This window comes from Pseudoalteromonas sp. SWYJ118 (assembly GCF_015864505.1).
In the GTDB taxonomy this organism is placed as follows: Bacteria; Pseudomonadota; Gammaproteobacteria; order Enterobacterales; family Alteromonadaceae; genus Pseudoalteromonas; species Pseudoalteromonas arctica.
The window spans coordinates 173,015-230,685 of sequence record NZ_JADYXC010000005.1 but is presented as its reverse complement, the minus strand read 5'-3'; the positions used below and the strand labels follow the sequence as shown (position 1 = coordinate 230,685).

Sequence of the window (57,671 nt, the reverse complement as noted above, 5' to 3'; positions counted from 1 at the left end):
TTAAAACGTTTGTAAGCACTCAACGTCCAAGCTTAGATATAAACTTAGTTGCGACAGGTGAGCATTGGTTTGCAACTCAAGCAATTGATAAAGGCTTGGTAGATGTTATAAAAACAAGTGATGATGCATTGCTAGAGCAGCAACATGAGCGCCAAATTTATAAGATTAAATACAAAGTTAAAAAAGGGTTGAGCGATAAGCTAGCTCTTGGCTTGAGTAGTGGTGTAAATAAAGTGGGAATAAACTTACTTTCTAAGTTTAAGTTGTTAAATCCTTAGATTAGAATCTTTTTCAGGATTCAGTTAAATTATTTTTACTCGAAAAAAACCTTGATGGATTGCATCAAGGTTTTTTTATAGCTGTATAAATGTAGCTTATGAGTCAATAGATTTATGATAATCTTCTAAGTCTTTAGCTGCATTAGGGTCGTTAAAAATGCTCTCATCTAGCTCACCTTCAGACTTGGCAACAACACAGGTAACCATACAATCGCCGGTTACATTAACTGCTGTACGTGTCATATCAAGTAATCTATCTACACCGATAATAATTGCAATCCCTTCTACAGGTAAGCCAACTTGGTTAAGTACCATTGCCAGCATTATTAAACCAACACCAGGTACGCCTGCTGTACCTACAGAGGCAAGTGTTGCTGTTAATATAACCATTAAATAATCAGATATTGTCAAATCGACACTAAACACTTGTGCAATGAACACGGTAGCCACACCTTGCATGATGGCAGTGCCATCCATGTTAATGGTAGCACCCAGTGGGATAGTAAATGAGGCAACCGAGTTATTAGCACCTAACTTTTTAGTAGCAGTTTCAAGTGTAATAGGCATAGTTGCGCTTGAGCTCGAGGTACTAAATGCAAATAAGCATGTGTGCTTCATTTTTGCTAAGAAAATAAGCGGGTTTAAGCCCGTTAATATTTTTAAAAGCAATGTGTAGTTTACAAAAGCATGTAATAACAGTGCAAGCACTACAACGCCAAAGTACTTCGCTAAGCTCACAATTAAGTTAAGCTCAATTGTTGTAAACAGTTTTGCCATTAAAAAGAACACGCCATAAGGGGCAATATTCATTAAAAGCGTAACTAGTTTTAAAATCACAGTGTTTAAATCTTCAAATACGGTAGCAACACGTTTTCCTGCTTTACCACTTAATGCCATTGCTACACCAAATAAAAGTGCAAACACAATAACTTGAAGCATATTGCCTTTGGCCATTGCTTCAAAAGGATTTGTAGGAAACATATCTATAATTACACGTGCAAGGGTAGGTGCTTCTTTAGCATCGTAGGTTGCATTAGATGGCAAGCTTATACCTTCACCCGGGCTAAATAATAAGGCAAGTGTAATCGCCACTGTTATAGCAATAGCTGTAGTTAATAAATATAAACCAATAGATTTACCACCTAGGCGGCCTAGTTTTTTAGGGTCACTTAAGCTACAGGTACCACAAACAAGCGATACAAAAACAAGAGGCACAACTAACATTTTCAAGCTGGCAATGAATATTTGACCACCAACATGGAAAATACCATCAACAAAAAAGGCTTTAATTGGCAAAGAGAATAACCCAAGTGGTATTAGATAATCGTCTTCACCAGCTAATATAGCCTGAAATATAAAACCTACTGTAACCCCAAGCGCCATACCAATCATGATGCGAGTGGTTAAACTCATTGAACGGATTTTTGACATATTTCCTGATCTACATTTTATAAATTTGCCATAGACTACCAGCAAGGAAATATTTACTACAGAAAAAGTTAGTATTTATTTAAAAATATTTTGCACAAAAAAGTAATAAAAAACTGTGATTTTAGACTAAGTTATAGGTTAATATTAAGTGTAAATTAATTTTAATTATAATAACAACGCTAGGGAGAGGTTCATGCCTTTAATGCGACTGCTCGGCATTTCATTGCTAAGTTTTTTACTCACAGCCTGTGGTGGCGGTGGGTCACTTGAAAAAGACGGTTCTATAAGTGATGGTGATTCCACTACAGAGGCTGCTACATACTCGGTTTCATTAAAGGGGTATTCTCAAACAGACGCAATAGAGTCAAATTCTGTTACCGCTACCTCCTCTTTAGATTTACGCGCAATTCTTACTCAAGACGGTGTAATTGTTGCGGGTAAGCGCATTACGTTTACATTAGAAGATGAGATTGGTGAACTGTCTCCATCAAGTGCATTAACTCAAAACGATGGTATTGCAACGGTTGAACTTACAGCCGGTGCTCAAGCCGGTGCTGGAGAAGTAACCGCTACCTATTCAGTCGATGGTGAATCTTATACAAGTACTTTTGCTTTTCAATCAAGCGGTGGGCAGGGTGATGATACTGGTGTTAGTGGGTCAACAACTCTAACAGTAAATATTGTCGATGAAAATGGTGCTAAGTATTCGGATACAAACCCGGTTACAACTGACAACTTAGGCACGGTTACAGCGACTTTAAAAAATGATGGAGTTGCACTTAGCGAGCAGCTTGTTACTTTTACTACAAACTTCACAGGTAAAATAACGCCAGACTTAGGAACTGCAATTACAAACTCAGCGGGTGAAGCAAAAGTAACTCTCTCTAGTGGTAGTTTTAAAGGCGCAGGTCAAGTTGTTGCAACTTATAATCCTACTAACTCAACAGAAGTGAGTAATACAGCTGTATTTTATTCATCAGGTGATTCTGCACCAGTTGATCTGGCACAATTCTCTATATCAGTAAAGCTCTTAACAGGCTGTAACGCAGGCTGGGACGATAATCGTTCTAGCGTAAAACTTGACCCTACACAAGCAGCATCGGGTTGTACGGTAGCTAATACTATCTCTTCATCAGAACTAGGTGAATTATTTGTTGAAGTCATTGATGAGCAAAGTGGTGAAGGTAGTAAAAATTCGCTAGTTAATATTTCAACAAATTTAGGTTCTGTTCTCCCTTCATCTGGGACAGCCCTTACTGATAACTTTGGTATTGCTTTACTAAAATTGCAACCTGGTAATACTGGTGGCGCAGGTACTGTTACTGTAACGTCTGTAGGTGAAAGTAATTCAACTAATTTTGCTGTAGGTATTGCTGATTTAACCCTAGAGGTTGATAACGGGCTAAATAAAGATTCTTCAGGAAATGTTATTCCTTTAAAAGCAGGTGGTAGTACAGTTATTGAAGTAACACTTTTAGATGAAGATGGTAATTTATACTTAACTCCAACAGATGTTGAGTTCAGCTCAACGTGTGTAATTAGCGGCGACTCAGTAATTGATGCATCAGTAAAATCATCAAGTGGTATCGCAACATCAACATACCGAGCTACAGGTTGTAGTATTGACGATGATATTAATATCACGGTTGAGACAGGCGGTAAAAACTTTACTGCTACTACGATTATTCCTGTGGAAACATCAGCGGTACAATCAATACAGTTTGTTGATGTCAGTGAAACATTTATTGCATTACCTCCAGGTGAAGGCGGCGCCCCGACTCAATCGATCGTTAGATTTAAGCTAATAGATGCGGATGGTCTTGCATCTACGCAGCAACGTATTGATTTCAAGTTAACAGATTCAGTGGGGGCAGCTAAACTGTCACTTAGAACAAGTGATACAAATAATGAAGGCTTTGTTCAGACAACGGTTGAATCTGGCATAGTGCCTGGTCCATTAGTGGTAAAAGCGTGTTTTATTTCTAAAGAAGATGTTAATAATTTACCTGAAGGTGATGATTTAACGTGTTGGGTTGATGATGTAGAACTGTGTACATCAGAACCAAGCAATGAAATTTGTCCAGACGGAACACTTACTTTAGTACCATTGAGCGAGCAGATAAGTTCTGTATCGGCTCAATTAACGCTCGCTTCAGGCGTAACAGACCAAAACAGTTTTGATGCAAGCCCAAATACGTTCAATACTAACTCACTTAATTATAACGGTGTTTTAAATGATATTACGGTATATTTTGGTGACCAATTTAATAATTATAACGGTGACGGTGTAGAGGCAACTATTTTAGCTGAAGCTGGTGTCATTGGCTCATCTAGCAATGAAGTTACTTGTAAAACTGACGATGCTACTTGTATTGTAACCTGGCGCTCTCAAGGAGACCGTCCATTTTATGATTACAAATGGGGTAACCGAATTGGCGATATTGACGGGGACGCAACAACTACAGAAGGTATTAATCCAAAAACAGGTATTATAAATTGTGACCCATATTTTGGTATTGCAGCTCCTTGTATAAATGGTATTACACGCGCTAAAAATAATGCTGATGGCGTTGTTATGGGAGGACGTGTAAGTGTTCTCGCTGTCACTAAAGGACAAGAGAACTTTGTAGATGAGCAAACCACTGATGATGTTAAACGCACCAATGGCTTGTTTGATATTGGTGAGTATTATACTAGTTACGATTTACCTGAAGCATTTATAGATCACAATGAAAATGCAGCCTTCGATAAAGCAAACTGTAGTGATGCAGATGCTTCAAATTATGACCCGTCTACGGATGAATGTTCTGAGTTAATTTCACGAGGTGGTCATAATGAAACATGGCGAGACCTAGATAATGACGGTATTTATGACTTTGCTGATGGTAAATATAATGGCTTATTATGTAGCGAAGCCGCTGAAAATGCAGGTGAGTGTTCTCGAGAGCTAATTGAAGTGCGTAAACAAATTGAATTGGTTATGTCTGGAGATAATCCATATGTTCGTTTTTCTGTGTTGAAAACAACGGATATTCTTGATGCACCGTATCCTGTTTATGTACCAGCAGATTGCTCTGTTTCAGTTACAGCAGTACTTGAGCCATCCGATGTATCTGAGCGTTGTGATATATCAGCAGTTGATTTATCAAATGTTTTTGCAGATAACCCTGAATATGATGAAACGGATCCAGATGAAACTGATCCTCAACTATTGGAAGTTGGCTTATCTGGTATTACAGTTCGTATTCACTACACAGATGAGTTTGGTAATCCACTACCAGCGGGTACAACTGTATCTATAGCCTCTACAAATGGCGACTTATCTATTATCGAAAATAACGCTATTATTCCAAGTACGAATACGGATAAACCAATGTATTCAGATGTTCGTATTTCTCGTGAAGCGGATGGTAATGATAAATTTGACGGTGTACTTTCAATAACATTTGAGTTTACTACTCAGGCTGGTGGCACTAAAACAGTCTCCAAAGGAATCGAAATTTACGATAGTAAATAAGGCTTTATTTTAAAAATGCCAACCTTTAGGTTGGCATTTTTGTTTCTGTTCTATATATTCCACATCAATTAATCTAAAAACACTAGTTTGTTTAATTTAACGACAAAAATTGTTCGTTTATTCAGTAAATACTGAAAAGTTTGTATTAAAAGCTTGTAACAACTAGTGTTTGTAGATATACCTATAAATATTCGCGCCGCTTATGTCGGCAAAACACATTTTCAATATTTGGTTAGAAATAGGCAACTATGGGCAAATCGCTAGTAATTGTAGAGTCTCCTGCTAAGGCTAAAACAATTAATAAATATTTAGGTAATGACTTCATCGTAAAGTCCAGTATTGGGCATGTACGAGATTTACCTACTTCAGGTTCGAGCAAAGCTAAAGTGCCGGCAACTAAAACGCCAGCAGAAGTTCGTAAAATGGAACCTGAAGAGAAAGCAGCGTATAAAAAGCAACGAGATTATACAAACTTAGTCGCGCGTATGGGTATAGACCCAAACCAAGGCTGGGATCCGCATTACGAAATACTGCCTGGTAAAGAAAAAGTTGTTCAAGAATTACAAAAGCTGGCTGAAAATGCAGACCAAATATATCTCGCAACGGATTTGGATAGAGAAGGGGAAGCAATTGCTTGGCACCTTCAAGAAATCATTGGTGGTGATCCTGCTAAATATAAGCGCGTAGTTTTTAACGAAATTACTAAAAACGCAATACAGCAAGCGTTTGAAACACCTGGCGAGCTTAATACTGATATGGTTTACGCTCAGCAAACACGTCGCTTTTTAGACCGTGTTGTTGGCTTTATGGTATCACCTTTATTGTGGGCTAAAGTGGCCCGCGGACTTTCTGCAGGACGAGTTCAGTCTGTTGCTGTACGTTTATTAGTAGAGCGTGAACGTGAAATTAAAGCATTTATTCCAGAAGAATTTTGGGATATTCACGCTGACGTTAAAAATACTGAGTCTGAGTTACGCTTAGAAGTAGCCAAACAAGCAGGAAAGCCATTTAAGCCTGTAAATGAAGCTCAGGCTAGCGCAGCGGTTAAAAGCCTTGAGAATGCAGAATATAAAGTAATTAGCGTTGAAGAAAAACCAAGTAAAAGTCGCCCAAGTGCGCCATTAATTACTTCAACCATGCAGCAAGCGGCAAGTACACGTTTAGGTTATGGCGTTAAAAAGACCATGATGCTTGCTCAGCGTTTGTATGAAGGCGGTTATATTACGTATATGCGTACCGATTCAACTAATCTTTCAAAAGACGCGGTTGAAATGTGTCGTGAGTATGTAACAAACGAGTTTGGTGCTAAATATTTACCAAAAGATCCAATTAGCTACAGCTCTAAAGGTAATGCACAAGAAGCGCATGAAGCAATACGTCCTTCAAGCGTTACCGTGTTATCTGGGCATGTTGAAGGTGTAGATGCTGATGCTAAAAAACTGTACGAGCTAATTTGGCGTCAGTTTGTAGCGTGCCAAATGGTACCTGCTGAATACGATTTAACAACACTAACTGTTGCAGCTAACGACTTCCAGCTTAAAGCGAAAGGCCGTGTGCTCCGCTTTGATGGTTGGACAAAAGTACAACCTGCGATACGTAAGAAAAACGAAGAAGATCAATCACTACCGGCTGTTAAAGAAGGTGAAGTCCTTACTTTAATCGAACTTGATCCTAAGCAACATTTTACTAAACCGCCAGCGCGCTTTAGTGAAGCAAGTTTAGTAAAAGAGCTTGAAAAACGCGGTATTGGTCGTCCATCTACTTATGCGTCAATTATATCAACGATTCAAGATCGTGGTTATGTACGTGTAGAAAATCGCCGTTTCTTTGCTGAAAAAATGGGTGAAATAGTTACCGATCGTTTGGTTGAAAACTTCACTGATTTAATGAATTTTGATTTTACAGCAAAAATGGAAGGCCGTTTAGATGACATCGCTGAAGGCGAGCGAGTATGGACTGAAGTTCTTGATAAATTTTATGCTGATTTTTCAACGCAATTAACTGTCGCTAAAGATGAGCCAGAAAATGGCGGTATGCGTCTCAACGAGATGGTTGAAACGGATATTGAATGTCCTACGTGTAGCCGAAAAATGGGTATACGCACAGCATCAACTGGTGTTTTCTTAGGGTGTACTGGCTATAGCTTACCACCTAAAGAGCGTTGTACAACGACAATGAACTTAGTGTCGGGCGATGAAGCGGTTGCAGCCGATGTCGAAGACGAAGAAACTGAAAAGCTAATGCAGATGAAACGTTGCCCGATTTGTGAAACGGCAATGGATTCATACCTAATTGACGAAACCCGTAAATTACATGTGTGTGGTAATAATCCAGCATGTAAAGGGCATATAGTTGAAGAAGGTACCTTTAAAATTAAAGGCTATGACGGACCAATTATCGAATGTGATAAATGTGGCTCTGACATGGAGCTTAAATCTGGTCGCTTTGGTAAGTACTTTGGCTGTAATAATGACGAGTGTAAAAATACACGTAAACTACTTAAAAGTGGCGAAGCTGCTCCACCAAAAGAAGATCCTGTTCACATTACTGAGTTAGAGTGTGAAAAGTCAGATGCGTATTTTGTATTACGTGATGGCGCCGCGGGTATATTTTTAGCTGCAAATACTTTTCCTAAGTCTCGTGAAACACGTGCACCTAAAGTAGAAGAGTTAAAACGCTTTAGAGACCGTATTTCGCCTAAGTTTTATTACTTAGCAGATGCACCTGCTAAAGATCCTGATGGTAATCTTGCTGTTGTACGCTATAGCCGTAAAAATAAAGCTCAGTATGTTATGACTGAAGTTGACGGTAAAGCTACTGGCTGGACTGCTCATTATGAAGCAGGTAAATGGACAGAAGAAGCGAAGAAAAAGGCAGCACCTAAAAAGAAAGCTGCTGCAAAAAAGGCACCAGCTAAAGCAAAGCCTAAAGCGAAAGCTAAAAAAGAAGATGAATAAGCACGTTATCGCTTATTCATAACTTTTTATAGGTTTTAAAAAACCATAAAAAAACCGGAACGCACAGCTTGTGTCTATTCCGGTTTTTTTGTGCTTAGTTGAATGTTTTCGCAACGGCTTTATTAGCAGTACATTCAACTAAGCGTATTGGAGATACCAATTTTATTAAAAAATGGTCATTATATTGCACTAAATAACCCACTCACTGCGTTAAAAAACATTCATATAAAACAACTATATGTCATGCTATTTCACTTGCTATTGAGCTATTTTCTTAGCGGTATAATAGAACATTAATTTAATGCAATTGGTATGATTAAATCTTAACAGAAGATACTTTTTTATAGCCTTCAGATTCAAGCTCATCATTTACGCATTTTAATACGTAGGCATTTAGCTCTTCATTGCTTACGTCATCATCTTTAGCCCAGTTAACACACATTTCTGTGTATTCTTTTACCATTTCGGCTGAAGCTGTTGGCGCATCGTCTGCTACCGCGTAAGTCGCAGATACTGCAAATAGTGGAGCTACGATTAATGCTAGCAATGCTTTTTTCATTCGTTTATTCCTAAAAAAATGGTGTGATGACTGATTTACCCAGTTTAAGATTAGGTTTAAACCAGTAGTGCCCAATCCAGAACAACTCTGTTGGTATACTGATTTTTAAACGAAAACGAAATAAAAGATAACGAAATTTTTTTATCGTGAGGATGAGTAATTTACTTGTCAGGATTTCGCAGCATTGTGTTGCAGTGGTTTATAAGCTAAGGTCGCTTTTTTAATTAAAAGACAAATCAATGTCATCACACACCCCTAATAAAAAACCACGCCAAGCTAATAAAGTAGAGCATGCATTAGAATCTTTTATTTTTAAAGGGCGTTGGCTACTAGCCCCATTTTTTGTGGGTTTACTATTTGCAGTTGTACTGTTGTTAATAAAGTTTTTTAAGCAGCTTTATTTAATGGGTATTGCGACATTTACAGCAACCAATCAAGAGTTACTTGTCGGTATTCTAACTTTAGTTGATACAGCATTATTAGCGGGGTTATTGCTGATCATTACATTTAGTGGTTACGAGAACTTTGTTTCTAAGCTTAATATTGATAATCACGAAGACAGACCATCTTGGATGGGAAAGGTTGGTTTTTCAGGTCTAAAGATGAAATTAATAAGTGCGATAGTCGCTATTTCTGCTGTTGAGTTATTAAAAGTATTTATAAACTCAGGCGCATATCCAAGTGATGAGCTACTTTGGAAAGTGACTATTCATGTCACGTTTGTAATGTCAGGCGTTTTATTTGCTTTAACTGACTACTTAAACAGTAAAACCCAAAGTCATTAGAAAAATTAAATGCACAAAAAAGCCCAAGTAATTTACTTGGGCTTTTTATGTTTAGAACTTAGCTGTAATATTAAGTGTAATTCTTGATGTCATTAACACTTTGCATAAAAGCAAGCGAAAGGCTCAAGCGTAAGTGTGTCTTGGCTTAATTTTGCGCTGTGGTGGCTAAGCTCATTGTATTCTTTAACGATTGATGTTGGCATATCAATACTTGTTTGTTGAGAGTTTAGATTAAATATGCACAGCATTTTTTGCGGTCCAAGCGTTCTATAAAAAGCAAGCACAGGCTCAGGCGTTTCAATAAACTCAATATCACCCTCAAGTAAAACAGTTTGGCTCTTGCGCCACGCCATAAACTCACGGTAGGCGTTTAAAATTGAGTTGCTATCATTAGTTTGCACAGCGACTGATTGCTGTTTGTGTGCATCATCAACAGGTAGCCAAGGTTTTACGTCACTAAAACCCGCATGAGGTGAATCAGCTTGCTCCCAAGGCATTGGCGTTCTACAGCCATCACGCCCTTTAAAATTAGGCCAAAATGTTATGCCATATGGGTCTTGTAAGTCTTCAAAGGCAACACTTGCCTCACCTAAACCTAATTCTTCACCTTGGTACATACATACACTGCCACGAAGGGAAGCAAGTAGGGCGGTTAGCATTTTACATTGCTGAGGGTTTATTTCGCCATTTTCACTCCAGCGACTTGCTACGCGCTCTACATCATGGTTGCTAAATGCCCAACACGGCCAACCCTCAGTCATACGTTGTTCAAGAGTTTGAACCGTAGTTCTAATATATTCACTTGAATAATCATTTGTTAAGAGCTCAAAGCTATATCCCATGTGCAGCTTATCGCCACCTTGGGTGTACTGCGCCATTGTCGCCAATGAATCCTCTGATGAGATTTCGCCAAGCGATACAGTACCTGGGTATTTATTAAGTAATGTGCGAATGTCTTGCATAAACTCAATATTTTCTGGCTGAGTGTTGTTGTAGTAATGATACTGAAATGCGTATGGGTTATCTTCACTAAAACCACGACCCTGGCGCTTATCTTTTGGTTTAGCTGGGTTATCGCGAAGTTGTGCATCGTGATAACAAAAGTTAATAGCATCTAATCTAAAGCCATCAACGCCTTTTTTAAGCCAAAACTCTACGTTATCAAGTACAGCTTGTCTTACGTCAGGATTATGAAAGTTTAAATCGGGTTGTTCGGTTAAAAAGTTATGCAAATAATATTGCCCACGGCGAGGTTCCCACTGCCACGCGCCACCACCAAAAATAGACAGCCAATTATTAGGTGCTGTGCCGTCATCTTTAGCTTCAGCCCAAACATACCAATCCGCTTTATCGTTATTTTGATTTTCGCGGCTATCTGTAAACCATTGGTGTTGATCTGATGTATGGCTTAGTACTTGGTCAATTATAATTTTAATGTTGCGATCGTGGGCTTGGCTAATAAGTTCATCAAAATCGTTTAAATCACCAAAAAGCGGGTCAATGTCACGGTAGTCACTAATATCGTAGCCAAAGTCTTTCATCGGCGATTTGAAAAAAGGTGAAATCCAAATTGCATCAACGCCTAAGCTTTTAATGTAATCAATACGATTAATAATCCCTTTTAAGTCACCAATACCATCGTTGTTGCTATCTTGAAAGCTACGCGGATAAACTTGATAAATAACCGCACCTTTATACCACTGCTTTTGGGTCATGCTTTTCTCCGTCATTCCACACAGTATTTAGACTATTCTTTATTGTGATTACGATTAATCACGTTATTTTCAAAAAGCATACGTGAAGCCTGTAATTCTGTAAAAAGTCTGCATACGTATGCACTAAAAATAATGCAATAAAATTATTTAAAATAAGCGCTTAGCGCCTCTTTGGCGGTGTTCGTTTTGTGTGTTTAATGTTTACCAATTATGTTATTCATTCATTTTTTAGTTAAATTTAACCTAACAGTTTGTACTATAAAGGAAATATACCCTTGGTTTTACTAGAAATGGTCTGACCAATTTAACACTTAGTAAATGTGCAATTATTTAAACGTTATATAACAGTGCCAATTAATTTCATCTTGTTTACATTCAAGTAGAAAGGCTATTAGTTTTCTACAAAATAGATTTAATCTGTCATGCTCTTTCAGTGTTTTTTGTTTTGTTTATTTTTAATAAAATCATATGGTTAAAGTTATGTGTGTGTAATGTATGTTAATGTTAGGCTACATTGAAATTGTTGAATACGTATGCATAAAGTTGTTAATAAAATAAATCTGGCGTTAATATTCATCCTGACAACAAAATTAGCTCGCCTTGTTTAACTATCACTTAAACATTGAACGCGGGTATCACAATATGGGTAACGGGAAAACATTATGTCTATGTTCAAACCAAGTATATTAACTTTGGCATTAACAGCTGCAGGCTTATCAAGCTTTGCTACACAGGCTGCTCAAGAAGATACAATAAAAAAAGATGATGTAGAAGTTATCGAAGTTAAAGGCTTTCGTGGCAGTGTGGTTGAGTCTATTAACACAAAACGCTTCTCTACACAGGTTGTAGAATCTATATCGGCTGAAGACATTGGCAAATTACCAGACTCTTCAATTGCTGAATCGATTGCGCGTTTACCTGGCTTAACAGCGCAGCGCTTAGACGGCCGAGCAAGTCGTGTCTCTATTCGTGGTTTTGGTGAAAACGAAAGTGGTACTACATTTAATGGTCGTGAACAGGTATCTATTGGTGATAACCGCGGCGTAGAATTTGACCTTTACCCATCAGAAATTATGAGCGGTGTAACTGTTTATAAAACGCCAAATGCAAGTATAGATGCTGAAGGCATTGCCGGTGTTATTAATATGCAAACCGTGCGCCCTTTAAGTAAAGGCGAACGTGTTGTACAAGTAAATGGACAGTATGAGCAAACCAGCTTTGATAAATTAAACCCAGATGGTAACGACGACGGTTACCGAGGTACAATTTCATACATTGACCAGTTTGCAGACGATACCATTGGTGTTGCATTTGCTTTAAATACGATGAGTTCACCAAATCAAGAAAAACGTTGGAACTCGTGGGGTTACCCAGAGTTCAATGAAAATGGTAACGATTATTCAATTTTAGGTGGTGCTAAACCTTACGTGCGTTCATCAACGCTTGAGCGTGACTCGGCAATGCTTGTTTTAGAAGCAGCACCTACAGACAATCTAAGTATGACGTTTGATGCGTTATATGTAGATTTTACAGATGAAAAAATCTTACGCGGTATTGAAGTTCCATTCGCGTGGGGACAAGGTAGTATCGACTCAAACAGTGTAGTAGTTGATGAAGCATCAGGCTTTATAACAAGCGCTGTAACCCAAGGTCAGCGTGTTGTAGTTCGTAATGACTATGAAGAACGCGAAGCCGAACTTACAGCTTTTGGTTTTAATACTAAATACGATATTGACGATTCTTGGTCAGTAGAGTTTGATGCAAGTTATTCACAAGTAGAGCGTAAAATCTGGAGTGTTGAAAGCTATTCAGGCACTGGCCGTGGCGATGCTCGCGGTGTGGCAGATAACTTGGGTTACACATTTAATGGTGGTAACACTGGGGCTACTTTTTCACATGATTTAGATTATAGTGATTATGGTTTAATTCAGTTAGGTGGCCCGCTTTCGTGGGGTGCAAGCTCTGCACTTAACGATAAATACGGTTTAACTGGTACTGAATATGAAAACCAAGCGCAAGACGGTTTTATAAATGCACCTACTATTGAAGATGAATTATCAACATTAAAAATAGCCGCTTCAAAGGTATTAGAAAACGAGTACATAAGCTCTATTGAATTTGGTATGTCTTACAAAGAACGTGAGAAAACAAAAGATTCAGAAGGTTACTTCATGACGTTATCTAGTTTCTCATTAGATAACCCAGGCATGCTTAGCGTGCCAGAACAGTACCGCAACGGAAGTGTTGATTTAGGCTTTATTGGCATGGGCGACATGATTGCTTATGACGTAAATGGCTTAGTTAATGATGGTTATTACGACTTACTTGCAGAGAGCTTAACAAATACAAGTCATGCGACTAAATCGTGGACTGTAAAAGAAGAAATCACTTCTGCATTTGTTCAAGCTAATATTAATGCTGAAGTAAGCGGCCTTGCATTAACGGGTAACGTGGGCGTGCGTTATGTACAAACTGATCAATCATCACAAGGTAATGCATTTAGTACTGTTGATGGTGTGGTTGTTACATCACCTACAAACATAAGTCATGATTACTCGCACGTATTACCTAGCTTAAACTTGTCACTTGCGATTGATGAGCAACAAACGATACGTTTTGGTGCTGCTAAAACAATTTCTCGTGCACGCTTAGATGAAATGAATTCATCAGTTAATGCTTCATATAATCAAACACCTGATGAAAATGGCAACTATTGGTCTGTATCGGGTGGTAACCCAAATTTAGAACCTAAAGAAGCAACCGGCTACGATTTTACTTACGAGAATTACTTTAGCGATGAAGGTTACTTCTCTGCTGCGTTTTTCTATAAAGATTTAACTCAGTGGATTTTTGACGGCACGTATGCAATTGATATGTCAGGCGTAGCTGACCCTTCAACAGGTGAAGCTCCTGCAACATCATCAGGTACAGGCAGCGGTAAAATAAATGGCGGCGGTGGCGATTTATATGGTTACGAGCTTTCACTGGCGTTACCATTTAAAATATTCCATCCATCTCTTGAAGGTTTTGGTTTAATTGCCAGCCATACTGGTATTGAGTCTGATATTGAAGATCAAAACGGTAACGATTACGAGCTACCAGGTCTTTCGGATAAAATTCAAAGCTTAACAGTTTACTACGAAATGCATGGTATGCAATTACGTACCAGTATGCGCAAACGCAGTGCCTTTAAAGGTGATGTATATGGTTTAGGTTTTAACACTGAACAAGTTGATATTTTAGGTGAAACTATTTGGGATGTTCAAGCGGGTTACGACTTTAGTGAAGCGGGTATTGAAAGCCTTGAAGGTTTATCAATTCAGTTCCAAGTACAAAACTTGACAGAAGAACCGTTTACGTCGCTTTCAGGCGACAATGCACTTCAAGTACGTGATTACCAAGATTACGGTCGTACTTACTTGTTAGGCTTTAGCTACAAGCTATAATAAAAACTGTGTGTAGAAGCCCTTGTAATTTGTGTTACAGGGGCTTTTTTATAGCTAGTTTACCTAACTTTTTAACCGTACTTAAATTTAATAAAACGTGGATAATAATATGAAATCAATAAAACACGTGGTAATTGCAGGCGGTGGTACCGCAGGATGGATAACAGCAGCACTGCTTAATAAAGTGTTAGGTAAGGTAATTAATATCACACTAATAGAATCATCGTCTATTGGGTCGGTGGGGGTTGGCGAAGCAACAATTCCGCCTATTATTCAACTTAATAACGCGCTGGGTATAAACGAGCAAGATTTTATTAATGCCACTAATGCTTCAATAAAATTAGGTATTGAGTTTGAAAACTGGAAAATGCCAAAGCATAGTTATATGCATGCGTTTGGCTCGTTTGGTAAAGACTTTCCTTTTTGTGATTTTTATAACTTTTGGTTAAAAGGCCAAGTTACGGGTTGCGAAGACGAGCTATGGGATTTTTCACTCAATTACCAAGCTGCTAAACAGCATAAATTTGCGCCACTCAATACAATTCCTAATACCCAACTACCTGGGCTGAGTTACGCGTACCATTTTGATGCCACACTTTACGCCGAATATTTAAAAAAGTTGGCTATATCGCGCGGTGTTAAACATATAGATGCAAAAATAGACCATGTTGAACAATGCTATACAGGCAATATTAAAAGCCTAGCACTTGATAACGATAGTCAAATTAGTGGTGATTTATTTATAGATTGCACAGGGCTGCGTGCCTTGTTAATTGAGCAAACACTTAATACAGGGTTTATTGATTGGTCTCATTACTTACCCTGTGATAGTGCTGTGGCCGTTCAAACACAAAGTACCAATGAGCTAAAGCCTTATACGCGCTCCATTGCACATAGTGCAGGCTGGCAATGGCAAATACCGCTGCAAAACCGTATTGGTAATGGCCTTGTTTATTGTAGCCGATATTTATCAGACGATGATGCTAAACAGCTGCTTCTTCAAAAATTACCCGCTGAGCCAATTACAGAGCCACGCGTTATAAAATTCAAAACAGGTCGACGCTTAAAGCAGTGGCATAAAAACGTGGTTGCGGTTGGTTTATCAAGTGGGTTTTTAGAACCGCTTGAGTCAACCAGTATTCATTTAATTCAAACTGCGGTTACACGCTTAATTAAGCTATTTCCTCACAATGGCATTAGCGATGCGATAGTAACTGAGTTTAATAAACAAAGCGTAATTGAAATAGAGCACATACGTGATTTTATTATTTTACATTACAAACTCACCGAGCGAGAAGACTCCCCGTTTTGGCGTCAATGTAGGCAAATGGATATACCAAATTCCCTTACCCATAAACTGAATTTATTTAAACACACAGGCAAAGTAATACGTGAAGATGATGAACTATTCGCCGAAGTTGCTTGGCAGCAAGTCATGATAGGGCAAGGGCTTATCCCTGGTGACTATAACAGTATTGTTGATTCACTAAGTGATGATCAACTGAGCGATTTATTCTCTACTTTAAAAACGTTGATCAGCTCAACTGTAACGCAGTTACCAACTCACCAGAATTTTTTAGCCAGCATTAAAAAGGTATAACAATGCGATTTTTAAACACACTTTTACTAGTAAGCGCATGTAGCTTACCAAGCTTTAGTTATGCACTTAATGTAGAGCCTGCCAATTGGTGGGTAGGCATGAATAAAAATAACATTACAGTACTCGTGCATGAGCAAAATATAGCTAACGAAGAATTTAAATTAGATAAGTATAAAGGGGTTGAACTTAATAACGTAACACGTACCGACAACCCTAATTATGCTTTCCTTCATTTAAATATTAGCGATAACGCCAAAGCAGGAACGCTCAAGTTTAACAGCACTAATACAGCGCATAGCTTTGAGTTTCCTTTATTTACTCGAGATAAAAATAGCGCGCAACGCCAAGGTTTCACAAGTGCAGATGCTTTATATTTAATTAACCCAGATCGCTTTGTAAATGGCGACTCCACAAATGACACCGTTAAAAGCATGCTAGAAGCTGCAAATCCAGGCTTTAAAGGCGGGCGACATGGAGGGGATATTCAAGGTGTTATTAACGCATTACCGTATTTAAATAATTTAGGTGTAACACAACTTTGGCTTACTCCAGTGCTTGAAAACAACATGCCAGATTACTCTTATCATGGTTACGCGATTACAGACTTTTACAACGTTGATCCGCGAATGGGATCGAATAACCTATACAAAACGTTATCAATAAAGGCTAAAGAGCAGGGCATTGGGCTTGTTATGGATATGGTGCTTAATCACTTTGGTGCTGAGCACCCGTGGATGAAGGATAAACCAACTCAAGATTGGATTAACTTTAATGGGCAGTTTGAAAATGGCAAAAATGCCACAAGCCATGCGCGCCAAACAATTCAAGATCCACACGCAAGTAACTACGATAAACGCCAGTTTAGCGATGGTTGGTTTGTCGCTAGCATGCCAGATTTAAATCAGCGCCAACCATTATTAAATGAGTATTTAATTCAAAACGCTATTTGGTGGATTGAATACGCCGATTTAAGCGGTATTCGTGTAGATACCTATTCTTATTCAGATAAAGCGTTTTTAAGTGATTGGACAAAAGCCATTATGGATGAATACCCACACTTTAATATTGTTGGTGAGGAGTGGACTTCAAACCCTGCAATAGCGTCGTATTGGCAACGCGGCAAAGTAAATAAAGATGGGTACACATCAAGCTTACCCAGTGTAATGGACTTTTCACTACAAGAAGCGGTAATTCAAGCTTTAAATGAAGATGAAAGCTGGAGTACAGGCTGGGTTAAAGTATATCAATCATTAGCTAACGATTTTTTATACCCAGATACCAATAACATTATGGTGTTTGCTGATAATCACGATATGAGCCGAGTATATACAGAGCTTGGGCAAGACTTAGCTAAAACTAAAATGGCGATGACGTTATTTTTAACAACGCGCGGCATTGCTCAAATGTATTACGGAACGGAAGTAATATTAGATAACACGCCGAGTAAAGATCATGGTGATATACGAATTGATTTTCCTGGTGGGTTCAAAAGTCAAAAAACTAATGCGTTTACAGGTGCTGGTTTAAGCGAAGAGCAGCGCGATATGCACAAGACCATTAGCACGCTACTTAACTTTAGAAAGCATAGCCCTGCGCTTGCAAAGGGTAAGCTCGTTCATTTTAGTCCGCAAAATGGTGTTTATAGTTATGCTCGCGTTAGTGATACGCAAACTGTATTAGTTTTTATGAATAAAAACAAAGTAACACAAAAGCATAATCTTGATTACATGCAAGAAGTTATACCAAAAAATGCCAATGCGCAGGCATTATTCACACAACACACTTTTAAACTAACTAACAGTATTGACTTAAAGCCAATGGCTGCCACGGTATTAGTGATTAATACGCCGTGAATGTTTAAGTGAATACGTATGCAGCAACTGTATGCTTGCTGCAGTTATCTTTAGTATAAAGCTATAACACTACTGACAAAAAGACACACAATGAAAAAATCAGTTTATGTACCCGCATTACTGTGTAGCGCACTTATAACAAGTGCCTGCTCAGATAATAATAAAACCGAACCGCAGCAAATGCCTAAACAGGCGCAAAATGAGTTAACAAAGCCTGTTGTATACCAAGTGTTTACACGTTTATTTGGTAACACACAAACCGCAAATGTACCTTGGGGTACAAAAGAGCAAAATGGTGTAGGCAAATTTGCTGACTTTAACGATGCTGCATTAGCTGGCATTAAAGAGCTAGGGACGACCCATGTTTGGTATACCGGTGTTTTGCACCATGCGTTAGTGGGCGACTATACACAGTACGGCATTAGCCAAGACGATCCGGATGTAGTAAAAGGCCGTGCAGGTTCACCTTATGCAATCAAAGATTACTACGACGTTAACCCCGATTTAGCCATAAATGTGACTAATAGGTTGGGTGAGTTTAGTGATCTGATTGAGCGCACTCATCAACATGGTATGAAAGTGGTTATTGATATTGTCCCTAACCATGTTGCGCGTGATTATAAATCAGTAGCAAAACCCAAAGGAGTAAAAGACTTTGGTGAGCAGGATGATAAAAGTAAAGAGTACGATAAAAATAACAACTTTTATTATGTACCAGGGCAGTCTTTTCAGGTTCCAACATCACAAAGCTATACAGTTTTAGGGGGTAATACTCACCCTTTAGCTGACGGTTTTTTTGATGAAACGCCAGCGAAATGGACGGGGAATGGTGCGCGTGCACCCAAGCCAGATATTAACGATTGGTACGAAACCGTAAGAGTGAATTATGGCGTTAAGCCTGATGGCAGCTATGATTTTCCTACATTACCTAAAGAGCTAGAAAACCAAGATTATCGCGCTCATTATGCGTTTTGGCAAAATAAGGAGCTGCTTAATAGCTGGTATAAATTTAGAGATATCACTCTTTACTGGCTTGATAAAGGCGTTGATGGTTTTAGGTACGATATGGCCGAAATGGTGCCGGTTGAATTTTGGAGTTTTTTAAATTCATCAATAAAAATGCAAAAGCCCGATGCGTTTTTATTGGCTGAAGTTTACAACCCACAAATGTACAGAGCGTATATTCAGCAAGGAAAAATGGATTACTTGTATGACAAAATCGGCTTTTACGACACATTAAAAGCCATTATGCAGGGTAAGCAAGCTGCTAATACTATTTTTGCAGCTCAAAGCCAAGTGGCTGATATTGAAGCGCACATGCTGCACTTTTTAGAAAATCACGACGAACAACGCATTGCTAGCCCTGATTTTGCAGGTGATGCACGCTGGGGGAAACCAGCAATGGTCGTTTCTAGCTTAATGAGTCGCGCACCTACTTTATTATATTTTGCCCAAGATGTGGGGGAGGACGGATCTGAAAACGCAGGTTTTGGCACATCTACTCGCACCAGCATTTTTGACTATATTGGTGTACCAGCGCATCAAGCATGGATGAACAACGGAAAATTCGACGGCGCTAACTTATCGAGCGAGCAAGCATCACTTCGTGATTATTATAAATCAATAATGGCTCTTAATCGTTTACCCGCTGTTGTAGGTGGAACCATGTCAGAGCTTTTACTTAGCAATAGCGAACGCGTTGTTGGTTTTGTACGCTCGCTGGGACAGCAATCTGTTTATGTTTTTAGTAATTTTAGTGAGGAGCCACAAACGGTATTAATTAATTTAACACCAGAGCAAGCAAATACCTTTGAGCGAAATAAACCGCTACACGACTTACTTGAACAAAACACGGTAAAGATTATCACTGACAAAGAAGTTACAAAGCTTATGCTTTCGCTAGATGCATTTAGCAGCGCAGTTTTAACTAATAAGGCTAATCATGAATAATCAAAATAATAATTATGACAGCAACAAACCAAATCTAAGTTTTTGGCAAATATGGAATATGTGCTTTGGCTTTTTAGGTATTCAATTTGGTTTTGCACTACAAAACGGCAATGTGAGCCGTATTTTTCAAACCCTAGGCGCACAAGTTGATGATATTCCTATTTTATGGGTTGCAGCACCTTTAACGGGTTTAATAGTGCAACCAATAATTGGTTATTGGAGTGATAAAACATGGGGACGTTTTGGTCGTCGTCGTCCATTTTTTTTCATAGGGGCGGTACTTACTACTATCTCACTCTTTATCATGCCGCATTCACCAACCCTTTGGATTGCTGCAGGTATGTTGTGGATTATGGATGCGTCAATCAACGTTACTATGGAACCTTTCAGAGCACTTGTAGGCGATAACTTGCCAGAAAAGCAACGTGCTACAGGCTACGGCTTACAAAGCTTTTTTATTGGTATTGGTGCGGTATTAGCCTCAGCGCTACCATGGATGATGACTAATTGGTTTGATGTTAGTAATACCGCTGCTGCAGGAGAAATACCTGAGTCTGTTAAATATTCATTTTATTGGGGTGGGGTCGTATTGCTAGTCGCAGTTCTTTGGACAGTTATGCGAACCAAAGAATATAGCCCTGAGCAATTAGCTGCTTTTGAAAACCACACTGCCAAACCGACTAACACCGCATTAGTAGATATCAACTTTAATAAAGGTGCCATTATTTTTGTGGTGCTAGGTTTAGCAACCCTTGCATTAGTAATGGGTTTATCGCTTGAAAAAGAGTTATACCTACTTGCTGGTGGCTTACTAGCGTTTGGTATTGTGCAGTGGATAGCAAGCGCATTAAAGGCTGCTAACAAAATACAAGGCGGTTTTTACCAAGTAGTACAAGATGTATTTACCATGCCAGAGGCAATGAAGCAGCTTGCTTGGGTGCAGTTTTTTAGCTGGTTTACGTTATTTGCTATGTGGATATACACCACAGCCGCAGTAACAAGCTTTCATTACGGCAGCAGTGATGCAACAAGTAAAGCCTTTAACGATGGGGCTGATTGGGTCGGCATTTTATTTGCAGCTTACAATGGCTTTGCGGCTATTGCCGCTATGTGTATTCCATTCTTAGTTAAAAAGATGGGCTTAAAAGGCGCACATTGCTTTAACTTACTACTAGGTGCATTGGGCCTTGCGAGCTTTATGTTTATAACAGACCCAAAAATGCTTCTTATTCCAATGATAGGCGTTGGTTTTGCATGGGCTTCTATTTTATCACTTCCTTATGCAATGTTAAGTAATGCACTACCGAGTAATAAAATGGGCGTGTATATGGGGATTTTTAACTTCTTTATTGTTATACCGCAATTGCTTGCCGCTAGTATTTTAGGGCTTATTTTACGCCACGTATTTTCTAACCAGCCTATTTACGCATTATTAATTGGTGCTGCATCATTCGTTGTTGCTGCGATTGCTGTAATGCGCGTTAAAAATTCAAACTAAGGGTCACACAATGAAAAAATATAACCTTATTACTACCGCTCTTTTAACTTTGGGCTTAACAGCCTGTGGTGCACAAAATACGAATAACGAAAATATTGACGCTACAGTTTCAGCAGCTCCTGGCGCACCAGGTGCACCAGGAGCACCAGGTGCTGAACCATATTGGGCTTACGCGGGTAAAACCGGAATTGGTACTTCTTTTGAGCAATACCAAAACGGCCAATATAATAACAATGCTGCGACAGGTGAAGTATCAAAAGTATGGTTTTCAATTGCCAAAGGTATGATCACCGAAACTATGTTTGGACTCATTCACCAAGCTCAAATTAAAGATATGCAGTTTGTAGTAACCGGTAAAGATTTTACAGTCACTGAAGCTGACGACTTAGACGTTACAATTGATTACTTACATAAAGACGATAAAGGCAGACCACTATCGCTTGCTTACAAAGTAACAAGTACAGATAAGAAAGGGCGTTTTACCCTCGAAAAACACATATTCACCGACCCTGACGGACAAACATTGTTTGTACGCAGTATTTTTAATACATCACTTAAAGGCGTGAAAGCGTATGTTGCTGTTAACCCTTATATAAACAACAACGGCTTAGGTGATTTTGCAAAAACCACTGAGCAAGGCTTAGTAGCATGGGAAGATGATAATTTTTTAACGTTGCAATCATCTACGCCATTCAAAATGCAAAGTGTAGGCTTTACAGGTGTGAGCGATGGCATCACCTCACTTAAAAAACAAAACACACTAAGCAAACAATATTCAAACACTGGCGATAAGGCCGGTAACGTCACTCTGCTGGCAGAGCTTGGTAATATCGATAGTAATACCACATTTGATTTAGCACTAAGCTTTGGTAAAACGCAGCAGCAAAGCCAGCAACAAGGTGCACAGAGCTTATCTAAAGGTTATCAAAATGTGCTTGATGCCTACAACGGTAAAGGTGAAGCGCTAGGCTGGGAAGATTATTTACAAAGCCTTGAGCCATTAAATACAATGGTTAAGCAAACAGCCGATGACGGTAAGCTACTTTATACCAGTGCAATGGTACTAAAAGCGCAAGAAGACAAAACTAATGCGGGTGCGCTCATTGCCTCACTTTCTAATCCTTGGGGTGAAACTGTTTCAGCCAAAGAGGGTTCGACTGGTTACAAAGCGGTATGGGTACGTGATTTTTATCAAGTAGCTATGGCATTTATGGCCTTAGGCGATACAGCGACTGCAAAAACGGCCTTCGAATACCTTGAAAAAGTACAAGTTACTAGCAAAACCCCCGGTAACAATGGTGATACAGGATGGTTTTTACAAAAAACACATGTTGACGGTGAACTTGAATGGGTAGGGGTACAGCTAGATCAAACGGCTATGCCGATTATGCTTGCGTGGAAGTTACATCAAGCAAACGTACTAAGTGATAACGAACTTAAAGATTGGTACGCACGCATGCTAAAACCGGCAGCTGACTTTTTAGTTGATGGCGGAAGAGCTAAAATTTTATGGAACGACATGCAAATCACTCCACCTGCTACACAGCAAGAGCGCTGGGAAGAGCAAAGTGGTTATTCTCCCTCTACAACGGCTGCCGTTGTTGCTGGCCTTATAACAGCCAGTGACATAGCAACACTCAGCGGTGATACTCAAAATGCAGATCGTTATTTAGCAACGGCTAAAAAGTACAACAATGATATAGAATCGCAAATGTTTACCACCGAAGGTAATTTAAAAGGTGATAGCACCGATGGCGAGTATTTTATTCGTATAGGTCAAGACACCGACGCTAACTCTAATACTAAAATTAACGCCAACAATGGCCGTGAAGGTTTTAACAAAAAGCAGATTTTAGATGGTGGTTTTTTAGAATTAGTCCGCTATGGAGTAAGAAGTGCCAACGATTCAAGTATAGTTAAAACCCTACCTGAGTATGACGACGAAACGCTTGAAGATAACTTACAAGTTAAATACAGCTTTAACTTTACCGATGGTAGCGGCACATTTGCAGGCTATCGCCGTTATGGCAACGACGGTTACGGCGAAGATGAAACCACAGGTACTAATTACGCCGAAAGCAGGAGCAACACGCCAGGCCAACGTGGTCGTGTATGGCCATTTTTTACAGGTGAACGCGGACACTATGAAATAGCGGCCGCAAACGCAAATAATACGCTAGATGATGCAAAACAAGCGGACATTAAAAATAGTTACGTAAAAGGGCTAGAGCAATTTGCTAATAGCGGCATGATGCTACCTGAGCAAGTATGGGATGGCGTTGGCGTAAATAAAGCAGGTTATGAATTAGGCGAGGGCACAAACTCAGCAACACCTCTAGCTTGGACACACGCAGAATACATCAAGCTTGTACGCTCACTCAGTGATAAACAAGTTTGGGATTATTACCCTGTGGTTGCCGAATCGCTTAAAGACTAATATATAATACCAATTCGCTTAATTAAGTGAGCTATTTTGAGGCAGGAAAAACGTGTTGTTAGCTAGGCAAAAAATTCGCTATTTAGTTGTTCTCGGCAATTGCTCCTGCATTGCTCTACCTTCTGCATCCATGCAGTCGTAAATGAGATTTTTTTAACGCAGTTAGCGACACGTTTAGCCCCGCAAAATGATTAAGTATTATTGCGGATTGGTATAAAATGCTGTAGTTATTAAAAAAGGCTTCTAAATAAATTTAGAAGCCTTTTTGTTATGTACTCACTTAATATTAAAACAAAAGAATGCTCTTCAAATAAAATGAGTGTCACTTTTTAGTTACATTATTTGAGACCACACTTATTATCAAACCATGATAACAACTCGGTATAAAATTCTTTTTTATGATCGTAGAAAAGCGTATCAGAAAAGTGATCAGCATCTTCAAGCTCAATATATTTAAAGTCTTTTTTGTACTTCTCAAGCTCAGATACGAAGTCTCTACTGTGTTTTACTGGAACACGACTGTCGATATCACCATGCACAACTAGTATAGGAATATTTACTTTATCTACTTGCTCTACAGGAGAGACACCTGTAATCGTAGGGCGTTGTAAAATACTTAAAAAGCGATTTTCGTTAAGAGTTGCATTAATACGGCTTAAATCACTTACCCCTGCACCGGCAACAACACATTTATATATGTTGTTTTCACGCATAGATGCAGCAAATGCAGCATAACCGCCATAACTCCAACCAAATAAAGCAAGCTTATCTTTTGTTGCTAAGCCTTTATCTATTAAATATTGTGCCGCGTCGTCTAAATCATCTTGTTTTTTCAAGCCCCAGTTATTATCACCGGCTATCCAATGCTCCAGACCGTACCCCGTAGATCCACGATAGTTTGGTTGAATAACTACGTAACCATGATAGGCAAGTAACTGCGCCCAGTCATCAAATACAACAGAGTCACGCACCCAAGGACCACCGTGAGGAAGTACTATCGCAGGGTAAGGACCTTTAGTCGCAGGGATGGTTACATACGCTTTTATTTTGCGTCCATCTCTTGCTTTATAAGAGATATATTTAACGGATCCTAATTTACTTTTATCAATAAACGGAAGTCGGTCACCAATTTTAGTCAGCTTCTGCTTATTAGTAACAATGTAATAGCTGCCTGGGTTATCGTCAGCAGATACTCTCACCACTAATACGTTATCGTTATCAGAGCTACTAATGATTTGTACAAACTTATCTTTAAATAAAGAAGCAACAGATTCGTTAAGTGCTTGAAGGTTTGGGTCTGTGAAATAAAACTTAGGCTGCTTGGTTGTATAGCGAAAGCCTTGTAAAGTGCCGTCGGTATCAAGTATAACACCGTCTGTATCTACAGATTTAAGACCAAATTGACGTTCAGAATACTGACCTGTTTTAATATTGTAAATATAAATGCCAGTCGTATTTTCGCCTAAGTTGGCGTTAACATAAACTTCGTTAGGATTACCTTTTGCAAATCCTAATATCTCAAAGTTTTCACGCTTTTTAGGACTAACTTGCTTAATTACTTTCCAATCATCATTGCCTTTATCTCGGGCATAATAATCGATTGCGTTATCAGATTTATTCCAACCTTGGGCTATTCTTATTTCACCATCGTAGTCAGAAACAAACGAGCCTGATACTTTTTCATTTCCGCGCATTACAGTAACGCTTCGTCCAGTGTTAATATTAAATCTCACTACATCTGGAATGTAGTTATTATTAATATCAACTTCTACAAGTACTTCATCTTTTTTGTCTGGAAGTATATTTATTATATTAAATTGAACATTTCGCTTTTTCTTAAATGGTAATAACCAGTCGCCTTTACCATCTGCATCAGTTATTGCAAACTTATTAACCCAGTATTTGCGACTTCCATCTTCTAGTATTTGTCTAAACATAACGCCTATTTTTTCATCGTTTAACCATACGATGGAAGATATCAGCATTTTATCAGCGCCCAACCTTACGGGGTCTGCTTCTAGGTTATTTGGATCTCTTATCTCAATTATATAGTCACCATTTTTGGTAGTCGCTCTTAAAATAGCAAGCTTCTTACCATCAGGTGATGCTACAACACTACGAATAGCAGATGACATTGAGAAAGCATCGATACTGCTCACTTGTGTCGCATCTTCAGTTTCGCTATTAGCGAAAGAAGATAGGCTTAGTAAGGTAAATCCTACTAACATTCTTTTTTTAAGTTTCATTTTTTATTCCCTCAAAAAAAATGGCCTAAAATTTTAGGCCATCTGGATTGAATATATACTCAGCCAATTCTAATTAAAAAGAAGCTGTAAAACTGATGTATGGGCTACGTCCTGAAGTATCATAACCAACACCTAGAGGGATGTTAGTATTTGAGAAAGAACCATTTGGGTCTACTTTTGGTGGAGCTTCATTAAATACGTTACGTACACCAAAGTTCACTTTATAAGCATCGTTAGACCAAGTCATACCGATGTTATGTACAAAGTAGTCATCAGTGAAACCAACAGGGCGACATTTAAGTGGAGCACCATTTGCGTCAGTTAAACCACGACAACCTGCAGTACCTTCTTCGAATTCACCTAAATCATCTTCATCTTCACGACCTTTACCGATGAAACGTGTTTCCCAGTTAAACCTAAAATCAGAATATTTAAGTTGTAAGCGTGCTGTACCGCGCCATTCTGGTGAATCTGGCTCACCCATATTGTCATCAATAGTACCAAGTACATCAAAAACTTGCTCTGTCATGCGCGTGGCTTGAAGGTCTAGTGTAATACCTAAGTTTTCTTCTGCAATTACCGTATCTGTTTCAAAGTAGATATTGTAATCAAAACCTTTAGAAGAGATTAAACCAATATTGATAAAGCTAGCATCAACTAAATCAATTTGACCATTTTCGTCACGGCCGATACGGCTACAAAAAGCATCATTACCATCAGCAGAATAACACTGACCAATACTGTAGAAAGCACTTGGCTCTGCAATACTATTTGTTACTTCAATATCAAAACGAGTTAATGACATTGTTAAATCAAATGCATCAGTGAACGGTTGTTCAAAGATAAAACCGTATGTTTTAGCCACTGATGTTTCAGCACTAAGCTCAGTTGTACCGCCAGTTTCAATCTCAGCGCTATAAGTTCCAGTATATGAATCAGTCCCACCTTGACCTAAACCAAGAGTAGTTGGATCAATACCTGATGCTTGACAAGCGTTTAATACCGCTGTATCGCGTGTTTCTTCAGCTGCATTATATGTAGCTGCTGAACCTGGGTTCAATGGGTCAATATTACGAGCATCTTCCGGAACAACACATGGATCGGCAACTGTATTAAAACCAGACGTACCGTTTAAGAAACGTTCACGTAAGTTTGGCGCTCTATAAGAAGTACCTTTTGTAGCACGAAGAGTAAACCAATCAACAGGACGGTAGATAGTTTTAAGACTATAAGTTGATTCAGCATCGTAGAAAGATTCCTCAGAAACACGGCCAGAAGCTGTAAATGTAAGTTCTTCAGCACCTTTAACTCCTTTAAGTAAAGGGAAGTCAACTTCTGTAAATATTTCTTTTAGATTACGAGAACCATCAGCGCCTTGGTCAGCAAAGTAGCCCCATAGTAAGCCTTGTGATGCTGCTGCATTAGGATTTGATTCAATCTCATCACGACGATATTCAATACCAACGATACCTGCAACAGTTTCGTTATTCCATGGTAGTGCGAAGAAGTCACCACCCATGAATGCATTAAAAACAAACTGGTTTACTTTAGTTTCGATGTCGCGGTCAATAAATAAATAGGCCGCTTCTTCAGGTGAAAGCGTACCGCCACCTTCTTGGTAAATACTGTCTGCAAATAAATTAACAGGAACACATCCATCAGAACCGGTACCACAGGTAACAGTACCATCATCATTAAGAACAGCGGTTTCTAATGAGTTAATTAAGCGTTCTTCATCAATACCAACACGGTGGTCAGTACCTTTAGATGCGCTGTACGATACAGACGCGTCGTAGTACCAATTGTCTAAACCAATGTTTTCGAACATACCTAGATTACCAGTAACACCGGTAACTAAACGATATTGTGATACTTCAACCTCAGTTTGATCACGGTCACCACGGATATTGATGATTGGCTGAACGGCCTCAGGTCCACCAGGGCCCACACCTAACACGCCAAAACAGTCAATACCGTTTGTACCACAAGGGTTATATGGGTTTGATGCCGCTACTTGTTGAAATATTTGTGCACCAGGGCTAAAAATTGGAGATTTACGACTCGCATATAAACCTTCGTAGTAGAAAGTTGTATCGTTATCATCTTGGAAGTTATATTCACCATTAAGCATTAGTGAAATACGTTCATTTTTACTTCTGTAATCACCACTTTTGTAGTAATCAGATTGTTGGAAAGCGTATAGAGGGTCTTGGAAATCAACGTCACGGAAACCATCTCCGTTACCATCAACAAAGACACCATCATTAATACCATCGCCATCGAAATCGCCAGCTACCCATGAAGGTAAAAATCCTTCAAGACTTGATGGTACAGTTGATTCGCTGAAGTTTGGAATACCAGTGTTTGTAAAGTTAGGAGTGTAATAAACACTACCAAAGAAAGAAGGTACGCTAATACGATTTGTTAGAGGGAAAATATCACATGAATCTTCACCACTCGCCACAGGACCATAGCCACTGTTTCTCGTTACGATACTGCCATCTTCAGCTTCCCAAATACGCTCTTCACACCCTTTAACAAAAGGGTTACCAGATAAAGATTGAGATTTTTGTTCTGAATATTCAACGCCTACAGTGATAAAACCATTATCCATGGTTTTGCCCCACATACCCGAAAGTACAGTTTCTTCACCGCCTTCACCTTTAGGTTGACGATAAGATGCATCAAAAATAAAACCTTCAACATCTTTTTTCAATATTACGTTAGCTACACCCGCTACCGCATCAGAACCATAAACGGTTGATGCGCCATCAAATAAATTCTCTACACGCTCAATCATTACGCCAGGTATTAAATTCAAATCAGGGGATGTTGGTGCACCACCAACGCCAGCAGGAGCCATTCTTCGGCCATTAATAAGTACAAGAGTTCGTTCAGCACCTAAACCACGAAATCCGATTGTTGCAGCGCCCGGACCGTTATCTAGTACAAAACCACCAAATGTATTATCTATTTGAGCACCAGCCGCTTGGCTGGTCGATTGAAGCATTGAGCCTGCATCAAATAAACCCATTTCACGAGATAAGTCGCCATTGATAATTTGAATTGGTGATGCATTTGAAAATTCAGCTTTTCTTATACGTGAGCCTGTTACAACTATTCGTTCAGGTGCTTCTTCTTCTAATTCTACGTCTGAATTCAAGTCATTTTCTTGAGCTAGCGCGTTAGGCGCTAAGGCTACAGAGCCTAGCAATAAAGAGTACCTTATTGCATTTGATAGAGCTTTAGTTTTAAACATATGTAAATCCCTGAGATATTGTTGTTATTTAGGCTATAAAGTTACAGATCAAGATCATAGCGGTACAATAAATTTACATTATAGAAACAAAATAGTAAATGCAGTTAACAATTTACTGTTGCTAAGGAATGTGTAATTGATGTTTTTTTGATGAAAAAGTATAGTTTTTTGGGTGGTGTTTTTTTTAATTTATTGTTTATTATATGATTTTATTGTTTGTAAATGAATGTGAACAGATGTAATCAGTATTTGCTTAATTAAGAAGGCTCAGCTTGACCTTCTAGAAGTGAGAATAGGATTTACTAGGGCACTTTGTACTTATTCACCACATATCAATTTTAATAAGTTCTCTACTACATTTGCCCAGCAACAGTGGTGTTTCGATCTATTGTAGTTAGTTGTGAGTTTACGTAATTTGCAATGACTGTAATAACAAAGCCGATGCAACAAATTTTGGTACGTTAATATTAGCTTCTTTAAGTGCACGTATAGCGCCAATAGCAATTAAGTCGCTTGCAGCAAATAAGGCGTTAAATTTAATATTATTAGCGATAAGTGAACGGCGTGATACTTCAATTATTCAGTGGGTATAGTATTAGCCATTTTTCGCTCTCTTATTTTAACGTTATTAGCAAGTAATGCGCTAAATGATGTAAAACAAGCTGATATTAAAAATAGTTATGTAAAAGAGTTAGGGTAATTTGCTAATAGCGGCATTTTTTTACCAAAATAAGCGTGGGATGTATAGGTGTAAATAAAGCAGGTTATAAGTTGGGTGAGGACACAAACTCAGCTACACCTAAAGTTTGGATACATGCAAAATATATTAAGCAGGTACGTTTACTCCGTGGTAAACGAGTTTGGGATCATTATTTGGTGGTTTTCGAGTCATTTAAGTAATGATTTAGAAATTATATGACATAAAAAAAGATTTTAATTAGGCGTTTTTTTTTCTAAATTAAATTCCGTTTTTTGCAACGGTATAGGGTTTGTGAAGTGTAGTGTGAATATTTATGCTAATTAAGTGGGATAGTATTTTGATAGGGGTTTTAAGTCAATTGTATAAGAGTTGTTCTTTAATGGTGTTTATGGCGCTGTTTTTATAAATAATGGAGCCTGCTTTTTATTCATTTTGTTGGTTTTGCAAACAACTAACAATGTAAATTATATGTTTGTTTTTTTTGTTTTTATTTTGTTTTTTGGTTTTATCCTTGGTTTTTTGTTAATTTATTGTTTTTTATGGTAATTTTCCTGTTAATTGCTGTCGCATTTTGTTGGCAAGTTTGTTTTTATTGTGTTATTAATTTGTTTCTCCTTACACGTTAAGGGGGTTAAATACTTTAAATTAGTAGGCGTTATATAAAGTATTTAACGTAAGACATAAAAAATAATAATCTAATTATCTAGGGATAAATCAAAAATGAACCATAATTTTTCTAAGACATTTAAACGCTCATTCACTGCTGCAGCAGTTGCAATGACGTTAAGTGCGGCAATGCCAGCAATGGCAGATAACGTTAATGGCGCTATCAAAGGTAGCTTAACGGCTCAGTCAGGTGTTTCATTAGCGGGTGCATCAATAACAATAACAGATGAAAGCAAAGGTTATTCTAAAACACTAACTGCTGATGCAAATGGTGAGTTTGATCTTAAGCAAGTGCCAGTAGGTAAGTATGATATTACAGTATCCCAATCTGGTTTTGACCAAGCTCAAGTTAAAGATGTTGTTATAGGGGTAGGTAAAACAGCTCTCATTCAAATTCCACTAACTACAGGTAATATCGAAAGAATTGCTGTTGTAGGTGGCTCTATTCGTGCAATAGATGTTTCTGCATCAGAGTCTTCATTAAATATTAGCTCTGAAGAATTATCGCTACTACCTATATCTCGCTCAGTAACTTCAGTAGCATTGCTTGCGCCTGGCGCAACTGAAGGGGACAGTCGTTTTGGCGACCAAGCTTCATTTGGTGGTGCTTCTGTAGCTGAAAATGCTTATTACGTGAATGGTCTAAATATGACTAACTTCCGTAATGGCCTTGGTGGTGCAACAATCCCATTCACCGCGTACGACAGCTTCCAAGTTAAAACGGGTGGTTATTCTGCAGAGTTCGGGCGTACTACTGGTGGATTAATCTCATCAGTTACTAAATCTGGTTCTAATGATTTTCACTTTGGTGTTGAAACGATTTATTCATCTGACTCGTTAAGTGAGCAAGCTCCTAACTCACTTTACAAACAAAATGATCGTTGTGACGATGCAGACGGGCATTGTATTGGTGATTTATATGTTAATAACCAAGACGACTACGATAACTCATTTGAAACAAGTATTTATGCTTCAGGTGCGATAGTTGAAGATACATTATTCTTCTATGGTATTTACACAGCAAGAGATAATGACTACGAATACGGTAATGCATCTCAAACAGATTTAACAGTTGAAAAAGATGATGACCCATATTACCTAGCGCGATTTGACTGGAATATTAACGAAGATCATCAACTAATGCTTTGGGGCTTTAGTGACAAACGCACTTATTCAGAAAAAACAATTTCAGATCCTGAAGGAAATGGTAATTATACCGAAGATGGTGGCACAGCTTATCACAAGCGAGGCGGAGAAAGTTTTGCATTGCGTTATACTGGTAATCTAACAGATGATCTAAGTATGTCAGCAATGTATGGGCAAGTTAAATTTTCAGAAACTGATTACTCAGACTTTGATGATTGTCCTACAGGTTATGATGGCGATTTAGGTCAGGATACTACATGTTATGTAAACTTTACCGTTGGTGAAAATGAAGATAAACGTGAGCAATTGCGCGTTGACTTTGATTACTACCTAAACGATGAGCATACGTTAAAATTTGGCTATGATTCTGAAACTAATACAGCTGATTCAACAACACAAAACTCTGGTGGCGTTTACTACTATTATCGTACATACGAAGAAGGCGCTAGACTGGCTAATGGTTACGTTTTACCAGAAGAAATGAAGACAACACGTGTACGCGATTATAAAAATGGCGGTTCGTTTGAAGTAGAAAACTGGGCTATTTATATTGAAGATCAATGGTCAGTTACTGAAGATTTAACATTAACATTAGGTCTTCGTAATGATAGTTTTACTAACTACAATGCAGATGGCGAAGAGTTTGTTGCTATTGATAACCAAATTGCTCCTCGTATAGGTGGTTCTTGGGATATTAATGGCGATGGCGACAGTAAGTTGTTTTTTACCGCAGGTCGTTATTACCTACCAGTAGCTGCTAATACAAATATCCGTTTAGCCGGTGCAGAAACATATATCCAAACTTGGTATGAGTATGAAGGTTTAAATGCTGACGGTACCCCTGTAGGTTTAGGTACTCAGCTAGGTGACCCTGCTATTTCTAATGGTGGTGACGGCACTGCAAAACCATCAAATACCTTATCTGATAAAGATCTTGAACCAATGTATAACGATGAGTATATGATTGGTTATCAAGCAGCAATTAATGATGATTGGTCATGGGGTATCAAGGCAACTTACCGTGTTTTAGGTAATCAAATTGATGATGGTTCTTATATCTTTAATGATGAAAATGGTGAATATTTAGGTGAGAACTGGTTCTTATTTAATCCTGGTAATGGCGCTACTTTCAATTTCGATCTTGATGGTGACGGCACCACTGAAGAATATAGCTTTACTGCACAAGAGTTAGGTTACCCGGAAGCTAAGCGTAAATATGCATCAGTTGATTTAACATTAGAGAAAACATGGGATCAGGTTTGGTCTTTAAAAGCGCTATACACATGGTCTCACAACTACGGTAACACCGAAGGTTTTGTTAAATCTGATAATGGTCAAGATGATGCTGGTCTTACGCAAGATTGGGATTACCCTTATTTAATGGATGGTGCTAATGGTAATCTACCTGCAGATCGTCGTCATAACATTAAAGTTTATGGTGCTTTTGCTGTTACAGAAGACTTCTTAATTGGTGCTAATGTTAATATCGCATCTGGGCGTCCTTGGACTGCTTTAGGTCAAGGTTATACTCCAGACCCTGATCAATACCAATACGGTGATACTTACTACGTGGGTGACAAACGTTTCCCTCGTGGCAGCATGGGTAATACACCATGGACAGCACGTTTAGATCTTAACTTTACTTATAACCTTCGCTTTAACGATCAGAAAGTTCGTTTAGCTATGGATGTATTTAACGTATTTGATGCTGCTACTGAAACTCGTTACGATGAAGCTGCAGAAGTAGCTGCTGGCGATGGAAGTGCTACATTTGGTTTAGCTGAGTCTTACCAATCACCACGTAGAATTCAATTATCAGCATCTTACGATTTTTAATAACTTGTTATACCAATTCGCTTAATTAAGTGATTTATTTTTAGGATGGAAAAACGTGCTGATAGCTAGGCAAAAAATTTGCTATTTAGTTGTTCTAAATAAGAATTTTTTAACACAGATAGCGACATGTTTAGCCCCCGAAAAATGATTAAGTATTATTGCGGATTGGTATTAGTCTGAGTTAAAAAAGAATTTAGCAAAAAGCCTCATTAGAGGCTTTTTTTATATTTAAATTTTGAATTTTGTGATTCAGGAATACATCAGAACGAAAAGTGAAATGAATAGATAAAAGTATAGAGAATAAAATTTAAGTAGCTGTAACTGCCAATTAGAATGGTTTGTTAATTTTGCTTTATTTTATCAGGCAGGCTCAGCTCGACTTTCTAGGAATCAAAATAGGAGGTAATAGGGTGCTTTGAACTTCTTCACCACGTATTAGTTTTAATAAGTTCTCTACGAGCATTTGCCCAGCAACAGTGGTGTTTTGCTCTATCGTCGTCAGCGGTGGATTTACATAACTAGCAATGGCTATGTTATCAAAGCCGACTACCGCAACATCTTTTGGCACGTTAATATTTGCTTCTTTAAGTGCACGTATAGCCCCAATAGCAATTAAGTCGCTTGCAGCAAATAAGGCGTTAAATTTAATATTATTAGCAATGAGTGAGCGAGTGGCGTGATACCCAGATTCTTCGGTGGATATAGCATTAGCCATTTTACGTTCGTTTATTTTAACATTGTTAGCCAATAGCTCATCTTTGAAGCCCTGAAAGCGACTAAAAAATTCGGGGCTGTGATCAGATGCATCTCCAATAAAAGCGCAATCAGTTCTGCTATGAGCAATAAAGTGCTCAGCGGCAAGCTTACCGCCACCGTAGTTGTCACAACAAACAGTTAAATCGGGACGGTTATCAACGGTTGCACCCCAACAAACAAACTTCGTATTTTGTTCAAGTAAGGTGCTAAATTTTGGTTGGTAATCAATGTAATCGCCATAACCGAGTAAAATAATACCATCAGCTCTGTGGCTATCTTCGTAGTCTGCTTGCCAATCTGCACTAGCCGATTGAAATGAAACTAATAAATCGTAACCTTCTTTAGCGCAAGCACGGGTAATGCTGCCAAGCATGGCTAAAAAGAAAGGGTTAATTTGTGATTCGTCAGAAGTGGGATCTTCAAATAAAAGCAATGCAAGCGTACTACTTTGCTGAGTACGTAAGTTACTGGCATTTTTATCAACTTTATAATTAAGTTTTTTAGCTATATCGAAAACACGCTTACGTGTTTCTTCATTAACAAGATGGCTGTTACGTAAAGCGCGAGATACAGTTGATTGAGATACCCCTGCATAGTGGGCAATATCAAATGAGGTGGCTTTACCTTTCATTGTTACAACTTAATTAATTTGATAAATAATTGTGCCATTTTCGGTTATTAATGAATAATTTCAAGCTTTTTGTGAATTAACGTATATTTTTATTGATAAACGGCTGACACCGGTGTCATAATATAAATGTTTTATCATTTTGTTGTCAAAACGTATTCGCTGTTTATATATTTTATAGGCAGCATTTTTTACTGTGATAGCTACTTTGAGGTGATAGCTCAAAGTATAAATAACAATGGTATACCATTGTAAAATAATAAGCACGAGTCGCTTAACAAAAGAGATAATACTATGAGCCCAAACGCTTCTGCCCAATTTGATCCCATCCTAGTTGCTGATGTTGGCGGCACCAATGCCCGCTTTGCTTTAATAACTGCTTTTAATGAACATACTAACCAATTTGTAATAGAGCACATTAATATTTTTCCTAGTGCTAATTTTGGTTCACTTGAAAGTGCGCTTGAGCAATATTTACAAACAGTCTCGCATATTACACCTAAACGCGCATGTTTAGCCGTTGCAGGTCCAATAAAAGCTGGGCAGGTACATTTAACCAATTTAGGTTGGCATTTTAGTGTTAGTGAATTTAAAACTCATTTTGATTTACAGCAACTAGAAGTCATTAACGATTTTGCTGCTTTTGCATATGCGGCTCCTTACTTAGATCCTAAACAAAATGTCATTGTTAAATCAGGTCAAGCTGATGATAATGCAAACATTGGTGTTATAGGTCCCGGTACTGGTTTTGGTGCCGCGTGCTTAGTTAGAACGTCGCAATCTACCGCTGTTTTAAGTTCAGAAGGGGGGCATATATCGCTTGCACCTGTTAATGAACTCGATACTTTACTATTAAATGAATTACGTAAAGATCATCCCCATGTTTCTATTGAAACTGTATTTTCAGGCCCTGGCATAACGCATTTATACAAAGCGATGTCTGCGGTTAAGGGTGTAACAGCTAAAAATTTAGATGCTGCGCAAATAAGTAGCCTAGCAAATAGCGGTGAATGTGCTGTGTGCGATGCAACGCTTAATCAATTTTGTGATTGGATCGGCAGTGTAGCTGGCGATTTAGCCGTTGTTTACGGCGCTTTAGGCGGACTATTTATTGGCGGAGGAATACTGCCTCGTATGCAAGCAAGACTTCTAGAGAGCCGTTTTGTTGAACGATTTTCGCAAAAGGGTATTATGTCGCAATACGCAGGGCAAATTCCTGTAATACTTGTAACACAAGATAATATTCCACTAATTGGTGCCGCAGCGTGTTTGCACAACAGCAAATAAGGAGCTTTCCTTGTTCGCATTTGGAAAAATAGAGTGATGAAAAAAGTAACAATAAACAGTGTGGCAAGTCATGCTGGTGTTTCTAAAAAAACCGTATCACGCGTTTTGAATAACGAGCCTAATGTTAGTGCTGCAACCCGAGAAAAGGTGCTTGCGGTATTTAAAGAACTCGATTACACCCCAAATCCAATTGCACGAGGCCTTGCACAAAATCGTAGCTTTATTATTGGGTGTCTTTACGATAACCCAAGTAAAAGCTACATTACTCGCGTGCAAACGGGTGCTTTAGAAGCATGCAAAGAAAATAACTATAATTTATTGATACACCCTTGTGAGTTTCGTGGTGAAGCCCTTATAAATAATATTGAGCAATTACTACAGACTTCTCGATTAGATGGCATTGTGCTAACACCTCCTTTTGGTGATTTTGCTGAGCTTGTTGCTTTTTTAAAATCTAAAAAAATTCCTTACGCAAGGGTTGCGTCAGCTTTACTTCAAGATGATTCTATTTCAGTTCGTAGTAATGATGAACAAGGCGCATTTGAAATTACTGAGCATCTAATTAGCCTTGGGCATAAATCTATAGCGTTTATTAAAGGGCACCCGGATCACAGTGCCACTCAACAACGCTTTAAAGGCTACAGGCGTTCACTTGCAAGCCATGGAATAGAGTTTGATGAGCGCTTGGTAGAGGAGGGTAACTTTAGTTATCACTCAGGTGTGGATAGTGCACGCAGTATTTTAGATTTGTCTCCTAGGCCAACCGCTGTATTTGCATCAAACGATTACATGGCGGCAGCGGTATTAAAATTAGCTACCCAGCGCCAATTAAAAGTGCCTGATGATATTTCTATTGCGGGCTTTGATAACGCACCTATTGCGCGTCATATTTGGCCTGGTTTAACGACTATTGCACAACCGGTTGAGGAAATGACAAAACAAGCCGTAACACAGCTTATATCTCATATAGCTCAGCCTCAAGAACAACCATACCAGGTAACGCTTGAATCGCGCTTAATTACACGTGAGTCTACCTCTGCGATAAAATAGTGAGTTAAAAACACTTTCACAGTAGCCCGAATATGAGTGACGCTTATTCGGGCTTTTTTTTGCTCTGAACTTGCTAAAATATACTTTGTGCCTAAAAATCAAATAGGTCATTATTCGGTCATGTTAAAATATTAAACTATTTTTGTTACCTAGGGTTGACACCGGTGTCATTGCTATGCGTTAATACAGTGACACCGGTGTCAGGGTTGTTGTGAGAGGCTCCCTGGTAGCGTACCTTTGAACGGGTAAATCAAAGATGCTCAGTACAGTTATTTACGTGGAGTCTGTAGTTGCTACTGAGCCTTTATCCTCTAACTAATAGAGATGAGTTAAATTATGTTACATCCTCGTATTCAAGAAGTTACCCAGCGCGTTATCGAACGCAGTAAAAATACCCGTCAAGATTATTTAGAACGTATTTCGCACGCAAAAAAACAAACAAGAGTTCGTGCCGGTTTAGGTTGCGGAAATATAGCCCATGTTATGGCTGCTTGTAGCAGTGATGACAAAGCGCGCTTAAAGGCTGATGAGCAGCCAAATCTTGCTATTATCAACTCATATAACGATATGCTTTCGGCTCATGTGCCATACAAAGATTACCCAGATTTAATTAAAGACATTGCTACCAAATTCGATGCTACAGCACAAGTTGCTGGTGGCGTTCCTGCAATGTGTGATGGTGTTACGCAAGGGCGTGACGGCATGGAACTTTCGCTTTTTTCTCGTGATGTAATTGCTATGTCTACGGCAATTTCTCTTTCGCACGATGTGTTTGATGGCGTTTTTTGTTTAGGTGTTTGTGACAAAATAGTCCCGGGTTTATTAATTGGTGCATTGTCGTTTGGTCATTTACCTGTGTTCTTTTTACCAGCAGGCCCAATGCAGTCAGGTATTCCTAATAAAGAAAAAGCACGTATTCGTCAAAAATTTGCACAAGGTTTAGTAAGCCGTGAAGACTTATTAGAAGCTGAAAGCGCGTCTTATCACAGCGCAGGTACTTGTACGTTCTACGGTACTGCAAATTCAAACCAAATGTTAATGGAAATAATGGGCTTACACCTTCCTGGTAGCTCGTTTATTAATCCTTACACTGAGCTTCGCGATGGTCTTACAGGTAATGCTGTAGAAACTATGCTTAAGCAGCTTACAGATGATAAAGAAAGCCCATGTTTAGCTGATGTGATCAGCGAAAAAACGATTATAAACGGTTTAGTAGGCCTGCTTTCTACAGGTGGTTCTACTAACCATGCTATTCATATTGTTGCGATAGCAAAAGCGGCGGGCATTCAGGTTACGTGGAAAGACATGTCTGATTTATCAGAAGTTGTACCACTGCTTACACGTATTTACCCTAATGGTTCAGCTGATGTAAACCACTTCCAAGCAGCGGGCGGTATGGGTTTCTTAATGCGTGAACTAGCAAGCGCCGGTTATTTACACACAGACGTTAAAACAATGCTAGGTGATGGTTTAGCGCCATACATGACAGAGCCTCGTTTAGATAAAGACGATAGCCTGATCATGAGCAACTCAACCGGCCCAACTAAAGTTAAATGGGTAGATTGCCCAGCAAACTCACATGATGAAGAAGTACTTCGCCCTGTGAGTAACCCTTTTAGTAAGCAAGGTGGTCTGCAACTTCTAACAGGTAACTTAGGTAAAGCCGTTATCAAAGTGTCAGCGGTTGCTATTGAGCATCAGGTTGTTACTGCTCCAGCAAAAGTATTTAGTTCACAAGGTGCTTTGCAAGATGCATACACGCGTGGCGAATTAAACCAAGACTTTATTGCCGTGCTAAAAGAGCAAGGCCCTAAAGCGAAAGGTATGCCAGAGCTACATAAATTAACGCCAGTAATGGCAACGCTTCAAGATGAAGGCTTTAAAGTAGCTATTGTTACTGACGGCCGTATGTCGGGTGCATCAGGTAAAGTACCAGCTGCTATTCACTTAGCACCAGAGGCAGTAGAAGGCGGCATTATTGCTAAAATCCGAGAAGGTGATTTAGTGACGCTTGATGCGCCAAACGGAATATTAAAAGTACACGTTAGCGACGAAGAACTTGCTAAACGTGAAGCAGAACTTAGCCAACCAAGTGCCACATTTGGTACAGGCAGAGAATTATTTACTGGATTTAGAAATATCGTAAGCAGTGCCGATTTAGGCGCGAGTGCTTTTGGACTTGAATAAATATTAGCCATACTGGGTAATGAGGAACAAGTAATGAGTATTGAAAAAATCTTAGCATCGGCACCCGTAGTGCCAGTGGTTGTAATCGAAAAATTAGAAGATGCAGCACCACTTGCAAGAGCGTTATATAACGGTGGCTTAAAAGCCTTAGAAATAACACTACGTACACCTATTGCTGCAGAAGCTGTAAAGCTGATGAAAGCAGAAGTACCTGAAGCCTATGTAGGTACTGGTACGGTAGTAGATAAAGCAAGTTTTGATCTTTCGGTTGCCGCAGGTGCAGATTTTATGGTGAGTCCAGGTGTGAGCGATGAGCTTATTGCGTTGGCTAAAACATCAGATATACCATTTTTACCAGGCGCTGCAACTGCAAGTGAAGTTATGCAACTTGCGTCGCATGGTTTTAAGTATTTAAAATTCTTCCCTGCAGAAGCAGCAGGTGGAACGGCTATGCTTAAATCAATCGGTGGCCCATTACCACACATTACTTTTTGCCCAACTGGCGGCATTAGCTTAGCAACCGCACCTAATTATTTAGCGCTTAATAACGTTATATGTGTTGGTGGTACGTGGATGCTAGATAAACAACTAATTGAAAATAAAGACTGGCAAGCAATTGAAGCGCTTGCTCGCCAAGCAAGTGAACTTAAATAGGAGTCTAAAATGATTAATGTAGCAATTAACGGTTACGGCCGTATCGGTAGAAATGTTTTACGTGCACTTTATGAGTCAGCTCAAAACAGCGAAATTAAAATTGTAGCAATTAACGATTTAGCACCTGCTAACGTTAATGCACATTTAACGCAGTATGACTCAGTTCATGGTCAATTTTCTAAAAAAGTAACACTTGAAAATAACACCATGTTAATTGACGATGACGTAATAACGTTAACGCAAGAGCGTGACCCTGCAAACTTACCGTGGAAAGCACTAAATGTAGATATCGTTTTAGAATGTACTGGTTTTTTCACTAAACGCGAAGATGCAGCTAAACATATTACTGCAGGCGCTAAAAAAGTAATCGTTTCTGCTCCAGGTAAAGATATGGATGCAACAGTGGTTCATGGTGTAAACAGCGATGTAATTAACGCTGATAGCCACATCATCTCTAATGCTTCTTGTACTACTAACTGTTTAGCACCGCTTGCAAAAGCAATTAACGACACAGTAGGTATTGAAAAAGGTAGCATGACTACTATTCATTCTTATACGAATGATCAAAATTTATCTGACGTATACCACCCTGATCTATACCGTGCTCGTAGTGCAACTCAATCTATGATCCCAACTAAAACAGGTGCTGCGGCAGCTGTTGGTTTAGTATTACCAGAACTTGCTGGTAAATTAGACGGTATGTCGGTTCGTGTACCAACAATCAACGTATCTTTAGTTGATTTTACGTTTATTACTAAGCGCGACACGACTGCAGAAGAAATCAATGCAATCATGAAAGAAGCGTCAACGGGTTCAATGAAAGATATTTTACAATATAATGAGCTTCCGCTTGTTTCTATCGACTTTAACCATAACCCTGCGTCATCTATCTTTGATGCAACGCAAACTAAAGCCGATGGCAATCTAGTAAAAGTAATGGCTTGGTACGACAACGAATGGGGTTTCTCAAACCGCATGTTAGACCAAGTTAAAGCATTAGGCGCGTTTTTATAATACAGCCCTAATGATGTAAAGTTTTAGCTTTATCCAACCAAGCCACGCATTGCGTGGCTTTTTTGCGTTTGGTTTATCTGTATATTTGCAACTCAGACTATGGAGGGAACTATTTGTATTTTTTATACCCTAAATTTTGTTAATATGTGGGTGTGTAAATCAATGGAATTTCGTTGTATTTAATCAACTCAACGAAGCAAGGAATAATAAAAATGATCAGAGCTTTATCACGAAAGGTATTTCGCACAAATCATCTTCAGATAGGTGAGGGCAACATAAGTGGTTACATAGCCTGCTTTTTAGCAATACTGAGTTGCTTAGGCGTATTAGCGTTTCACTTTCCTGAATACTTAACCACACCAGAGCTGAGAAAAAGCTACAGTGTCGATTTTTTACGTCAGCTTATGTTTGCATCATTATTGGTCTCGGGCAGTTTGGGGCTACTTAACTTTGTACGTAATACCAATAAACGCTTAGGAGCTACAGCGTGGTTTTTTATTATTCTGGCAATTATGTTTGGCGGACCAAACGTTGAGGTAAACGAGTTTGCCACCGACACACCTTACATAGGGCTAGATTGGTTTATTTTAGATTTACTCGGCTCAACACTCATATTTATTGTTATTGAAAAGCTGCTACCACATCGTAAAGATCAAAAAATATTACGTAGCGAATGGCGGGGCGATTTAAACCACTTTTTTGTAAATCATTTAATTATTGGTTTTGTATTACTCGTTACTAACCACTTTGTGCATTATGGCTTTGGCTGGGCTGTATCATCGACTATTCAAGGTTATATAGAGCAAACACCATTTGTAGTGCAGTTGTTTTTAATTATACTCGTGGCAGATTTAATGCAATATTGGGTGCATCGCGCTTATCACGAAGTTCCTTTATTATGGCGTTTTCATGGTGTACATCACAGCGCCAAAGAAATGGATTGGTTAGCGGGCTCTCGCCAGCATATTCTTGAAATACTGGTTACTCGCAGCTTAGTGCTCACGCCCATATTTGTACTTGGGTTTTCACAGCAAATAATTAGTTTGTACGTCATTATTGTGGGTTTGCAGGCTGTGTTTAATCATGCAAATGTACGCGTTAGATTTGGTTGGCTAAAATATTTTATGGTTACACCGCAGTTTCATCATTGGCATCATGCGTCAGATAAAGCCGCGATTGACCGCAACTACGCTGCGCACTTTTCGTTTTTAGACTACGCGTTTGGTACTGCTGTTAAAGGCCAAAAAGAGTGGCCAGAAGCGTATGGTGTAGTCGGGGATTACATGCCGGTAGGTATGCTTAAACAACAGGTTTACCCGTTTAAGCGCACTAAATAAGCTCGATTAATTCAATAAACATAAACTAAAAAAGTAGCAACGTGCTACGCGTTGCTCTTTTTTATGACTCTACTTAATTATATATTTAGCTCTTCTAATAACTCAGTAAGTGTAGGTCTTTGATTTAATGAAGGTTGCATAGCATATTTTGCCATATCGGAAATTTTAACAAATAGCTCACTTTGCCTATCATCACCGGTTACCGTGCCTAATAAGTCTTCAATTAAACAGCCCAAAGCTCTTACTTCTATCAACTCTAGTTGCTTTTGCTGATACTCACTTAGCATCGTTAAATTAGTTGCAGCACCAAAATCACCAAACAGAACGTCATGGTTTTGGTTAACCATAGTGTTATGCGCATAAATGTCGCCGTGACTTACTTTACGAACATGTAAGTGATGCAGTGTATTTACCATTTGCTGTGCAATTTTTAAAATAGCTTGAGTTGAGTAATGGCAATCATTGTTAAAGGTATCACGCGTACAGGTTTCAAGGCTTGGAGGCAAACCTAAATTAGCGAAGCTTTTATCTATTAGCTCCATCACTAAACCTAACTGATCACTTTGTTCAATGTAGGCAAGTACTTTAATTAAATTAGCGTGATCGCCTGCTTGTAAGCAGCAATTCACTTCATCAAGCGGGTAGCCGTCGCTGGTAATTGCACCTTTAAATAATTTAATCGCTACAGCGCTATCAGCAGCTTGCGCTAAATGAATAACGCCCGATGCACCTTGGCCAATAACATGACTAAGCGTGTAATCGTCAAGAGGCTTATTTTCTAAGCTGCACTTTGTAAGGCACTGGGCTTTATTAAAATCGTTACCGGCAAACGCAAGCCAAGCAAGTTTAGGCAATTCAAACAGCCAGTCGTCTACGTGTATTAAGTTATTAGCAGAGAGCCTAACAAGCTCAAGGTTTTTGCACTGCGCCATACTACTTGGCAGTTGCTTAAGTTGATTGCCCGCAAGCGCGAGCTTTTTAAGTTGGGTAAATTGGCCAAAACTTTGCGGTAGCTCAGTAATATTATTATCGGTGAGTATGAGCCACTCAATATTTTTTGGCAGGCTGTTTAAGGCAAATTCAGAAATTTGGTTACCTTTAAACGCAACCATAATTAAAGCAGGGCATTTAGCCAGTACAGCAGGAATATACTTAAACTGATTAAATGATAAAAATACACGCTTAAGGTGTGTTAAGCAGGCAAATTCATCAGGTAGTGTTGATAAGTTATTATTTGATAAATCGAGAACTTCAAGCGTGTCAGCTAAGCTAAAAATCTCTTCCGGGAATATTGTTAACTCTTCTACTAATTGCAGGCGAGTAGCACCAACAAGTTTGCCACTTTTAAGCTCTGTCAGATTATTCATATATTTATACCATGTTCTAAAAATGAAAAAGCCAACATAGCTGTTGGCTTAAAGTCGTTCTAACTTACTAAATCGCTCTTTAGAATTGCGCGTTATGGTAAACGTTTTGTACGTCGTCGCAATCTTCTAGCATGGCTAAAAAGCGCTCCATAACTTCAACGTCCTCGCCTTCAATCGGCGTTTCAATTTGTGGCACAAAGCTAATTAGATCTTCGTCAAATTCAGTCACGCCCATTTCTTCAAGCGCTGTACGTGTGTTGTTGTACTCTGTGTGAGGAGCAAAAACAGTGACTTTACCGTCATCAACTTCTACGTCAGTTACATCAACATCAGCCATCATAAGAGCTTCAAGTACCGTTTCGTCGTCATCACCGTCAAATACAAAAATAGCAAGGTGATCAAATAAATGTGAAACAGAGTTTTGAGCGCCAATTTTAGCATTTGCTTTGGTAAAACAAACACGTACATCAGCAAAGGTACGTTTGTTGTTGTCAGTTAAACAGTCAACAATAATCATACAGTTACCAGGGCCGTAACCTTCGTAACGTGTTGCTGAGTAGTCTTCGCCGCCGCCACCTTTTGCTTTGTCGATTGCGCGGTCAATAACGTGTGCTGGTACTTGGTCTTTTTTAGCGCGTTCAATTAAACGACGTAATGATAAGTTACCATCTGGATCTACACCGCCGTTTTTAGCACAAATATAAATTTCTTTGCCGTACTTAGAATAAACTTTAGTTTTAGCACCCGCAGTCTTAGCCATTGAATCTTTTTTGTTTTGGTAAGCTCTTCCCATCTGCGTTTCGCCTTAATATATGTAAATAATAGAATAAAATTATAATGCGTATTCTAAAGGTAAATGCATTCAAGGGCTAGTAAGTATTAAAGCCGATTAAAACTGTCGTGTTTAAAAGCCATCTAAAGTGCATGTTATTAAGGGATTTTAGGGAGGGACTTGAAGGTGGTTTTCAGAGCAAATTTAACCCAATAAAAAGGCAACCCATTTAATGAGTTGCCTAAAGGGTAATAAAATTAAACGAGACTAACTAAAGCCCCATTTTACTTACCAAATACGTACACGTTCATCTTCAGGAAGGTATAACGTATCGCCTGGTTTTACATCAAACGCTTTGTACCATGCATCGTGGTTACGTGGTGCTTGTGCTCTAAAGCGACCTGGTGCATGTGTGCCACCACGAAGTTGGTTAAGCATGCTTTGCTCAGTACGTTTTTCTTTCCATACTTGTGCCCACGCAAGGAAGAAACGTTGATCGCCAGTAACACCGTCAATAACTGGCGCTTCTTTACCATTTAAACTTAGCTTGTAAGCATGATAAGCCATCGACAAACCACCTACATCACCAATGTTTTCGCCAAGACTGTTGCGACCATTAACAAAGTTACCTTCGATTGGCTCGTACTTACTGTACTGGGCAGCGAGTTGATCGGCTTTTTCGTCAAATGCAGCGCGGTCAGCATCAGTCCACCAGTTACGTTGCACACCGTTTTCGTCTGATTTTGAACCTTGATCGTCAAACCCATGTCCCATTTCGTGACCAATTACAGCGCCAATACCGCCATAGTTTACAGCAGGATCGGCATTTGGATCAAAGAACGGAGGTTGTAGAATCGCAGCCGGAAATACAATCTCATTAAATGAGCTGTTGTAGTAAGCGTTTACGCGTTGTGGCGTCATGCCCCAGCGGTTACGATCTGTTTTTTGTAGCTCTTTTTCAACACTTTCTGCGTGGAAAAACTCACGCATGTTTTTCACATTACTGATTAAATCGTTTTTGGTAATACTTAAACCGTCATAAGACTGCCAAACATCGGGGTAACCAATTTTTGGTACAAATGCAGCAAGCTTAGCGCGCGCATTTACTTTAGTGTCATCGCCCATCCATTCTAGGTTATCAATACGTTCGCCAAGAGCTGTACGAAGGTTTTCAACCAGCTCAGACATTTGTTGTTTTGATGATTCAGGGAAGTAACGCGCTACGTATATTTTACCAATAGCAAAACCAAGAGAGGTCGTACCCGACATTTCGCTTATTGCACGTTTCCAGCGAGGGCGAGGTTCTTGTTGTCCGTTTAGTTCTTTACCAAAAAAAGCAAAGTTAGTATTAAATACGTCCTCTGATAGTAAACCCGCGTTACCGCTAATAGCGTGATACGTTAAGTAGTCTTTCCATACTGCAACATCTTCTTGATTGATTAGCTCAATCATCGCTTTTATTGGCTCAGGCTGAGAGACATTTAACTGAGGTACTTTATAGCCTGTTTGTGCAAAGTATAAATCCCAGTTAAAGCCAGGATAAGCAGTGCTTAAATCGGCACGTTCAACTTGGTTTAGGGTTAAGTCGCGATTACGACGTTTTTCACGAGGCCAATGACCTTGTGCAATTTTAGTTTCAAGGTCAACAATTGCTTGAGCACGTTCAGTTGTGTTTTCAATGCCTGCAAATTTAAGCATGTCAGCAATGTGCGCAACATAGGCTGCACGTGTTTTAACAAAGCGCTCAGCATCTTCAAGGTAGTAAGAGCGATCGGGTAAGCCTAAACCACCAGCACCGAGTGACATTTCATATTTATTAGGGTCTAAGCGGTTAAACCACATGCCGCCACCCAAAGGGGCTTTATTACCGGTTAACCAAGACTTTCCAAACATTTCAGCTAAATCGTCAGTTGACGCTATATCGTTAATTTCACTTAACAATGGCTTGATTGGCGCTACACCTAGCTTATTAAGCGTTTCGGTATCCATATACGCATTGTAAAAATCTGCAACGAGTTTTTCTTCTGCGTTTAAATCTTTACGTGCTGCTATTTCTTCAATAATAGCTTTAACATCGTCTTCGCTGCGCTCAGCTAATCCTGAAAATGCACCATAGCGGGTTTTATCTGCAGGCATTTCATAGTTGTCATACCATGTGCCGCTAGCATACATAAAAAAGTCATCGCCTGGTTTAACGGCTTCGTTACGAGCTGTTAAATCAACACCAAAACTACCTAATTCTGCTTTTTCTGCCACTGTTGCTGTAGCTACTTTAGGTTGTTGCTCGTCTGTTTTTGTTGTTTGCGGCTCTGAACAACCGGTAATAAATGTGGCAGCTAATGCTGCGGCAATTAAACTCTTTTTCATTATGTTCCCCTGAGGAGCTTTTTTGGATTCAAATAGGTGAGAATCATTTTATTGTTACGAATATTTAACTTATCGATTGTTATTGATATTAATCATACAAACAAACCTTTTGAGGTGAATCACCACAGCGCTCGATAAAACTTAGATTAAGTAAGAAGAGGCCAAGCCCAAAGCGAGAGGTAAACTCACGCCTACGCTTTAACAGCAATGTTTAGGTTTATTCATGGGGCAGGGCTTAAATTTATCTGTAGGCGCGGCTTTATGCCGCGCTTGTTTAAATTAGCTTAAAAGCGCGAGGTAAACTCCCGCCCACAGTTAATAGCGATGCTTAGATGTATTCATGGACTGGGGCTTTAATTTATCTGTAGGCGCGGCTTTATGCCGCGCTTGTTTAAATTAGCTTAAAAGCGTGAGGTAAACTCACGCCTACGGTTTAATAGCGATGCTTAGATGTATTCATGAGCTGGGGTTTAAATTTATGTGTAGGCGGGGCTTTATGCCGCGCTTGTTTAAATTAGCTTAAAAGCGCGAGGTAAACTCCCGCCTACTATCCCTTATTTTTTATGCTGAAGCTCCCACATACGGGCATATTCTCCGGCGAGAGTAAGTAACTCGTCGTGTTTACCTTGCTCAATAATTTTTCCGGCTTTGAGCACAATAATAGTGTCTGCATCGGTAATAGTAGAAAGGCGATGAGCAATAACAACGCTAGTATGGTTACTGGCAACTTCACGCATTGCTGCGAGTATTGCTTGCTCAGAATGAGAATCGAGTGCAGATGTTGCTTCATCAAAAATTAAAATAGGGGACTTTTTCAAAATAGCGCGTGCAATGGCAATACGCTGTTTTTCGCCGCCGGATACTTTTAAACCACGCTCGCCAACCAGCGTTTTATCGCCTTTATCAAGTGTTGCTATAAAGTCTTTTAAATGCGCCATTGCAATGGCTTCGTCAATTTCAGCATCGCTTGCTGATGGTCTACCGTAAGCGATATTTTGACGAATCGTGGTGTTAAACAGCACGGTGTCTTGCGGCACAATAGCAATGGCTTTTCGTAAACTATTAAGTGTTACTGAGTTTATTGCTTGATTATCGATACTAATTTCACCAGCGCTTACATCATAAAAACGATAAAGCAGTCGCGCTAATGAGCTTTTACCAGCTCCGCTGGCACCAACAATGGCTACTTTGCTGCCTGCTTTAACGCTAAAGCTAAGGTTATTAAGAATAGGGCGATGGGTATCGTAACTAAAATTTACATTATTAAATGTTATTTCACCTTGGCTAATATTGAGCTCTTTAGCATTAAGTGCATCGGTTATTTGTGGTTTTTTGTTAAGTAGCCCAAGCATGTTTTCAAGGTCGGTTAGGGCGCGTCTTATTTCGCGGTACACAAAACCTAAAAAGTTAAGTGGTAAAAACAATTGAATCATATACGCGTTAATCATCACAAGTTCACCAATAGAAAGCGTACCTGCAACTACCTCGCTTGAGCCCAACCACATTAACGCGGTAATAGCACAAGCAATAATAAGTGCTTGGCCTGAGTTGAGGGCGAGCAGCGACATTCTATTTTTTAAACGGGCTTTTTCCCAGTTTGCTAAAAAGGTGTCGTACGTTTTTGCTTCAAACTGTTCGTTATTAAAATACTTTACAGTTTCATAATTAAGCAAGCTGTCTATTGCGCGGGTATTACTTTGATTGTCGGCAGCATTTGCTTCTCTAATAAAGCGGTTTCTCCACTGGGTAACCACCACAGTAAAGGTAATATAAATAGCGACTGCCAGTAATGTAATAAGCGCAAACCAAACAGAAAACAACGTGCCAAAAATAATCGCAACGGTCAGTATTTCAAACAAAGTAGGCACAATATTAAACATTAAAAAGCGCATTAAAAAGCTTAACCCGCTCGTACCGCGTTCTATATCGCGGCTAATGCCACCGGTTTGCCTATCTAAATGAAAAGCCAGCTCAAGTGAGTGCAAATGCTTAAATACTTTTAAACCAATATCACGCATAGCGTGCTCGGTTACACGAGAAAATACAGCATCTCTTATTTCACCTAAAAATACGCTAGCAAAACGCAGTCCACCGTACATCAATAACAATAAAGCAGGAATAACTAACAGTGGGTTAATTGACTTATCTACAGAGTCTATTATTTCTTTAAGTGCCCAAGGCATTAAAAGCGTGGCACCTTTTGCGCCTATAAGCGCCATAAGTGCAATAAAAACACGGCCTTTAAATTTTGTAAGGTAGGGCCACAGTGTTTTTACACTTTGGCGTAAATTCATGGCGTCTGGTCGTTTTTCACTGCTTTGTCTGGGGCGCATTAAAAGTCTCAGTAAAATTAAATTAGATAGTAAATAGCTAAGGGCTATTGTATTTCAAATACTAGCCCTTATATACTACGCATCCCTTATTTTAGTTTTAAAACGTGAATGTTTAAATTTAGAGTGTTTTTAACTGCCTTTTTGCTACTTGCTGCACTTTTTAGTGTGCAGAGCAATGCTATGGGCGCCTCACAAAATTTAAATATCAATGTTAGTACGCAGGTTTCGCTTACTGATATTGGCGATTTAACTAAAATACAGCCTATTAGTAAGTCTGTAGATACTTCGCAGCATAAAAAAACGCATCAAACCGATTTTGACGCGCACCAACCAAGGTTAACAGCCAATAATTCATCATTGTTTTTGCACACTGTTCAAAGTGAGCCAGAATACGATGTGGTTTTTGAATTTTTTGCTCAAAATCTTGTTAGGCATATATTCTTACGACCAAGAGCGATTAATCCTATACAGCCTTGGTATACGCTTGTAACTAATAGTAAAAAGTCGCGCTTGAGTGGCTGGAAAGACGTAAACTTACTCTACAGAGCTGTAACTACCTACCACGCTTAATTTTCCTTATTTAATTTTATTAGGTTTTAACTTTTAAAGTTTTAGCCTGCAGATTAATTGTGCTTTTAAAAAGTACGTTGCTAGCTTTGCTGGCAATAAGGATTCAACATGTTAAGTTTTAAAAAAGATAAAAAGCCGTCTACGGCTAAGTTCAAATTAAGCTATATAGCCATGCTAGTAGTATTGGTTTTATTAGCTATCAGCGCATTACCAAACCTATATCCAAATAAATCGTGGTTGCACGTAAGTAGTACGCCGCACAGCGAAACGCAATCTTTACCGAGCACTAAAACGCTAGTTACTTTTTTAAATAAACAAGGGCTAGAGGTTGAGCAGGGTTTAGATAAGCAATCGACTATTAATATACTTTTAAACGAGCCAACTAAAAGCGCTCAGGCGCAAGCGGCTATAAAAGCGCAATATCCAAACACGCAAGTTAAAATTGTTGAGCATGCAACCAGCCCAACATGGTTACAAGATTTTGGTTTATCACCAATAAAGCTGGGCCTTGATTTAAATGGCGGTGTGTTATTTGTACTAGACGTAGATTTAGATAAAGCCGTTGATGAGCAGTTAGTCAGTGCGTATCAACAAGCTAAATCAATCATTATTAAACAAAAAGCACATGGCGTAAAAGCGCAGCAAACTCAGCACGGGTTTGAAATAAACGCATTGCCTAATGCAACCGACAAGTTAACCCCCGTTATTGAAGAGCTACAAAGCCGATTTGCTAATTTAGCCGTTGTAACAAGCAATAACGGCAGCGTTAAAACTGCCAAATTTAGTTATTCAGAGCAAGGCCGCAGCAGCTTTGATAAAGAAGTAATGGGGCAAACACTCACAACCCTTCGTTCACGTATTGAAGAGTTAGGCATTACCGAAGCGGTAACACAGCGCCAAGGAAAGCACCGCATTCGTATAGAGCTACCAGGCGTGCAAGATCCAACCGAAGCAAAACGTATTATTGGTGCAACAGCATCGCTTGGTTTTTATCAATTAAAAGAAATTGGCGGGCAAACATTTAATATGCAATCGGGCGGAACCATAAAGCTCGATCCTGTGCCAATTTTTACAGGCGATCATATTAATAATGCAAACATAGGCCGCGACGATTGGGGTAAACCATTGGTACAACTAAGCTTAGACGGCCAAGGTGGTGATGCAATGTCGGCGTTTTCAAAAGCCAATATTGGTAAGCCAATGGCGACGGTCTACTCTGAGTACTCTCAAAATGCTAAAGGCGAAGTAGTTAAAAAAAGCGAAGTTATTAATGTTGCCAATATTGCTCAGCATTTAAGTTCGCGTTTTAGTATTACCAATATGAAAAGCCAACAAGCTGCAGCCGACCTAGCATTGTTATTACGTGCAGGCTCGCTTACAGCACCCGTTACAATTGTGCACGAACAAACAATAGGGCCAAGCCTCGGCAGCGAAAATATTAGTAATGGCTTAGCCGCGCTTATGTTAGGTATGGGTATTACCCTTGCATTTATGGCGCTTTGGTATCGCCGTTTAGGCCTTATTGCAAACGTAGCACTTATATTAAATTTAACGTCGCTTGTGGGCTTAATGTCATTATTACCAGGGGTTGTGTTAACGCTTCCGGGTATCGCTGGCCTGGTGCTAACGATAGGTATGGCGGTAGACACTAACGTAATAATATTTGAACGTATTAAAGAAGAACGTCGCCAAGGCCGTGCACCATATCAAGCTATTCAAGAGGGTTATAAACAAGCCGCAAATACAATATTTGATGCCAATATAACCACCATGATCACCGCACTTATCTTATACGGCATAGGCTATGGGCCCGTTAAAGGTTTTGCCATTACACTCGCACTGGGGCTTTTAACGTCTGTATTTACAGGTGTGTACGTATCAAAAATATTAAGCCAAACGTTGTATTTAAAAATGGGTAAAAAAGCAGGAGTAAAAGCACATGCTTAATTATTTTTTGAAAGGTGAAAAGGGCACACGTTTACGCTTTATGGGCATGCTTTTAAGCGCCATCTTAGTGCTGCTATCAGTATTTACGCTTGCACAAAAGGGTCTAAATTTTGGCCTAGATTTTACCGGCGGTTATTTAACTGAGATTACAACCAGCCAAAGTGTTGAGCTAAAAGAGCTTCAATCGTTTATTGCTAAAAATCACAACGGTGAGTTTGAGCTAACTGCGCAAGGTAATAGCCATTTTCAATTAAGAGAAGCGCCAAGTGCATCAACTACATCAACAACAGCTAATAGCCTTGATTGGCAAAGCGCTGTTACACAAAACGATTATATAAACGCACAGGTATTATCATCGGCTTATATTGGATCGCAAGTGGGCGATGAGTTATTTGATCAAGGCTGTTTAGCCATGTTTACTGCAATGATTGCAGTAATGATCTACCTTGCAGTACGTTTTGAATGGCGATTAGCCGTTGGCTCTGTGGTAGCGCTAGTGCACGATTTAATACTCGTACTTGGATTATTTTCACTATTACAAATTGAATTTAACCTAACCGTACTGGCAAGTTTACTGGCTATTATTGGTTACTCACTTAACGACTCAATAATAGTAGGGGATAGAGTACGCGAGCTTTTACGTGTTCAATCAAACAATGTACTTAGCCCAGCGACTATTATTAATAATGCGATTAAAAGTACGCTAACACGTACCTTAATAACTTCGGGTACCACACTTGCAACGGTTGCGAGCGTTTGGTTGCTTGCAGGTGCACCACTGCAAGGCTTTGCTATTGCATTATTTACCGGCATTGTAGTGGGTACGTTCTCGTCTATTTGTATAGCGGCAACCTTGCCGGAACTATTGGGCTTAAGCGCTAAAAACTACGAAGTTAAAGTAGATGCCCACACGCAAACATTATTAGATATGCCATAAGGTTTTTAATAAAACACAAGCAAAGAGCTGCACCAACCAACGGCTCTTTGTTAGTTTAATGCAAATTTAAGCCCCGCTAGTATTCCCACCAAGCTTGCGGGGTTTAAAACAATGGTTTTAAGCCCCGCAAAAATGTTAAACTAGCTGCCTTATTTTTACAGCCTGTATTGTACTAATCCCCATGAATAAAACCCACGTTATCGAACATCTTCGCTTTGCGCTAGAAGCGCAGCTTACAACAGCAAAAGTAGCGGCAAAAACTGCGCACGACACCGCCACACATGAAGAAAATATAGCCGAAAATAAATACGATACTCTAGGGCTCGAAGCCGCTTATTTAGCACAAGGCCAAGCCCAGCGCGTAAACGATTGCTATAAAAGCATAGAATTGTTTGAGCCTGCCTTTAACGAAAAACCAACCGACAAAATAGCTATCGGTTCGCTGGTGTGTTTAGAAGATGATAACGCAGCCCAAAAATGGTTTTATTTAGGCCCTGCAGCTGGTGGTTTAACAGTAAACGTTAAACAGCACGCAATTGCTGTTGTAACACCCGGCGCACCAATGGGTAAGCAGTTACTAAATAAACAGATTGATGATGAAATTACGTTAACAATTGCAGGTAAAGCCCACGAATATGTGGTGGTAGAGATTTTATAAAGCTTTGGTTTTTAAGTGGACTGTTTGCTGGCAGAGCCATACCAACGTAATAAACGTTTATCTCTGTTTATTAATTAATTGTCGGATGGCATGGCTGCGCCATATATCCGACCTACGTCAATGCTTTAATACCTGACGTGGTGAATATGTAAAATTTAAATGTAGGTCGGATAAGCGAAGCGCCATCCGACAAAGATAATTTTGCCTCATAACATTATTAAAAGTCGTTTTGGTGCAAAACAACAGAGCCCACTTTATTACATGGGTAATCATTTGTTTACATTAAAGTTATTTAGTGGAATTATTGAGCTAAGTAATACACGTCGTTTGGGATGTTATAAAACCCCAAAGTGGTGTTTAATAAGGTTTTATGTTTATAAGGATATTCGAGTGATTTTTTACCTCCCGATATATAAAGATACAAAAGACGAATTTGAAGCTTATATTAAGTCACTTATATCTAAGCAGATAGATGAGCTTGCAACTCCTGAAATGGGAGGAATAGTGAGTCCTCGAATACAATCGAATATTGCAGATAGACTGCAAAGGGAATATGGCCGAAGCTGGGAGTTAAATAGGGCAAAAGGCTGGCTTAAGGTTTCTCTTGGAAAAAAGGGATTTATATTCTCGATGGCTAAAGCTGATAACCACAAAACTCGGAAACCTAAAAAGTACTTTGAGCTTATGTTGCCCGAGCAAACACATGGTAGTTGGCATGTAATTGATTTTTCAAAGTGCAAAACGGCTGATGATGTAATGAGTAAATTCGAAAGTATATTTACTAGTATTGTAAATGATGGTCTATTTAAAGGATGTTATGTTGATGATTCACAAATTAGATCTATTTATAAATTTATTGATTGGCCTACACTCATTGCAAGTAAACTTTAACAGGCATACCAAATTGACTCTAAAAAGCTGCGCTTTTTTATACAATTTTCATGGGCGTTATGTTTTACTCACTACCAACATAGTATGTTAAACTTTTATAGGTTGAGCTACACCCCTGAATCAATAAGGATATTAAATTATGAACTTGGCAGTTGTATTGTCAATAGCAGTACCTTCCATAACCGGCTTGTTCTTTGTTGCAACAAAGTCCCCTGGATTTTATGAAAAGTTAATTAATAAGTTATTTCTTATTATCTGGTTTATTTGTATGCTGGTTACTTTGTGCGCATTTGCAACCAATATAACTATAGATGAAGTATTACTTTTATCTAAAGACACTAATCTCGAACCTATAAAAGCCCTTAAGGTCAGTCCTCTTTATGAGTTTGTTGTACTGCTTGTACCTATACCATCAATGATTATTCTTTGGGTTATAGGCTATATAGGTAGTAATTTATATAACGCAAATAGAACAACAGTTGTAAAGTAACAGGAATACAAACAATTAACAGTGACACCCATCCTAACTATTACGAAAAAAGCCAACAAAAACAGCATAAAGAGTGCATTATTATAAATAATTAATCACGCAAAAAGTAACAATTAACAGTGACACCCATCCTAACTATTACGAAAAAAGCCAACAAAAACAGCATAAAGAGTGCATTATTATAAATAATTAATCACGCAAAAAGTTGAGCTATGTAGACAAAATGAAAGTGTAAATATAGAGCCCAATCGGACAACGACAGCTGTTTATTAAAAGCATTAATTTGGATGACACCCAGCCTAATTACCAACTCGATAAACTATTACCTTTGTTCATAAATCTATTGTCGATGGCATGGCTTCGCTATTTATCCGACCTACATCAATGTTGTATATATCCTAAATTTACGCTTTATTTATCTAATAGGTATCAAATAATATAGTGGACATACAATGCAATATCGTCGGAATTATGTAAAAGGAGGGTCATATTTTTTTACTGTTAATTTGCTCGACCGTAATAAATCGTTGTTAGTTGAGCATATTGATTTGTTAAGAGAGTCTATCCGCGTTGTTAAATCACAAAGGCCATTTTATATAGATGCATGGGTTGTGCTACCCGATCACCTTCATGCGGTTTTAACCCTACCAGATAACGATACGGATTATTCTGGGCGCTGGCGAGAAATTAAAAAGCGATTTTCAAAATCACTCCCAAAAACAGAGTTTTTAACTCAAACAAGAAAACGTAAAAATGAGCGCGGAATTTGGCAACGCCGTTTTTGGGAGCATACCATTAGGGATGATAATGATTATTGGCACCATGTTAACTATGTTCATTTTAATCCGTTAAAGCATGGTTTAGTTAGTCGAGTAGTTGATTGGCCTTATTCAAGTTTTCACAGAGCCGTAAAACAAGGAATTTATACGAACAATTGGTGCGGCGAAAAAATATAAATTATTCGTAGGTCGGATAAGCGAAGCGCCATCCGACAAAGGCATAGCAACATAATACACTTTAGCCTTGTACAAAAGTTTATTGTTGAATGAAATAACTTCGGCTTCTATTAAGCGTCGGATGGTATGGCTTCGCCATTTATCCGACCTACGAGTTAGCCTTTTTCACAAACTTAGCAGTCACCATCATTTCGCCAATACCTTCTACTTTACAATCTAGCTCGTGATCTTTTTTATCAAGTACACGTCTAACTACCGCTTTGGTGCCAATTTTAATTACTTGCGAGCTGCCTTTAATTTTTAAATCTTTGGCTACTGTCACTTTGTCGCCATCACTTAACACAGTGCCGTTGGCATCTTTTACTAAAATAGCGTCGTCATCATTTATATTATTGGGGTTCCACTCATGAGCGCACTCGGGGCAAACAAGCAGTTGTTGGTCTTCGTAAACGTATTCACATTGGCATTTTGGGCAAGCAGGCAGCGACATTTTTAAACTCTTATAAAGTACTGTTTTGCATATTTTAATCTGCATTAGGTGGAAAATATAGTTAATCAATATTTTTCATCTTCACGCTAAAAATATCTCGTTTGTGCGTTTTAAAAAAAGGGCATATAAAGCACATGTCGCTTAAGCAATTTAAGCGCTAACTCGTACAGTAGGTACCTGTTAAAGCACCCATCGTATTAAGTGATTCGCGCAATGCCCACTTAGTACGATGGGTGTTTCTATTTATAATGCTTAGTAATGTTACTTAAGCATGCTTTTTATATTTTGACTTAACTAGGAAAAGTCGTGTTTAAAACCTTAATTGTGGTTGATAACAACGAGCAAACGCTTGCTCAATCGTTCGAAAATGTAATTACGTTTAATACCTACTTACGTGATTACCCAAAACATAACGAACCAAAAACACGCATTATTAATCTGTGCGACTCAAGCCAATACTTGAGCAAAGGTTATTATTGCTCGTTACTTGCAGAGGCGCGCAAGCACCAAGTTTTACCAAGTGTAAAAACCATTAATGCTCTTCGTAGTGGCCAAGCACCTATGTTAAATGTGGGCCAAATAGATGGCACACTTTACTTTGGCAATGCCCAAAATGATTTACAATCAAAAGCAGCAAAGTCGGTATTTAAACAATACCCAGCGCCAATTTTATTTGTTGACGAGCAAGGCTTATTACAGCAAGGGTCGTTGTCGTCTTTAAATGAGCAGCAGTACAGCGACTTTGTTGCCAAGCTTGAGAACTTTACTAAAACGCAGTGGCGTATTGGCTCAGTGCAACGTCGTTTTAGATGGGACATGGCAATACTTGTTGATCATAACGAAAAAGTACCGCCGAGCGATAAAGACGCTATTGCACGCTTTATTAAAGCCGCCGCTAAGCACGGCATTAATGCACAAGCATTAAGCTTTGACGAAATTGACAATATTGCTCAGTTTGATGCGTTATTTATTCGCCAAACTACAGCGATTGACCATCCAACATATCGCCTTGCGAGCAAGGCGCAAAGCCTTGGTTTAGTGGTTATTGACGATGCTGAGTCTATTTTACGTTGTTGTAATAAAGTGTATTTACACGATGCA

General features: G+C 39.0%; 36 protein-coding genes and 1 pseudogene (2 of these 37 running past the window's edge). 25 read left to right on the top strand and 12 right to left on the bottom strand.

The genetic code is table 11. The features are described 5' to 3' along the window. Window positions 1-278 carry the 3' end of a protease SohB gene (gene sohB / locus I6F48_RS07960; RefSeq protein WP_197119209.1) on the top strand. It extends 739 nt beyond the left edge of the window, so only the last 278 of its 1,017 coding nucleotides appear in the window; its start codon lies beyond the left edge, outside the window; the stop codon is at window positions 276-278. 96 nt (window positions 279-374) lie between these two features. Here sohB and I6F48_RS07955 read toward each other — a convergent pair whose 3' ends face one another. After that, window positions 375-1,709, bottom strand: coding sequence for a dicarboxylate/amino acid:cation symporter (locus tag I6F48_RS07955; RefSeq protein WP_007582590.1), 1,335 nt, complete (start codon window positions 1,707-1,709; stop codon window positions 375-377). A gap of 193 nt (window positions 1,710-1,902) precedes the next feature. Here I6F48_RS07955 and I6F48_RS07950 point away from each other — a divergent pair, with 193 nt between their 5' ends. Both I6F48_RS07950 and topA read left to right on the top strand, forming a co-directional pair. Beyond that, window positions 1,903-5,226, top strand: a complete 3,324-nt coding sequence (locus tag I6F48_RS07950) for a hypothetical protein (RefSeq protein WP_197119208.1) — start codon at window positions 1,903-1,905, stop codon at window positions 5,224-5,226. Between the two features lie 248 nt (window positions 5,227-5,474). Further along, the gene (gene topA, locus I6F48_RS07945) at window positions 5,475-8,183 is read left to right on the top strand and encodes a type I DNA topoisomerase (protein ID WP_165727402.1); all 2,709 of its coding nucleotides are present in this window, start codon (window positions 5,475-5,477) and stop codon (window positions 8,181-8,183) included. A 316-nt stretch (window positions 8,184-8,499) separates the two neighbouring features. On the opposite strand, the gene I6F48_RS07940 is transcribed toward topA, so the two are convergent. Continuing rightward, complete coding sequence (locus I6F48_RS07940; protein ID WP_007582596.1) at window positions 8,500-8,742, bottom strand: hypothetical protein; 243 nt, start codon at window positions 8,740-8,742, stop codon at window positions 8,500-8,502. Window positions 8,743-8,981: 239 nt separating this feature from the next. Here I6F48_RS07940 and I6F48_RS07935 point away from each other — a divergent pair, with 239 nt between their 5' ends. Then, window positions 8,982-9,527 (top strand): TIGR00645 family protein, encoded by a 546-nt coding sequence (locus I6F48_RS07935; RefSeq protein WP_007582598.1) that lies wholly within the window; start codon window positions 8,982-8,984, stop codon window positions 9,525-9,527. Window positions 9,528-9,619: 92 nt separating this feature from the next. Here the strand turns inward: I6F48_RS07935 and I6F48_RS07930 are convergent, their stop codons facing one another. Then, a complete protein-coding gene (locus I6F48_RS07930) occupies window positions 9,620-11,242 on the bottom strand; it encodes an alpha-glucosidase family protein (protein ID WP_165727403.1) in 1,623 nt (540 codons plus the stop codon). A 662-nt stretch (window positions 11,243-11,904) separates the two neighbouring features. Between I6F48_RS07930 and I6F48_RS07925 the strand changes: the two genes are divergently transcribed. From I6F48_RS07925 to I6F48_RS07900, 6 genes are all read left to right on the top strand, one after another. Further along, complete coding sequence (locus I6F48_RS07925; RefSeq protein ID WP_197119207.1) at window positions 11,905-14,688, top strand: TonB-dependent receptor; 2,784 nt, start codon at window positions 11,905-11,907, stop codon at window positions 14,686-14,688. A 109-nt stretch (window positions 14,689-14,797) separates the two neighbouring features. Beyond that, entirely contained in the window at window positions 14,798-16,288 is a 1,491-nt protein-coding gene (locus I6F48_RS07920) for a tryptophan halogenase family protein (RefSeq protein ID WP_197119206.1), read from the top strand. A 2-nt stretch (window positions 16,289-16,290) separates the two neighbouring features. After that, window positions 16,291-18,141 carry a glycoside hydrolase family 13 protein gene (locus I6F48_RS07915; RefSeq protein ID WP_197119205.1) on the top strand — a complete coding sequence of 617 codons (1,851 nt, stop codon included), beginning with the start codon at window positions 16,291-16,293 and terminating at the stop codon, window positions 18,139-18,141. A 90-nt stretch (window positions 18,142-18,231) separates the two neighbouring features. Then, on the top strand, window positions 18,232-20,091 hold the full coding sequence (locus tag I6F48_RS07910) for an alpha-amylase family glycosyl hydrolase (RefSeq protein ID WP_197119204.1): 1,860 nt from the start codon (window positions 18,232-18,234) through the stop codon (window positions 20,089-20,091). Continuing rightward, complete coding sequence (locus I6F48_RS07905) at window positions 20,084-21,589, top strand: MFS transporter (RefSeq protein WP_197119203.1); 1,506 nt, start codon at window positions 20,084-20,086, stop codon at window positions 21,587-21,589. The genes I6F48_RS07910 and I6F48_RS07905 overlap by 8 nt, the downstream gene beginning before the upstream one ends. Before the next feature lie 10 nt (window positions 21,590-21,599). Continuing rightward, window positions 21,600-24,026, top strand: a complete 2,427-nt coding sequence (locus I6F48_RS07900) for a glucan 1,4-alpha-glucosidase (RefSeq protein ID WP_197119202.1) — start codon at window positions 21,600-21,602, stop codon at window positions 24,024-24,026. A 338-nt stretch (window positions 24,027-24,364) separates the two neighbouring features. On the opposite strand, the gene I6F48_RS07895 is transcribed toward I6F48_RS07900, so the two are convergent. The 3 genes and pseudogenes from I6F48_RS07895 to I6F48_RS21490 form a co-directional block, all read right to left on the bottom strand. Then, window positions 24,365-26,272: an alpha/beta hydrolase family protein gene (locus I6F48_RS07895; RefSeq protein WP_165741319.1), complete on the bottom strand. Its 1,908-nt coding sequence runs from the start codon at window positions 26,270-26,272 to the stop codon at window positions 24,365-24,367. Between the two features lie 73 nt (window positions 26,273-26,345). Next, window positions 26,346-29,531 (bottom strand): TonB-dependent receptor, encoded by a 3,186-nt coding sequence (locus I6F48_RS07890; protein ID WP_197119201.1) that lies wholly within the window; start codon window positions 29,529-29,531, stop codon window positions 26,346-26,348. A 318-nt stretch (window positions 29,532-29,849) separates the two neighbouring features. Next, window positions 29,850-30,194, bottom strand: a pseudogene (locus I6F48_RS21490) (substrate-binding domain-containing protein); the annotation flags it as partial. Window positions 30,195-30,951: 757 nt separating this feature from the next. Between I6F48_RS21490 and I6F48_RS07885 the strand changes: the two are divergent. Then, entirely contained in the window at window positions 30,952-33,879 is a 2,928-nt protein-coding gene (locus I6F48_RS07885) for a TonB-dependent receptor (RefSeq protein ID WP_197119200.1), read from the top strand. A gap of 370 nt (window positions 33,880-34,249) precedes the next feature. Here I6F48_RS07885 and I6F48_RS07880 read toward each other — a convergent pair whose 3' ends face one another. After that, a complete protein-coding gene (locus tag I6F48_RS07880; RefSeq protein WP_165727413.1) occupies window positions 34,250-35,266 on the bottom strand; it encodes a LacI family DNA-binding transcriptional regulator in 1,017 nt (338 codons plus the stop codon). 291 nt (window positions 35,267-35,557) lie between these two features. On the opposite strand from I6F48_RS07880, the gene glk reads away from it, so the two are divergent. The 6 genes from glk to I6F48_RS07850 all read left to right on the top strand — a co-directional run bounded on the left by glk (window position 35,558) and on the right by I6F48_RS07850 (window position 42,792). Beyond that, window positions 35,558-36,550, top strand: a complete 993-nt coding sequence (glk, locus tag I6F48_RS07875; RefSeq protein ID WP_197119199.1) for a glucokinase — start codon at window positions 35,558-35,560, stop codon at window positions 36,548-36,550. Window positions 36,551-36,586: 36 nt separating this feature from the next. Further along, window positions 36,587-37,600, top strand: coding sequence for a LacI family DNA-binding transcriptional regulator (locus tag I6F48_RS07870; protein ID WP_010555045.1), 1,014 nt, complete (start codon window positions 36,587-36,589; stop codon window positions 37,598-37,600). Window positions 37,601-37,936: 336 nt separating this feature from the next. Continuing rightward, window positions 37,937-39,787 (top strand): phosphogluconate dehydratase, encoded by a 1,851-nt coding sequence (edd, locus tag I6F48_RS07865; protein ID WP_165740596.1) that lies wholly within the window; start codon window positions 37,937-37,939, stop codon window positions 39,785-39,787. A gap of 33 nt (window positions 39,788-39,820) precedes the next feature. Then, window positions 39,821-40,441 (top strand): bifunctional 4-hydroxy-2-oxoglutarate aldolase/2-dehydro-3-deoxy-phosphogluconate aldolase, encoded by a 621-nt coding sequence (eda, locus tag I6F48_RS07860; RefSeq protein ID WP_002959756.1) that lies wholly within the window; start codon window positions 39,821-39,823, stop codon window positions 40,439-40,441. Window positions 40,442-40,450: 9 nt separating this feature from the next. Then, entirely contained in the window at window positions 40,451-41,455 is a 1,005-nt protein-coding gene (gap, locus tag I6F48_RS07855) for a type I glyceraldehyde-3-phosphate dehydrogenase (protein ID WP_165727417.1), read from the top strand. Between the two features lie 212 nt (window positions 41,456-41,667). After that, window positions 41,668-42,792, top strand: coding sequence for a sterol desaturase family protein (locus I6F48_RS07850; protein WP_197119198.1), 1,125 nt, complete (start codon window positions 41,668-41,670; stop codon window positions 42,790-42,792). Between the two features lie 77 nt (window positions 42,793-42,869). Here the strand turns inward: I6F48_RS07850 and I6F48_RS07845 are convergent, their stop codons facing one another. From I6F48_RS07845 to I6F48_RS07830, 4 genes are all read right to left on the bottom strand, one after another. Beyond that, a complete protein-coding gene (locus tag I6F48_RS07845) occupies window positions 42,870-44,159 on the bottom strand; it encodes a leucine-rich repeat-containing protein kinase family protein (protein WP_197119197.1) in 1,290 nt (429 codons plus the stop codon). Between the two features lie 79 nt (window positions 44,160-44,238). Continuing rightward, complete coding sequence (locus tag I6F48_RS07840; protein WP_024592923.1) at window positions 44,239-44,952, bottom strand: YebC/PmpR family DNA-binding transcriptional regulator; 714 nt, start codon at window positions 44,950-44,952, stop codon at window positions 44,239-44,241. Window positions 44,953-45,219: 267 nt separating this feature from the next. Then, window positions 45,220-47,298 (bottom strand): M13 family metallopeptidase, encoded by a 2,079-nt coding sequence (locus tag I6F48_RS07835; RefSeq protein WP_197119196.1) that lies wholly within the window; start codon window positions 47,296-47,298, stop codon window positions 45,220-45,222. 554 nt (window positions 47,299-47,852) lie between these two features. Next, window positions 47,853-49,631 (bottom strand): ABCB family ABC transporter ATP-binding protein/permease, encoded by a 1,779-nt coding sequence (locus I6F48_RS07830; RefSeq protein ID WP_197119195.1) that lies wholly within the window; start codon window positions 49,629-49,631, stop codon window positions 47,853-47,855. 108 nt (window positions 49,632-49,739) lie between these two features. Here I6F48_RS07830 and I6F48_RS07825 point away from each other — a divergent pair, with 108 nt between their 5' ends. From I6F48_RS07825 to I6F48_RS07790, 7 genes are all read left to right on the top strand, one after another. After that, window positions 49,740-50,201, top strand: coding sequence for a hypothetical protein (locus I6F48_RS07825; protein WP_197119194.1), 462 nt, complete (start codon window positions 49,740-49,742; stop codon window positions 50,199-50,201). A gap of 108 nt (window positions 50,202-50,309) precedes the next feature. Beyond that, complete coding sequence (gene secD, locus I6F48_RS07820; protein ID WP_197119193.1) at window positions 50,310-52,148, top strand: protein translocase subunit SecD; 1,839 nt, start codon at window positions 50,310-50,312, stop codon at window positions 52,146-52,148. Next, the gene (gene secF, locus I6F48_RS07815; protein ID WP_197119192.1) at window positions 52,141-53,085 is read left to right on the top strand and encodes a protein translocase subunit SecF; all 945 of its coding nucleotides are present in this window, start codon (window positions 52,141-52,143) and stop codon (window positions 53,083-53,085) included. The genes secD and secF overlap by 8 nt, the downstream gene beginning before the upstream one ends. 181 nt (window positions 53,086-53,266) lie before the next feature. Further along, entirely contained in the window at window positions 53,267-53,743 is a 477-nt protein-coding gene (locus I6F48_RS07810) for a GreA/GreB family elongation factor (protein WP_007582643.1), read from the top strand. A gap of 390 nt (window positions 53,744-54,133) precedes the next feature. Then, window positions 54,134-54,634 (top strand): hypothetical protein, encoded by a 501-nt coding sequence (locus I6F48_RS21305; protein WP_231615196.1) that lies wholly within the window; start codon window positions 54,134-54,136, stop codon window positions 54,632-54,634. A gap of 139 nt (window positions 54,635-54,773) precedes the next feature. After that, on the top strand, window positions 54,774-55,124 hold the full coding sequence (locus I6F48_RS07795) for a hypothetical protein (RefSeq protein ID WP_197119191.1): 351 nt from the start codon (window positions 54,774-54,776) through the stop codon (window positions 55,122-55,124). A 452-nt stretch (window positions 55,125-55,576) separates the two neighbouring features. Then, complete coding sequence (locus I6F48_RS07790) at window positions 55,577-56,080, top strand: REP-associated tyrosine transposase (protein ID WP_165727428.1); 504 nt, start codon at window positions 55,577-55,579, stop codon at window positions 56,078-56,080. A 148-nt stretch (window positions 56,081-56,228) separates the two neighbouring features. Here the strand turns inward: I6F48_RS07790 and I6F48_RS07785 are convergent, their stop codons facing one another. Continuing rightward, a complete protein-coding gene (locus I6F48_RS07785; protein ID WP_197119190.1) occupies window positions 56,229-56,570 on the bottom strand; it encodes a zinc ribbon domain-containing protein YjdM in 342 nt (113 codons plus the stop codon). A gap of 306 nt (window positions 56,571-56,876) precedes the next feature. On the opposite strand from I6F48_RS07785, the gene I6F48_RS07780 reads away from it, so the two are divergent. Next, a protein-coding gene (locus I6F48_RS07780; protein ID WP_197119189.1) for a RimK family protein crosses the window boundary here: on the top strand, window positions 56,877-57,671 show its 5' portion. The gene runs 600 nt beyond the window's last position; 795 of the gene's 1,395 nt are visible here — the first part of the coding sequence; its start codon is at window positions 56,877-56,879; the stop codon falls past the right edge of the window.

Coding starts and splice junctions, on each gene's coding strand:
- I6F48_RS07880 (WP_165727413.1), bottom strand. CDS start 35,266: ATGAAAGGTAAAGCCACCTCATTTGATATTGCCCACTATGCAGGGGTA.
- I6F48_RS07930 (WP_165727403.1), bottom strand. CDS start 11,242: ATGACCCAAAAGCAGTGGTATAAAGGTGCGGTTATTTATCAAGTTTAT.
- I6F48_RS07850 (WP_197119198.1), top strand. CDS start 41,668: ATGATCAGAGCTTTATCACGAAAGGTATTTCGCACAAATCATCTTCAG.
- I6F48_RS07890 (WP_197119201.1), bottom strand. CDS start 29,531: ATGTTTAAAACTAAAGCTCTATCAAATGCAATAAGGTACTCTTTATTG.
- secD (WP_197119193.1), top strand. CDS start 50,310: ATGTTAAGTTTTAAAAAAGATAAAAAGCCGTCTACGGCTAAGTTCAAA.
- I6F48_RS07910 (WP_197119204.1), top strand. CDS start 18,232: ATGAAAAAATCAGTTTATGTACCCGCATTACTGTGTAGCGCACTTATA.
- I6F48_RS07885 (WP_197119200.1), top strand. CDS start 30,952: ATGAACCATAATTTTTCTAAGACATTTAAACGCTCATTCACTGCTGCA.
- eda (WP_002959756.1), top strand. CDS start 39,821: ATGAGTATTGAAAAAATCTTAGCATCGGCACCCGTAGTGCCAGTGGTT.
- I6F48_RS07785 (WP_197119190.1), bottom strand. CDS start 56,570: ATGTCGCTGCCTGCTTGCCCAAAATGCCAATGTGAATACGTTTACGAA.
- I6F48_RS07830 (WP_197119195.1), bottom strand. CDS start 49,631: ATGCGCCCCAGACAAAGCAGTGAAAAACGACCAGACGCCATGAATTTA.
- I6F48_RS07835 (WP_197119196.1), bottom strand. CDS start 47,298: ATGAAAAAGAGTTTAATTGCCGCAGCATTAGCTGCCACATTTATTACC.
- I6F48_RS07790 (WP_165727428.1), top strand. CDS start 55,577: ATGCAATATCGTCGGAATTATGTAAAAGGAGGGTCATATTTTTTTACT.
- I6F48_RS07825 (WP_197119194.1), top strand. CDS start 49,740: ATGTTTAAATTTAGAGTGTTTTTAACTGCCTTTTTGCTACTTGCTGCA.
- I6F48_RS07920 (WP_197119206.1), top strand. CDS start 14,798: ATGAAATCAATAAAACACGTGGTAATTGCAGGCGGTGGTACCGCAGGA.
- I6F48_RS07795 (WP_197119191.1), top strand. CDS start 54,774: ATGAACTTGGCAGTTGTATTGTCAATAGCAGTACCTTCCATAACCGGC.
- I6F48_RS07915 (WP_197119205.1), top strand. CDS start 16,291: ATGCGATTTTTAAACACACTTTTACTAGTAAGCGCATGTAGCTTACCA.
- I6F48_RS07905 (WP_197119203.1), top strand. CDS start 20,084: ATGAATAATCAAAATAATAATTATGACAGCAACAAACCAAATCTAAGT.
- glk (WP_197119199.1), top strand. CDS start 35,558: ATGAGCCCAAACGCTTCTGCCCAATTTGATCCCATCCTAGTTGCTGAT.
- I6F48_RS07895 (WP_165741319.1), bottom strand. CDS start 26,272: ATGAAACTTAAAAAAAGAATGTTAGTAGGATTTACCTTACTAAGCCTA.
- I6F48_RS07955 (WP_007582590.1), bottom strand. CDS start 1,709: ATGTCAAAAATCCGTTCAATGAGTTTAACCACTCGCATCATGATTGGT.
- secF (WP_197119192.1), top strand. CDS start 52,141: ATGCTTAATTATTTTTTGAAAGGTGAAAAGGGCACACGTTTACGCTTT.
- I6F48_RS07925 (WP_197119207.1), top strand. CDS start 11,905: ATGTCTATGTTCAAACCAAGTATATTAACTTTGGCATTAACAGCTGCA.
- I6F48_RS07950 (WP_197119208.1), top strand. CDS start 1,903: ATGCCTTTAATGCGACTGCTCGGCATTTCATTGCTAAGTTTTTTACTC.
- I6F48_RS07840 (WP_024592923.1), bottom strand. CDS start 44,952: ATGGGAAGAGCTTACCAAAACAAAAAAGATTCAATGGCTAAGACTGCG.
- I6F48_RS07900 (WP_197119202.1), top strand. CDS start 21,600: ATGAAAAAATATAACCTTATTACTACCGCTCTTTTAACTTTGGGCTTA.
- gap (WP_165727417.1), top strand. CDS start 40,451: ATGATTAATGTAGCAATTAACGGTTACGGCCGTATCGGTAGAAATGTT.
- I6F48_RS07845 (WP_197119197.1), bottom strand. CDS start 44,159: ATGAATAATCTGACAGAGCTTAAAAGTGGCAAACTTGTTGGTGCTACT.
- I6F48_RS07935 (WP_007582598.1), top strand. CDS start 8,982: ATGTCATCACACACCCCTAATAAAAAACCACGCCAAGCTAATAAAGTA.
- edd (WP_165740596.1), top strand. CDS start 37,937: ATGTTACATCCTCGTATTCAAGAAGTTACCCAGCGCGTTATCGAACGC.
- I6F48_RS07940 (WP_007582596.1), bottom strand. CDS start 8,742: ATGAAAAAAGCATTGCTAGCATTAATCGTAGCTCCACTATTTGCAGTA.
- topA (WP_165727402.1), top strand. CDS start 5,475: ATGGGCAAATCGCTAGTAATTGTAGAGTCTCCTGCTAAGGCTAAAACA.
- I6F48_RS07810 (WP_007582643.1), top strand. CDS start 53,267: ATGAATAAAACCCACGTTATCGAACATCTTCGCTTTGCGCTAGAAGCG.
- I6F48_RS07870 (WP_010555045.1), top strand. CDS start 36,587: ATGAAAAAAGTAACAATAAACAGTGTGGCAAGTCATGCTGGTGTTTCT.